The following is a 50,982-nucleotide window of genomic DNA, read 5'->3' as shown; positions in this document are numbered from 1 at the left end:
TGGCTTGTTGTTTCATTTTCGTTCTCCTTGATTGAGCAGGTGTCATTGACGGGGACAGGGCGTGATTGCCCGTCTTTGCCGTACGGTGCGCTGCGGTAGTGCGCAAACGCGTTCCGTGCAACTTGGTCGCCGCACTGACAGATTCCTGATACGGAAAACGAAAATTTTTTTTGGAGGGCGAAAAACCGCATTGCCCAAGAAAAAAGGCGACCCGAAATGGGCCGCCTTCAGGCAGAACAGGGTGGACGCCAATAGATTGCGCGCGACGCATTTGCAATGCGCCGCCAGTGGCTACCCCAGATGGGCACCGCTTTCTTTAGCTTACGCGGAAATGCTCGATGCTCTGTCCGGCATTCACTGCGCGCTGCAGCCAGTCGGGCATGTCGCCTGCGCCGTCCCAATGCTGACCGTCGGCGCTCATATAGATAGGGCCGGCGGGTGGGGGCGGTAAATCGAAGCAGCCTCGTGCCTGCAGGTCTTCGACCGACAGCGCATAGGTTTGCATTTGTTCCTGGATCCAGGCGATCGCGGCCTCGCGGCCCGGTTGTGGCGGGTGGCCTTCCTTCATCTTGTGCGTATGTTCTGGAGTTCTGCGTCCGTCCGGCGTCAAGAGAGAGAGACGGGCGCAGGGCGCGCCCGGGTGGCCGGCGGAAAACGCACAAGAATAACAGCAGTTGGGCAGCGGATTCGTGTTGTGGGGGCTTAAGCGTATTGCATTATTTGACAGCGGCCGAATCTGCACCCGGGCGCAGCCATCGACGCAACCACAGATAAGGCGACCAACCCAGGTTCATGCCCGCCGCCGCCAGCAGGATAGCCCCCGCCCCCAGAAACTGCGCCAACTGCAGCCGATGCCCGAAGGCAAGGATGTCAACGGCAATCGCAACGATCGGGTAGATGAACGACAGCGACCCCGTCAGATGCGTCGGCAACCGCTGAATGGCGCCGTAAAGCAGGATGTACATCAGCCCGGTGTGCACCACGCCCACTGTCACCAGCAACACCCACGTATGGGCATCGGCCGGCGGGTGCGTCAAGTTGGCCAGCGGCGCCAGCATCAGCACGCCCACGCACACCTGGATGAGCGCAATCAGGTGCGGTGGCGTGCCGGCCAGCTTCTTGGTGATGATGGCCGCCACCGCATAGGCAAACGCCGCACCCAGCGCCAGCGCGATGCCCATCAGGTAGTCCGTGCCGCTAGCCGCCGCCGGCCCCACTTGCACGATCAGCACGACCCCGACAAAGGCGATGGCCAGCCAGGTCAGCTTGGCTGCCGTCAGCCGCTCCGATAGAAACAGGGCACCCAGTCCCACCAGCATGAACGGCTGCGTGTTGTAGACCGCCGTGGCAATCGAGATGGACGCCCGCGGATACGCAGCAAACAGCAGCAGCCAGTTGATGACGATGGCCACCCCACCCAATGCGGCAATGCCGGCGCGCTTCCAGGTGATGGCGCCGCGCAGCAACCCCAGCCCCGCGCACACCGCCAGCAGCGTGAGCGCGCCGAACAGGCAGCGCCAGAACACCACGTCCATCACCGGTTGACCGGAGCGGACCACGAACCAGCCGATCGTCCCGGAAATCGTCATGGCGGTGGTCATCTCGACCGTGCCGCGTGTCTTGTCGTTCATGAAGCTGCCCCGTGTTTTTGTATGCAAGAAGGATCGCACGCGCATTGCCTGACTTCCATTGCTTTTCTGAGGCAAACTGATGGTTCTTGCTAATGAAATAAGGCCAAAGACACCAATGGCCGTTGGGAGGTGCAATGAGCACGATTGATGCGCTGGATCAGCGGATTCTGGATGTCCTGCTGACCGATTCCCGTAGCTCGCTCAAGCAACTGGCCGAGCAGGTGGGGCTGTCGTCCCCCAGTGTGTCGGAGCGTCTGCGCCGGTTGGAAGAGCGCGGCGTTATCCGCCATTACACGGTCGACATTGACCCGAAAGCGCTGGGCTACACGCTGCAGGCCATCGTGCGGGTGCGGCCCATGCCGGGCAAGCTGCATATCGTGCAGAAGCTGATCGAAGAGATTCCGGAGATCGGCGAATGCGACAAGGTCACGGGCGAGGATTGCTTTATCGCCCGGCTGTATGTGCGCTCGATCGACCAGCTCGACCACATCCTCGATCGTGTAGCCGATCACGCCGAGACCAACACAGCCATCGTCAAGGCCCAGCCGGTGCGGCGGCGGGCGCCGCCGTTTGTGTCGGCTGATTGATGCAATGGGCGCTACGCAGTGACAGCCTGCTGGGTGGTGAACGCGTGCGCCATGGCTTGCCGCAGATCGGCTATCAGGTCTTCTGGCGCCTCCAGTCCGACATTGAGCCGCACCAGGCGGCCGCGATAGTGCCGATTCGGACGTACCAGATCGGGATACGGCATCACCAGGCTGCTTGTGCCGCCCCAGCTCATGCCAATCCGGAACACACGTAGCGCATCAATAAATGCATTGACCTGTGCGGCGGACACGCTCTCCTGAAACACCACCGAGAACACGCTGGTCGCGCCGGTAAAGTCGCGCCTCCAGAATTCGTGCCCCGGGCATGACGGCAACGCTGGATGCAGCACGGTGGCAATGCAGTCCTGCAGATGCAGCCAGCGCGCCACCGCCAGCGTGGAGGCCTGCAGGCGCTCCAGCCGCAGCCCCAAGGTTTGCAGGCCGCGCAGTGCCAAGCTGCAGTCATCGGGCGATGCGCCCATGCCCAGGTCGGCAAACGCACTCCCCACGCGCTCGAACATGGCTTCCGAGTTGACCGAGACCGAGCCGAGCAACAGGTCGCTGTGGCCGCCCACGTACTTGGTCAGCGCCTGCATGCTGATGTCGACCCCGTGGGCGAAGGCGTCGAAATACACGCCAGCCGTATACGTGTTGTCGAGCGCAACCGGCACGCCGCGCGCGTGCGCCGCCGCCACGATGGCCGGCACGTCCTGCACTTCCATCGTGACCGAGCCAGGGCTTTCGGTCCAGACGAGCGTCGTGTTCGGGCGGATGAGTGCTGCAATGCCGGCGCCGATGAGCGGGTCGTACGTTTGCACCTCGATGCCCATGCGTTTGAGCAGGCCATCGGCCATGGCGCGGTTGGGCCCATAGGCGTTGAACGGCACCAGCGCGTGGCTGCCCGCGCCGCAGCAGGCCAGATAGACGAGGGCGATGGCCGCCTGCCCACCCGGCACGATAAAGCTATGGCGAGCACGTTCCAATTGCGCGATCCGCGCACCCAGTTCAATGGCTGTGGGCGTGCCGTAAAGACCGTAGGTGTAGCCGTGTTGGGCATTGCGCCAATCGTCCACCACCTCTGCCGCATTGTCGAACAACACGGTTGAGCCGCGGTAGACCGGTGTCGCCAGCGAACGAAAGCCGCCCGGGGCCAGCGTTTCCGGGTCGACGAGCTGTGAATGCCAGTGCATGGGAGGGGCCTCTGCAAACCAATGATCACGAAATCCTATGTCACGTCTGCAGAGCAAATTCCGCTATTCTGCGTGGCCAGACGCAAAAATTTCTCACCTTGAGCCTGTCATGGCCGCGCAGAAACCGCTCGAACTCGACACCTTCGACATCGCCATCCTCAACGCCGTGCAACGGTGCTACACCACGCCGCTACGTGTGATTGGGGAGCAGGTGAATCTGTCGACCGCCGCCGTGCAGCGGCGCATCAAGCGAATGGAAGAGGCGGGCGTCATCGTCGGCAACGTGGCGGTGGTGGACCCGGAGCGGGTGGCCAAGCCTATTACCGTGATCGTCGAGGTGCATGCGGAGCGCACCAATACCGCAGCCATGGTTGCACTCAAGAAAGCGTTGTCTGTCCCCGAGGTGCAGCAGTGCTATTACGTGACCGGCGAGGCTGACTTCGTGCTCATCCTCAACGTGGCCACGATGACGGAATACGAAGCCCTGGCGCGCCGCATGTTCGACGACAACGACAGCATCAAGTGGTACCGCACGGCCGTCGTGCTCAATCGCGTGAAGGTCGGGCTCGAGGTGCCGCTGGGCTAACGCCGTGCGGCCCACCGCCTGCGCAAGGCGTCAATACGGGGATGAGGCTATAGTGCCCGAGCGCGCTGCCTGATAACGTTTCGCGCGCCATAACACGACGCCGGCACGACTGGCGTCCATGAAGGTACCCAAGGAGCTCCTATGCAGAATCCAAGAACAGGCATGCGGTGGATCGCCGCCGCAATCGCATCGGTCAGCATCGCTGCCGTTGCCCCCTCATACGCCGCCTCCGTGGCGCCGGTTGCCGCAGAAAACGGAATGGTCGTCTCCGCGCAGCACCTCGCCACCATGGTGGGCGTGGACGTGCTCAAGCGCGGCGGTAACGCAGTCGACGCGGCCGTGGCAGTTGGCTATGCGCTGGCCGTGGTTTATCCCGCTGCCGGCAATTTGGGCGGCGGTGGTTTCATGACCATCCAGCTGGCCGATGGCCGCAAGACCTTCCTCGACTTCCGTGAAGTCGCGCCGAAGGCCGCCACCGCCAACATGTACCTGGACAAGGACGGCAACGTCATCAAGGGCGCCTCTACCAAGGGCCATCTGGCCGTGGGCGTGCCGGGCACGGTGTCGGGCATGGAGTACGCACGCCAAAAGTACGGCACCATGCAACGCGCTGCATTGATCGCACCGTCCATCGCACTGGCTGAAAAGGGTTTCACCCTCGACCAGGGCGACGTCGACATGCTGCACACCTCCACCAAGGACTTCCAGGAAGATGCCGCCTCGGGCGCGATCTTCCTGAACAAGGGCCAGCCCTTCCAGGTGGGTGAGAAGCTGGTGCAGCATGACCTAGCCAAGACACTGCGCGAGATCAGCAACAAGGGCACCGACGGCTTCTACAAGGGCTGGGTCGGGGAGGCCATTGCTGCATCGAGCAAGGCCGGTGGCGGTCTGATTACGATGGCAGACCTGACGAGCTACAAGACGCGTGAACTGGCGCCGGTCGAGTGCGATTACCGCGGCTACCACGTGGTCTCCGCACCGCCCCCGAGCTCGGGCGGCGTGATCATCTGCGAGATGCTCAACATTCTGGAAGGCTATCCGCTCAAGGAACTGGGCTGGCACTCCGCGCAGGCGACGCACTACCAGATCGAAGCCATGCGCCACGCCTATGTGGACCGCAACAGCTACCTGGGCGACCCGGATTTCGTGAAGAACCCGCTGGACCGCCTGCTGAGCAAGGATTACGCGGCCAAGATCCGTGCCGTGATCGACCCGAAGAAGGCGGGCGTGTCGAAGGACATCAAGCCGGGCGTAGAGCCGCATGAGGGCAGCAACACGACGCACTACTCGATTGCGGACAAGTACGGCAACGCCGTGTCGGTCACGTACACGCTCAATGACTGGTTTGGCGCCAAGGTCACGGCCGCCAAGACGGGCGTGATCCTGAACGACGAGATGGATGACTTCACCGCCAAGGTCGGCGTGCCGAACCTGTACGGTCTGGTGCAGGGTCAAGCCAACTCGATCGCCCCGGGCAAGCGTCCGCTGTCTTCTATGAGCCCGACCATCGTGACCAAGGACGGCAAGCCTGTCATGGTGGTGGGCACGCCGGGTGGCAGCCGCATCATCACGGCCGTCATGCTGACCATGATCAACGCCATCGACTACGACATGAACGTGCAGGAAGCCGTGGATATGCCGCGCTTCCACCAGCAATGGCTGCCGGATGTGACCAACGTCGAGCCGTACGCGCTGTCGCCGGACACGCGCAAGGTGCTGACCGACATGGGCCACAACCTGGGGGCGCCGCAGCCGGCCAACCACCTGGCGGCCATCATCGTTGGTGCGCCGTCGCTGGGCGGCAAGCCGGTGGGCAACAACAAGTTCTATGGCGCGAATGATCCGCGTCGCAATACGGGGTTGGCTGCCGGTTACTGATCGGCACCGCACCACAAAAAAGCCCGCCAGAGTTTCGGCGGGCTTTTTTCATGGCTGGGCGGAAGCGGGTCAGGCCGCCGCGGTCAGCACGGGCAGATTGCCCTCGCCGAAGCCATGGTGCCCACGCCGCTGCACGATCTCGAAGAAGATTTCGCCCGGGTGGCGTTTGACAAAGGTCTGTAGGAACAGCTTGGGCACGCCGTCGACGATCTCGCCATCGATGAGGATGCCGTACTGGCGCAGGGCACCGAGATCCAGGCCATGCCCGGGCAGGCGTGCATCGACCGTGTCGTAATAGTGCGCAGGCGGCTCGACAAAGGTGAGGCCGTTGGCCGCCAGCGCGGCTGCCGTGTGCAGGATGTCGTCGGTGGCCAGTGCAATGTGTTGCACGCCTTCGCCGGGGTGGTCGGGCAGGTAGGCGTGCATCAGGTGGGCGCGGTGCGTGCCTTCTTCGTAGAGCGGAATCCGGATCGTGCCGCACGACGACACCATCACGCGGGAATCCGGCGCGACATGCCAATTGGCGTGCAGCTCGTGGATTTCGCTAAAGCCCAGTTGGGTGCGATAGAAATCGATCCAATCCTGCAGCCGGCCGGCGCCGACGGTTTGCGTCAAGTGGTCGACCCGCGCAAGCCCAACACCAGCGTGGTGCCAGTCTTCATGCGCGGTGGCTGGGTCCAGCGGCCGGAAGTCGATGTCGTAGATGGAGATGTCGCCCAGGCCGCCCTTGGCGCCGTGCTTGCCGCGCCAGCGATCGACAAAATACAGGTGCGTATCGCCCACGCCCTGGATGGCAGGGATGACCAGTTCACTCGGGCCGATCGGCTCGGCCTCGGCCGGCCATGCGCCCAGTTCGACAGCACGGTCATAGGCGCGCTGCGCATCATCGACGCGGATGCCGATCGCGCAGATGCCCACGCCGTATTCCTCGGCCCAACGGTAGGCGAAGGAGTCGGCCTCTGCGTTGACGAGGAAGTTCATGTCGCCCTGCCGGTACAGCGTCACGTCTTTGCTCACGTGGCGCGCGATGGCCTTGAAGCCAAACGATTGGAACATCTGCCCCAGTGCGGTCGGCTCCTGGGTGGCGAACTCGACAAACTCCAGGCCGGCGGTCTTGAACGGCAAGTCGGCATTGCGGCCCATGTGTGAACTCCTGTAGCTGAGCAAAGAGTGAGAACTCCGCATTGTGTACCACGCCTGTGGCAATGCGCACGCACCTGCGGCTATGCGGCAACCCTTTGCAGATTCGATGGACGCGGTAGCCTTGGCAGCCACACGAAGGCGATCGACGCCAGCACCGTGCCGGCAAGCATCATCGGCACGACCATCGGCCACGCGCCCAGGCTGTGCGATGGGTTGTCAAAGGCGGCAGCCGTTTGCCCCAGGCAGAAGGCGGCCAGCATCATGATGAAGCCCGACCATGACACCGCGCGCCCCGCAAGATGCGGAAGTTCGCCCACCGCGCCTGCCTGGCCGCAAGGCTGATGGATGCCGTGCCCCATGCAATAGACGCCGTGCCCAAGCAGCAGCGGCCATGCCTCCCCGGGGAGTAGCCAGCAGCCCAGCGCCTGGATGCCGGCACCGCATAGGCTGAGCGTTGCGCCTTGTTGCACGGTCCGCACGAGGCTTTGGTGACGCAGCAGGCGCCGGCAAACGGTCGTACTCACGATATAGACGAGCGAGCCGCCGGCCGGTATCCAGCCATACAGCGCGGGCGACAGGCCGAGGTAGGCGATGTAGACCATCGGCGAGAGCAGCAGGAAGCAGAACATGCCGGCGTAGGTCGTGGCGGCCAGCAGCCCCCAGACGCGGAAGTCCGCGCTGGCAAAGATCTCGCGCACCCCGCCGGCCTGGGTGTGTGTGTCTTGCCGGGTCTCGGCAAAGCCGTACCAGCACATCGCCCACAGCACGAGCGCATAGCCGCTCATGCCCGCGAGCACCCAGCGCCAACCGGCATGCTGCGCGACAAAGGCGCCCAGAATCGGCGCCGCCAATGCCACGAAACCCAGCCCGGTGAGACCACGCGCCATCACATGTGGGCCGTCGCGCGCCGGATGCAGATCGCGTACGGCCGCACGTGCGCACACCAGGATGGCCGCCATGGCGAAACCCTGCATGGCACGCGCTGCCGTCAGCATTGGCGCGGTCATCGACAGGGCGCCGGCCAGCGCCGCAAGGGCGTAGCACGCCAGCCCGATCAGCAGGACCTGTCGGCGGCCAAACCGATCGGCAAGGCTGCCCATCGGCAGTTGCCCAATGCCAAAGGCCAGCGCGAAGACCGTGAGGCTCGTGCTGGCCGAGCCCAGCGCCTGGGCAATCGCGGGCAGGGCGGGGAGGTAGCTGTCGGTCGCCACCGGCTGCGCAGACAGCAACAGCGGCAGCAGCAGGGCAAAGCTCAGCGGGCGACGCGTCATCGAACTCAGTAGGCAATGGCTGCCGTACGCCGCAGTTCTTCTGCAGTTGCGGTGCCAAAGCCGAAGAATTCCAGGTAGGCGGGAATCATCTCGAACAGCATGTCGGTGCCCACCTGGACTTCGCAGCCCTTGTCGAGCGCCGCGCGCAGCAACGGGGTGAATTCCGATTTCATGACCACCTCGCCGACAAAGCAGCTGGGCGCGATGCGTGATACGTCGAAGGGCAGCGGGTCGTCGTCCTTCATGCCCACCGGGGTGGCGTTGACGACGACGTCGAAGCCGTCCGGGTCATTCGAGCCGGTGTGCACCACCAACGCCGGGTAGTGCTCACGCAGACGCCGGCCCAGCGATTCAGCCGAGGCTGCGCGCGTGTCGTACAGAGCCAGCTCGCCCACACCGGCGGCGGCCAGGGACGCGGCAATCGCCGAGCCCACACCCCCCGCACCGGAGAGCAGCACGCGCGCGCCTTCCAATTTGTGCCCCTTGCGCAGCACGCCGCGCACAAAGCCTGCGCCATCAAACTGGTCGCCCAGCAGCGTGCCGTCTTCGCGCTTGAGCACCGCGTTGCACGCGCCGGCAATGCGCACAGCGGGCGTCACCTCATCGACCAGATCGACCGTGGTCACCTTGTGCGGCATGGTGATCAGTGCGCCGCGCAGATTGGTGAAGCGGAAGATCGACTGGAGGCTCTGCGTGTAGTCCTCCGCCTTGACCCCCATGGGCACCACAACGGCGTCGATGCCCTTCTGTTCGAACCAGGGGTTGTAGATCATCGGCGACTTGAAGGTCTCGGTCGGGTCGCCGATGTGGGCGATGAGGGTGGTTTTTCCAGAAATCATGGTTCAGGAGGTGCGTGTTTCAGGCGGCCAGAGCGCCGGCCCGCTGGCGGGCGTATTCGGCTTTATCGACGGGTTGCGCGGCTGGCTGGCCCAGGTCTTCCATGTGGATGCGGTAGGTTTCGCGCGCGCTCATGGCGGCCACGGCGGCAATGATGGTCACGCCGAAGGCGATGGCGCCAACGGTCAGCCAGATGTTGTCCGACCCCGGGGGCGCCACGGCCGTGAAGAGGGCCGGCAGCATGGCGGTGATGGCGGTGCCGATGTTTTGCGAAATCGCCATCGCCGACACGCGGGTGCGCGTCGGGAACAGCTCGGGATAGAAACTCGGGAACACCGCGTTGTAGCCCTGGTAGACCACGCCCCACATCAGAATCGACATGCCAAACGCCAGCGGCACATTCTTGATGCTGATGGCATACAGATAGCCAAACGCGAGCAGGCCGGCAAGCAGCGAGCCGATCACGATGGGCGGCTTGCGGCCGACGCGGTCGGACAGGTCGCCCACATACGGAATGACCAGCACGGCGACGATGTTGCCCACCACCGGAATCCACAGGTAGATGTCCTTGGCAAAGCCGATGCCGTATGCCGGTTGCACCGCATAGGCTGCGCCGAAGATGGTTGCCACCACCGGAATCACGTTCATCAGCGCCATGCACACCACGCGCAGCATGTCGGGCGTGCTGTATTTGAACGCCTCGAGGATGGGCGAACGAGGGCGGCCCTGTTGCTGTTGCTCAGCGGTAAAGGCCGGCGTTTCGTGCACTTCGCGGCGGATGACGTAGCCCGCGACGATGACGATGAAACTCAGCAGGAACGGAATGCGCCAGCCCCAGGTGTTGAACTGTTCGGCAGGCATGTAGTGCGCCAGCGGCAAGAAGACGGCAGCCGCCAGGATCTGCCCGGCCTGCACGCCCTGCAGCGTAAAGCTCGCAAAGAACCCGCGCCGGCCAAACGGTGCATGCTCCAGGATCATCGAACTGGCGCCCGAAATTTCACCGGCCACGGCAAAACCCTGGATCAGCCGCATGATGACCAGCAATGTGGGGGCCAACAGCCCAACTTGGTCATACGTTGGCAGCAGACCCACGGCGATGGTCGAAAAACCCATCAGGAACATGCACACCAGCAGGACGTTCTTGCGCCCGTGCGTGTCGCCCAGATGGCCCAGCACAAACGCGCCGATCGGCCGTGCGATATACCCCACGCCGTACGTGGCCAGTGAGGCGACGATGGCCGTCTTCGGATCCCCCTTGGGGAAGAAGATCTGCGGGAAGATCAGCGCCGCCGCGGTGGCGTAGATGAAGAAGTCGTAGTACTCGAGCGCCGAGCCGATCCAGCCGCTGGCGGCGGCTTTCTTCGACTGGTGCTTGCCCAGCGGTTCGTGGGCAGGGGCTGCGGTCATGGTGGTCTCCGGTTTTGATCTGTGCGGCCTATCGTGAAGGTGGTGCAATGAAGGGCCGTCTGTACACGCACCGCAGCGTAGTCCGCCGCCATGGCGGGGCACAAGCCGCTGCCGGCTGAAAACGTTCGATAATCGCACAACATGGTGCGAATAACGTACGACTCAAGGGTTTCTCCGAGTCCGTACGCGTGACAAAGGGTTGAGGTATTGCGCCGGGAAAGTGCGTGATGGGCTGTCGGCCTACAACACCCGCATGATCGACAGCGCGGTGTCCTGCAGCACCTGCAGCACGCGCTGCAAGGCCTGCTCCGTGGTCTCTTCGCCGACTTGCATGTTCACGCTCAACGCGGCAATCACGTTGCCTTGGCGATCGCGCAGCGGCACCGCCACGCCGCGCACGCCGATCTGCAATTGCTGCTCGACCACGGCGTAATCCTGTCGACTGGCCCTGCGAATTTCATCGAGCAGCCGTTCGCGCTGCAGGATCGTATACGGCGTATAGGGCGTCAGCACGCAGGTCTCCAGCCATGCCTTGACGGCCTGCTCGGGCTGCGCGGCCAGCATCATCACCCCGGCGGATGCAAGCGGCGCTGGCACACGTGCCCCTAGCACGAAGCCCGTGCTCATCACGCGGCTCGTGCTGGTGCGCGAGATGAACACCAGCTCCCAGTCGTCGAGCACGCTCAGGTACGCCACCTCACCAACGGCTGCCGTCACCTGCTGCAGGAATGGCTGCACCGTGCGGGGCAAGCGGGCCGAGTCAAAGTAGGACCACCCCACCTTCAGCACGCGCGGCGTCAGGCTGAAGAGCGTGCCTTCGCTGGTGAGGTAACCGAGGTGCTCCAGGGTCAGCAGGTAACGGCGCGCGGCCGTGCGCGTCAGCCCGGTCAGCTCGGCCGCCTGCGTGGGGGTCAGGCGTGGATGCTCGTGGTCGAACGCCTCAAGGATGGCAAGCCCTTTCTCCAGCCCGGCGATCCAGTCGCGCCGATCGAGCGGTTCTTTCTTCATGGCGATAACCCTAGGAACGTGCGATATGTGCGCATGATTGTACGATTATCGAACGCTGTTGCGCGAATGCCGCTTGTGAGCGCACGGGGTGCCCACCTACGCTGCGGGCATCGTCTGACCACCGCATCGCCATGAATCCGCTTCGCCCGGGCCCCCGCCCCAAATGCATCGCCACCGTGTGCCTGTCTGGCACGTTGCCCGAGAAACTGGAAGCGGCTGCTGCTGCCGGGTTTGACGGCATCGAGATCTTTGAGAGCGACCTGCTGAATTTTGACGGCTCGCCGGCGCGCGTACGACAGATGGCGGCAGACCTGGGGCTGGCGATCATGCTGTACCAGCCGTTTCGCGATTTCGAGGCGATGCCGCAGGATCTGCTCGCCCGCAATCTGGCGCGCGCCCAGCGCAAGTTCGACGTGATGGCTGAACTGGGTGTCGAGACGGTGCTGGTGTGCAGCAACGTGCAGGACATCGCGATCGATGACCCCGCGCGTGCTGCGGACGATCTGCGCCAGATGGCCGAAGCCGCTGCGCAACGCGGGCTGCGCGTGGGTTACGAGGCGCTCGCCTGGGGCCGGCACACCCGGCGTTGGCGTCAGGCATGGCAGATCGTGCAGCAGGCCGACCACTCCGCGCTCGGGCTGATCCTGGACAGCTTCCATACGCTGTCGCTGGGTGACACGTTGGATGGCATCCAAGACGTGCCTGCGGACAAGCTCTTCTTCGTGCAGTTTGCGGATGCGCCCAAGCTGTCGATGGACGTGCTGTCCTGGAGCCGGCATCACCGCAATTTCCCCGGGCAGGGCGATCTGCCTGTCGCGGCGTTTGCGTGCGATCTGCTTGCCGCCGGTTATGCGGGGCCACTGTCGCTGGAGGTCTTCAATGACGAGTTTCGCTCCGCCCCTGCGCGTTTGACGGCCCTGGACGGGATGCGATCGCTGATCTGGCTGGAGTCGGAAGCCGGTGGCGTTGCGCTGCCTGAGCCCGCCCGTTTTGCCGGCGTGGATTTCCTGGAGTTTGCCGTGGATGCCACTGCCGGGCGGGAGCTGGAGGCGCGCCTGCGTGCGTTGGGGTTTGGTCTTGCGGGCCACCATCGCTCCAAGGCGGTGGATCTGTACCGGCAGGGCGGCGTGAATGTGATCCTGAACATGGAGCAGGACAGTGCAGCGTCGGAACACTTCCAATTGCATGGGCCATCCGTCTGCGCGATCGGCCTGAAGGTGGACGATGCCGAGCGCGCAATGACACGCGCCCGCGCGTTGTGCTGCCAGGAGTGGCGCGGGCCGGTGGGGCCGAGCGAGCGCAGCATTCCTGCGTTGCGCGCACCGGATGGCACGTTGCTCTATCTGATCGATGATCGCCTCGCCGAGCGCAGTATCTACGAGAGCGATTTCATTCTGCAGCCCGAAGCGCAGTCCGCTGCCACCGGATTGGCCTCGATCGACCACGTTGCGCAGGCGCTGCCCGCGCATCGGCTCGACAGCTTTGTGTTGTTCTATCGCGCCGTTTTCGGCATGCAGGCCGAAGCGGTGCAGGAAATTGCCGACCCCTACGGCTTGGTGAAAAGCCGGGCGATGGTGAGCCCGGACCGCAACCTGCGGATTCCGCTCAACGTGTCGGAAAGCGGGCACACGGCAACCGGCCGCTTCATTGCCGCGTATGCGGGCTCGGGCGTGCATCACATTGCCTTCCGTACGGACCGGCTGTTCGACACCGTTGAGGCCATCGACCGCAGCGTGGCCCGCATGCTGCACGTGCCCGAGAACTACTACGACGACGTGGCCGCCAGGCTCGGCCTGGACGACACGCTACTCACGCGCCTGCATGACGACGGGTTGCTCTACGACCGCGACCCCCACGGCGATTTCCTGCACGTCTACACCGAGCCCTTCCGCGAGCGCTTCTTCTTCGAGCTCGTCCAGCGCGACGGCTACCTGGGCTATGGCGCCGCAAACGCGGCTGTGCGCATGGCCGTGCAAGCGCAGATGAGCCGCACCGGCGCGACAGCGGCTGACCGCTAAACCACGACACCTTTGACTTGACGCCCACGGCGTGTGCTGCTGTGGGCGGGTTCCACGCAACACCATGGCTGCGCGGGCAGCCATCGCACATTCAACCCCATCACATCAAAGAGGAGACAGGGGAGCCATGAACAAGACAATGATCGCCGCACTGGTACTCGGAGCCACGAGCCTGCCGGCAGCGGCGCAATCCACCGGCGGTGTCACGCTCTATGGGCTGATCGACACCACCATCCGCTACAGCACGCATGAGAATGCGGCGGGCAACAGCAATCTGCAGATGATGGACGGCGTGCTGACCGGCAGCCGCTGGGGTTTGCGCGGCACGGAGGATCTGGGTGGCGGCACCAAGGCCATATTCATCCTCGAATCGGGGTTCTTTCCCGATACCGGTGGTAGTCAGCAGGGCGGCCGGCTGTTTGGGCGCACCGCGGTCGTCGGCCTGGAGGGCGACTACGGCAAGCTTTACCTCGGCCGACAGTACACGCTGGCGCATGAGGTGCTGTCTTCGTATGAAGCGATGGCGTTTGCCAACAACTCCATCGTCGGCTATCAGGGCGGCAACTACACCGGCTTGCGTTACGACAACACGGTCAAGTACATCAAGTCGTTCGGTGGCTTGCAGCTGGCCGGCGCGTGGACCTTTGGCGAGGCCACCGGCAGCTTCAGCAAGAGTTCGGCTGGTGCAGGTTCGATCGTCTACAGCATGGGGTCGGCGGAAGTAGGCGCGGTGTACCAGGTCACGCGCGATGTGTCTTCGGCGTTCTTCGGCGCGGTGCCGGCGGCGCTGGCCAGCAAGCAGACGGTCTGGGGTTTTGGCGGCAAGCTCGATACCTCGATCGCCACGTGGTACCTGGGCTACACAAACAGCCGCCTCGACGTGGCCGATTACAAGAACCAGGCCGCCTATGTTGGCGCGAAGGTGCCAATCTCCGGCGCGTTGAGCTTCATCGGCACCGTGCAGTACGACTGGATGAAGCATCTTGATGCCAGCGGCAAGCGCCTGACCTCCGCCGGCATGCTCGACTATGCCTTCAGCAAGCGTACCGACGTGTATGCGGAAGTGGACTACACGCGCCTGCAAGGTGCCTGGATTGCGCTGAATAGTGCAGCCGCGTTCAACAACTCGGGCAATACCTACGGCAACAACTCGCGGCTGGGTGTGATGCTGGGGGTGCGTCACAAGTTCTGAATGCTTGGATATTCGTTGTTGTGACTTTGGCCCGCCGCGATCTGTGGCGGGCGCATGCCCTCCTGGGTATCGACATCGCTGCGCCTGCATGTGCTCGGTACATCCTGCCCCAAAATGTGACGCAATCGCCGCCGCGATCAGGCGGAATACAGTTCGCGAGAAATTAAGAATTCGCGTAAAACTGTACTCTTCAGCACCGTACTGATGTGTGCTCATGCACAGCTGCACTGTGCCTTTACGCTTCCCCTATCGAATACACATGCGGCCGGCCGGACACGGGCAAGCCGCCAAGGGAGCACAGTCGTGGAACGGACAAAGCGGAGCACAAGTGCTGGCGGAAAGCCGCAGGCAGGGAGCCTCTGATGAAGCTCTATGAGAAGTTTGCGGACGACCTCGAGCGCCTGATCCGGCAGGGCGTCTACCACCACGGAGACCGCATCCCATCGGTGCGCCAGGCCAGCCAGCAGCACCGCATCAGCATCACGACGGTGCTGCATGCGTATCTGCTGCTGGAGAGCCGTGGGCTGCTGGAGAGCCGCCCGCAGTCGGGCTACTTCGTCAACCTGCAGCGCGGCAATGGTGAGCTGCACATGCGTGAACTGCAGCCGTCCAAGCCGATGGCGATCTCATCGTCGGTGGACGTGAGCCGGCTGGTGCTTTCGACCCTGCGCTCGATTGGTACCAACGATGCGATACCGCTTGGCTCGCCGTATCCGGACCCTGCGCTGTTCCCGTTCGAGAAGCTCAACCGCTACGCTTACACCGCCGGCCGCGAGAAGGGGCTGTGGGGCGTGACGGGCGCACTGCCGCCCGGCCATCCCCGGCTGGTGCGCCAGATTGCGCGCCGCTATCTGGAGAACGGCCTGTCGGTCGACCCCAACGAGATCATCGTCACCGTGGGCGCAACGGAGGCCATCAACCTCTGTCTGCAGGCCGTCGCCAAGCCCGGCGATGTGATTGCGGTGGAGTCGCCCACGTTCTACGCCATGCTCCACGCGATCGAGCGGATGGGCATGAAAGCCATCGAGGTGGCGACGCACCCCGAATACGGCATCGACATTGCCGCGCTGGCCGCGATTGTGAAGTCGCAGCCGATTGCGGCGTGCATGGTGATGCCCAATTTTCAGAACCCGCTGGGTTTCCAGATGCCAGACGAGCGCAAGCGCGAGCTGGTTGAGTTCCTCACGCGGGTGGATATTCCCGTGATCGAGAACGGCGTCTACAACGAGCTGTACTACGGCAACGCGCACCCGAGCAGCCTGAAGTCGTACGACAAAAAGGGGCTGGTGCTGCATTGCTCGTCGTTCTCGAAGAGCCTGACGGCCGCGTACCGGATCGGCTGGGCGCTGCCGGGCCGGTATCGCGACCAGGTGGAGAAGCTCAAGTTTCTGAACACGCTGACCACGCCGTCGATCCCGCAATTGGCCATCGCGGAGTTCCTGGAGCACGACGGCTACGAGCACCACCTGCGACGGGTCCGCAAGGCCTACGCGCAACAGGCCAACCTGATGCGGGCGATGGTCTCGCGGTTCTTTCCGGCGGGCACGCGCATGTCAAGCCCGGCAGGAGGCTACGTGCTGTGGGTAGAGCTGCCACCCAAGGTGGATGCGATGCGCTTGTATCAACTCGCGCTCGAACGTGGCATCACGATTGGGCCGGGTTACATGTTCTCGATTTCGGACACCTACCGGAATTACATCCGGCTCAACTACAGCAGTACGTGGTCGAGCGAGATCGAGCAGGCCGTCATTACCGTCGGCAAGCTGGTCGCGATGTGCGACCGCTGAGCGGGGGCGAATTGGTGGCCGCAGGTCAGCCACCGGTAACGGGCGGGAAGAACGCAACTTCGCAGTCCTCGCGCACGATGAACGCGCCGTCGACGGTCTCCTGATTGACGGCAGCCCGCACCGCCCGACCGGTGCGCAACGCTTCGGCGGTTTGCGCATGCCTCGCGGCCAGGGTGGAGCGCAGTGCGTCGATGCTCAGTTCGGGCACGTCGATGTCGATGGTTTCCTGCGTGATGCCCAACTGCTCGCGAATGCTGGCGAAATATCGGATGTTGAGTTTCATGGATGTGCTTATCCCCAGCGCTTCATGGCTTGCTCGTCGCTGATTTTGGTTTCGACCCATTCGGATGCGCCGCTGCGCTGGATCTCCTTCTTCCAGAACGGTGCGTGAGTCTTGAGAAAGTCCATCAGAAACTCGCAGGCGTCGAACGCCGATGCGCGATGCGGCGCAGCCACCGCAACCAGCACCACCGGATTGCCCAGCGCAATGCGGCCCACGCGATGGACGATCTTCACGGCTTCGACCTGCCAACGCGCCGTCGCTTCTTCAATGAGGGTCCAGAGCGTCTGCTCGGTCATGCCGGGATAGTGCTCCAGCTCCAGCGCGATCACATCGTCGAGGTCGCCGCTTTGTCTTACGACGCCTACGAAGTTCACGACCGCGCCGACCTTCGGGTTGCGCATGATCGGCTCAAGCTCGGCTTGAATTTCAATCGGGACGCGCTGCAGGCGCACCTCGAAGCCTGCGGCAATGTTCAGTTGCCGGCCTTCAGGCTGAAACGCTGTGTTCTCGATGTCTGGGGTGTCGGTGCTGGCCTGCACATCGGACTGTGCGGGTGGGTGATCGGCGGTGGGTGTCATCGCTATGCTCCATGAGGCATCGCCGCGCTAGCGGGAAGGACCGCAGGCCATTGCGGGCGCTAAGGTGGTAGCGGATTCGGTGATGGGTGCCGTGTATTCGACAAAGCCGTTCTCACGGCAGAAGCCAAGTAGCCGGATGCCCGCTTGTTGTGCAATGTTGATAGCGAGCGAAGTGGGGGCAGAGATTGTCGCGACCATCGGAATGCCCACACGGGCGGCCTTGCGCACCAGTTCATAGCTGGCACGGCTCGACAGGAACACGAAGCCGGCACGCGTATCGATCTTCAGGCGGGCGAGCTGGCCGATCAGCTTGTCGAGTGCGTTGTGGCGGCCAACGTCTTCAAAGACGCTGAGCACTTCACCGTTACGGGAGCACCATGCCGCGGCATGGATACCGCCGGTCTCATGCATCAGCACCTGGTGCGCGGGCAATTCGCGCGCGGCTCGCTCGATGGCTGCCGCGCCGATATCGTTTGCGGTACCCGCGTGGTCGAGGCACGCAGGGTGCAGATCGAGCAGTGCGATGCTTTCGATACCGCAAACGCCGCATCCGGAGCGGCCGGTCAGCGTGCGGCGCTTGTCTTTGAGCGCCATGAACGCCTGCTGCGCGATTGTCAGCTGTACCTCGGCACTGTCTGGCCGGAGTTCGGCTTCGATGTCGAAGACGTCAGTCGCGCGTTCGACAATGCCTTCGCTGAGCGCAAAGCCCAGCGCGAACGCTTCCAGGTCGATGGGCGTGGCCATCATCACCGCATGCGAGATCCCGTTGAAGACCAGCGCGACCGGCAACTCCTCGACCACCTGATCGGCGGTTGATGTTGGGGCGCCGTTCCGGTAGCGCGTGACCGTGCAGGACACGCTGCCGGCGTGGTCGGTGGGCGTGAAGCATGGCTGCATGGTGGTCCTCGTGGCGGCGCATGGGTCTCCAAGGTTAGGCGCGTGATAGCGGGCCGGACAGGCACACATTGACCGATTTGGGCAGAGCACAGTTTGAGCGCGGCGGCATGTGCAAGCCTGCACAGACAACGTCCGGAACCGAGCCGGCAGAGCACAGTTTTGAGCAGAGCCGCCAGTTGTGTGCGCATTTCATACACACCTCGCGGCAGTTGCTCGGAGCACAGTTCACGCGCAGCGAGATTTGATTGCGGGCGGCATTCGTGTCGCGCTACCGTCGGGCACGACTCGCACCAACCCACGTGCGCGTCGCCTTGAAACGCTGCTGCGCAATGCGGCAGTGTCCCGCTGTCACCCAGAGCCATAGACATCATGGAAATCTTCGATGCACTTCATCTCGCAAGATTGCAGTTTGCGTTCACGGTGTCCTTCCATATCGTCTTTCCAGCCATCAGCATCGGCATGGCCAGCTTTCTGGCGGTACTGGAATGGCGCTGGCTGCTGACGGGAGACCAGGCCTACAAGGACATGTTCCTGTTCTGGTCGAAGATCTTCGCCATCGGCTTTGGCATGGGGGTGGTGTCGGGCGTGGTGATGGCCTATGAGTTCGGTACCAACTGGAGCGGCTTCTCGCAGGTGGCGGGCAACATCACGGGGCCGCTGTTGCACTACGAGGTGCTGACCGCGTTCTTCCTGGAGGCGGGGTTTCTCGGCATCGTGCTGTTTGGCTGGGAGCGCGTCAGCCCGCGTGCGCACTTCTTTGCCACGCTGATGGTGGCACTGGGCACCTTGATCTCCACCTTCTGGATTCTGGCCTCGAACAGCTTCATGCAGACACCGCAGGGGTTCGCCATCGAGAACGGCCGCATCGTGCCGGTCGACTGGCTGAAGGTGGTGTTCAATCCGTCGTTCCCGTATCGCCTGGCGCATATGACGATTGCCGCGTTTATCGTGGCGGGCTTCATGGTGGCGGCATGCGGAGCATGGCACTTGCTGCGCGGGCGGCGTGACGTGCCGGTCAAGCGCAGCTTCTCCATGGCGCTCTGGCTGCTGTTGCTGCTTGCGCCCATCCAGATCTTTATCGGTGACGCGCACGGCCTGAACACGCGCGAGTATCAGCCCGCCAAGATCGCTGCCATCGAAGGCCTATGGGACACCGAAAAGGGCGGCACCGCGCTCAACCTGTTCGGCTTGCCTGACATGGATGCCGAGGTCACCCGCTATGCGGTGCAGGTGCCGCACCTGGGCAGCCTGATCCTGACGCATAGCTGGGATGGCGAGATTCGTGGCCTGAAGGAATTTCCGAAGGAAGAGCGACCGTATTCGCCCATTGTTTTTTGGTCGTTCCGGATCATGGCGGGGCTGGGCATGCTGATGCTGCTCACAGCGGTGCTGGGCCTGCTGTTGCGAAAGGGCGGGCGGCTGTACGAAGCCCGTTGGTTCCAGCGCTTCGTGCTCTGCATGGGGCCATCCGGCCTGGTGGCGTTGCTCGCAGGGTGGGTGACAACCGAAGTCGGTCGGCAGCCGTGGACGGTCTACGGCGTGCTGCGCACGGCGGACTCCGTCTCGCCTGTCAGCGCGCAGCTTGCCGGGGTGTCGCTGTTGATCTTTGTGATCGTCTACTTCGCGGTGTTTGGCATGGGCGTGTATTACATGCTCAAGCTCATGCGGCGCGGGCCGGTGGCGCAGGCCGACGCGCACAGCACAGCGCGCAAGCATCCGGAATTGCACAACCGCGCCTTGGATGCGCTGCAAGGGGAGTAAAGCCATGCAAATCGATCTGCCTGTCATCTGGGCCGGAATCATCGGGTTCGGCGTGTTCCTGTACGTCATGCTGGACGGCTTCGACCTGGGCATCGGCCTGCTGTTTCCGTTCTTTGAGTCCAAGGCGCACCGGCAAGTGATGATGAACACGGTCGCGCCTGTGTGGGACGGCAACGAGACGTTTCTCGTGCTGGGCGGCGCGGGGCTGTATGGGGCGTTTCCGGTGGTGTACTCAACGCTGCTGCCGGCCAACTACCTGCCGCTGATCCTGATGGTCGTGGGGCTGATCTTTCGCGGTGCGGCGTTCGAGTTGCGTGGCAAGGCACGCCGCACGCAGAACCTGTGGGATCTCGCATTCATCTGCGGTTCCGCCCTGGCGGCGTTCTGCCAGGGCATCGTGCTGGGCTCGCTGCTGCAGGGGATCAAGATTGCCGATGGACGGTTTGTTGGCGGTGCATTTGATTGGCTGTCGCCGTTCAGCCTGTTCTGCGGGTTCGGTGTGATGTTCACCTACGCCATGCTCGGCTGTGGCTGGCTCATCATGAAGACGGAAGGCAGGCTCCAGCACGAGATGCGCTTGCTGATGCGGCCGCTCACGGGTGTCTTGCTCGGCATCATGGCGGTCATCAGCCTGTGGACGGTGATCGGGCTGCCTGCGGTTGCGCATCGCTGGTTCGGCAGCGGCAATCTCGGCTGGTTCTTGCCGGTGCCCATTCTGGTGGTGGCCTGTGTCTGGGGCATTTTCAGCACCAGCCGGCGCGCACACCATCACGCAACGCCATTCCTGCTGGCGCTCGTGCTGGTCTTCCTGGGCTATACGGGGCTGGTCATCAGTATCTGGCCGAATATTGTGCCGCCGTCATTGACGATCTGGCAGGCGTCATCCAGCCACTCGAGCCAACTCTTTGCGCTGGTCGGTACCGTCATCGTGCTGCCCATCATCCTGGTCTACAACGCGATGCAGTACCGCGTGTTCCGGGGGAAGGTGCGCGAGGGGGATCCGGGCTACCACCACTGACCACACCGATGAACGATTTCAAGGGCGCGGGTGACGCATCATGATTGTGCGACCACGGGAGAACTGGTTTCGCATGCTGTTCGTCTGGAACGGCTCGGTGCTGCAATCCATCATTCCGCAGCTGATGTTCATGGCGGTGTTCAGCAGCTTGGCGGTGATTACGCAGGGCCGCATCCTGGGCGAGAAGATTCCGCTCAATACGACGCCCTTCACGCTGTTCGGCCTCGCCTTGGCAATCTTCCTGTCGTTCCGGAATAACGCCAGCTACGCACGCTTTGATGAGGCGCGGCACCTGTGGGGCAACCTGCTGATCGCGTCCCGCGCGCTGACTTCGCAGGTGCTGTGCTACCTGCCGGAGCACGTGAGTCAGGCTGACCGCATCAGGGTGGCCAACACCGTGATTGCGTTTGTCTATGCGCTCAAGCATCAGCTGCGCAAGACGGACCCGACGGCAGATCTAACGCGCCTGCTCGGTGCAGAACAGGCGCAAGCGCTGCAACACAAGTGCTACCGGCCAGCGGCGCTCCTCAATGACATCCGAAGCCGCCTGGTCCGTCTGCAAGGCGAGGCGCCGGCTTCGGACACGACACGCTGGATGCTGGATGCGCAGCTCAACGACATGGGCAAGACACTCGGCGGCTGCGAGCGGATTGCGTCCACGCCCATCCCTTTCGCCTACAGCGTGTTGTTGCACCGCACGGCCTATGCGTACTGCATGTTGCTGCCGTTCGGCCTGGTGGATTCCACGGAGTTCTTCACGCCGCTGTTGTGTGTGTTCATCTCATACACGCTGATTGCGCTGGAGGCGATTGCCAATGAAGTTGCCGAGCCGTTTGGCGTTGCACCGAATGCGTTGCCGCTCGATGCCATTACGCGCACGATCGAGCGGTCCGTCCTGGAGCTATGTGATCGCGAGATTCCGCCTGAAGTTGTGCCGCAGCGCCGGTATCTGCTGACCTAGCGATGGCTTGACCTTTGGGGGCGCCAAGTTCTGTGCTCTTCACCCGCAGCGGGGCGTTGCCTGCCGTGCGGCGCAGGATCACGTGTTTGCTGTGCCATGACGGGGCGATGACAAGCGCAGTGCGCTGTACACAGGCTGGCGGCGGTCAACTGTACCTTGGAGCGGGTACAGCGATCAGCTAACGTAAGCGGACAGGCTTGCACGGCCGCATCCGCATGAAGCGCATCGCGCTTGCGACGGCAGCGTGCGAGATGCGCACTCATAGAAGGAGGTTGTCGCATCGTGTCCACTCTCTGCGATATCTGCAATGTCCGGCCCGCCGTCGCGCGTGTCGCCGTGGTGCAAGACGGCGAGCGCAAGTCGATCTCGATCTGCGACTACCACTACCGGCAACTCATGCGGCATCAAAGCATGCTCAATCCGTTCGACTCTCTGTTGGGGGGCGGAGGTGGTGGGCTGTCACGCCTGTTCGATGAGTTTGGCGACGCTGAAGAACATGGTGCAGGTTTCTCTGCCGAGGTCCCCCGGGAATCGGTGGACGTGATCGACGCCTTCAGCGAGCAGACCCTTGAGCTGCTGCAGCGTGCTGCGGAGAAGGCCCACGAGCTGCATCGCCGTGAACTGGATACCGAGCATGTGTTGTACGTGCTTGCGGACACCGATATCTGTGCCGCGCTGCTCAAGGAGCTGAAGCTTTCTGCGCAGGATATCCGCAGCTATATCGACGAACACGCCAAGACGGGCACCGACGACGGTGACGCGTCAATGGACAAGACGACGGTGTCACCGCGTCTGAAGAAGGCGTTCCAGTATGCGTTCCAGGCATCGCGGGATCTGGGGCACTCCTATGTGGGCCCCGAGCACCTGCTGATCGGGCTGGCGGCGGTGCCGGAGAGCATTGCCGGCGCGTTGCTGAAGAAGTACGGAGTGACGCCGGAGGCCTTGCGCCAGAAGGTCGTCAAGGTGGTCGGAAAAGGCGCGGAAGACGGCCGGGTGGATGCGCCGAGTGGCACGCCTACGCTCGATAAGTTTGGCCGCGATCTCACCACGCTGGCGCGCCAGGGCAAGCTCGACCCGGTGCTTGGGCGCGCGCAGGAGATCGAAAGCGCAATTGAAGTGTTGGCCCGTCGCAAGAAGAACAACCCGGTGCTGATTGGCGAGCCGGGTGTCGGTAAGACGGCCATCGTCGAAGGCTTGGCGCAGCGCATCATCAACGGCGATGTGCCGGAAGTGCTGCGCGGTAAGCGCCTCGTGGAGGTCAACATCAACTCGATGGTGGCGGGCGCGAAGTATCGCGGCGAGTTTGAGGAGCGCGCCAAGCAGCTGATTGACGAAGTGACCGCCAAGCAATCGGAGCTGATCCTGTTTATCGACGAGCTGCACACCATCGTGGGCGCGGGGCAGGGCGGCGGCGAGGGCGGGCTCGACATTGCCAACGTGCTCAAGCCTGCGCTTGCTCGCGGCGAGTTGAGCCTGATCGGTGCCACCACGCTCAATGAGTATCAGAAGTACATCGAAAAGGATGCCGCGCTTGAGCGGCGCTTCCAACCCGTGCTTGTGCCGGAGCCCAGCGTCGAGCAGACCATCGTCATCCTGCGTGGCCTGCGCGACAGCCTGGAGGCGCACCACCAGGTGACCTTTGCCGATGATGCGTTTGTTGCCGCGGCCGAGTTTGCGGACCGCTACATCACATCGCGCTTCCTGCCCGACAAGGCCATCGACCTGATTGATCAGGCAGCGGCCCGCGTGCGGATTGGCGCGACATCGCGTCCGGCGGACATTCAGGAAGGTGAGGCGGAAGTCGCACAACTGAAGCGCGAGCAGGATTACGCCGCGTCGCGCAAGCGCTTTGATGAAGCCAAGCAGTTTGAAGAGCAGATCAACGCCAAGCAGACGACGCTCGACGAGAAGATGGAAGCCTGGCAGCGCAAGACCGGTTCGGAGACGCTGGAGGTGACGGTGGCATCGGTGGCCGAGGTGGTATCACGCCTGACCGGTGTTCCGGTGTCGGAGCTGACGAAGGAAGAGCGCCAGAAGCTGCTGAAAATGGAAGAGCGCTTGCGCGAGCGCGTGGTCGGTCAGGACGACGCCGTCGTCGCCGTGAGCGATGCAGTACGGCTTTCGCGCGCTGGCCTTGGGCAAACGCATCGCCCGATAGCCACCTTCCTGTTCCTCGGCCCCACTGGCGTGGGCAAGACCGAGCTGGCGAAGGCGCTGGCCGAAACGGTGTTTGGCGACGAGCAGTCGATCATCCGCATCGACATGTCGGAATACATGGAGCGCCACGCGGTTGCGCGACTGATTGGTGCACCTCCGGGATACGTTGGCTACGACGAGGGCGGCCAACTCACCGAACGCGTGCGACGGCGCCCGTACAGCGTGATCCTGCTCGACGAAATCGAGAAGGCTCACCCGGACGTGAACAACGTGCTGCTGCAGGTGTTTGACGATGGCCGGCTGACTGACGGCAAGGGCCGTGTGGTGGACTTCAGCAACACGATCCTGATCGCTACCAGCAACCTTGGCGCGTCGATCATCATGGACAACCTTGAGCGACCCGAAGACGAGCGCAAGACCGACAAGGCGCTGCGCGATGCACTGATGCCGGTGCTGAAAGGCCACTTCCGCCCCGAGTTCCTGAACCGGATCGACGAGATCATCGTGTTCAACGCGCTGTCCAGGCAGAACATTCGCGCGATCGTGCAGATCCAGCTTGACCGGGTGAGGCGTACCGCGGCGGCACAGGACATTACGCTCAAGATGGGTGAGGCGCTTGTCGAGCACTTGGTGGAGGAGGGCTATCAACCCGAGTTCGGTGCGCGTGAGCTGAAGCGTCAGGTACGGCAGATGATCGAAACACGGCTTGCCAAGGAGATTCTGGGCGACACGCTCAAATCGGGCGACACCGTGGAGGTGGATTTCGACAAGGACAGCGGTACGGTGACCTTCAACAAGCTCGCGCCGCCCGCAACGGAAGGGAAGTCCCCTCTCTCGCAAGAGAAGAGCACCACTGAAAAGAAGCGCAGCAAAGGCTCCAAAGGCACCGCCGAATCTGAGGCCTGACGTATCAGGTTCGTCGAACCCTTTCATTTCAACCCACGGCCGCGCCGCGGCTTTACCAACGCAAGCCCCCAACCCTGGCTGGGGGCGATGGAGATTCACATGGCAAATCGACGCGAAGTTCCCGGCATCCGGCCTTATGACGGCCCTGCCGGCGGCTGGGGCGCGCTGCGGGCAACGGCGCAGGCCGTTCATGACCAGATGGACAAGTTCCAGGCGCCGATCACGCTGATGCGGACCAATCAGCCCACGGGCTTCGATTGCCCGGGGTGTGCCTGGCCCGACAAGGAACACCGCTCCACCTTCCAGTTTTGCGAGAACGGTGCCAAGGCCGTGACCTGGGAGGCGTCGAACAAGCGCGTGCCGCCCGAGTTCTTTGCCACGACCACCGTATCGGAACTGCTCACATGGTCCGACTACGAACTGGAAGACAAGGGCCGGTTGACGCATCCCCTGGTCTACGACCGCGAGAAAGACACCTTCCGTGCCGTCGAGTGGGAAGACGCCTTCAACCGCATCGGCGAGATCCTGCGCGGGCTCCCGCCTGATGCGGTCGAGTTCTACACCTCCGGGCGGGCATCGAACGAGGCGGCCTACCTCTATCAGCTCTTCGCGCGGGAGTACGGCACGAACAACTTCCCGGACTGCTCGAACATGTGCCACGAGCCCACCAGCGTTGGCCTGCCGCAGTCGATCGGCATTGGCAAGGGCACGGTGTCGCTGGAGGATTTCGAACACTGCGAGCTGATCATCTCGATCGGCCACAACCCGGGCACCAACCATCCGCGCATGATGGGTACGCTACACGAAGCGTCGCGGCGCAACGTGCCCATCATCGTATTCAACCCGCTGCGCGAGCGCGCGCTGGAGCGCTTTGCCGACCCACAGAACTTCCTGGAGATGGCCACCTACGGTTCGACCCGTATTGCATCGACGTACTACCAGGTCGATGGCGGTGGCGATGCTGCAGCACTGATCGGCATCATGAAGGCCCTCCTGGCGATGGAGGCGGCGCAAGGCGATGTGCTGGACCGCGACTTCATCGCAGAGCACACCCAGGGCTTTGATGCATTCGCAGCCGAACTGGAAGCGGCAACGTGGCCCGACATCGAAAAGGCCAGCGGGCTGACGCGCGCCGAGCTGGAGCAGGTTGCTGAGGCCTATGCCAAGTCGAACGCCACCATCATCACGTATGGCATGGGCGTGACGCAGCACAACAAGGGGACGGCCAACGTGCGCCTGATCGCCAACCTGTTGCTGATGCGTGGCAATTTTGGCAAGCCCGGTGCCGGCATTTGTCCGCTGCGGGGCCACTCCAACGTACAGGGCAACCGGACGGTGGGCATTACGGAAAAGCCGTCCGCCGATTTTCTCCAGCGCATCGAAAGCGTGTTTGGTTTCAAGCCGCCTGCAGCGCACGGGCACGATGCCGTCAACGGCATGCAGGCCATGATCGACGGCAAGGCGAAAGCGCTGATCTGCCTGGGCGGCAATTTTGCGGTGGCGCTGCCCGATCCGGAGCAGAGCTTCCCAGCCATGGGCAAGCTGGACCTGAGCGTGCACATTGGCACCAAGCTCAACCGCTCGCACCTGCTGGTGGCCAAGGAAACCTACGTGTTCCCTTGCCTGGGCCGGACCGAGCTTGATGTCCAGGCGGGTGGCCCGCAGTCCATCACGGTTGAGGATTCGATGTCGATGGTCCACGCATCGGCGGGCAAGCTGACGCCGGCGTCGGAGCACCTGCGCTCCGAGCCGGCCATTGTTGCCGGCATGGCCAAGGCGACGTTACCGCACAGCAAGGTGCCGTGGATGGAACTGGTTGCCGACTACGACAAGGTTCGCGACCTGATCGAGAAGACCATTCCGGGTTTCGAGAACTTCAACGAGCGCATCCGCACGCCCGGTGGCTTCCGCCTGCCGTTGCCGCCTACCGAGCGCCAGTGGCCGACGCCCACCGGCAAGGCGATGTTCTCCGTGTACGGTGGCGTACGGGAAGACGCCGGTGTCCTCGGTGGCGAAGAGGTATTGCGCCTCATCACGTTGCGCAGCCATGACCAGTACAACACCACCATCTACGCGCTCGATGACCGCTACCGCGGCGTGTTCGGCCGGCGCGATGTGCTGTTCATGAACGAGGCTGATCTTGCCGCACGCGGGCTCGAACATGGCGACCTGGTCGACATCGAGACCATCGTGTCCGGCCGGAAGCTACGGCTGGAGAAGATCACGGCCATCGCCTACAGCATTGCGCGTGGCTCCGTGGGGGCGTACTACCCAGAGGCGAACGTGCTGGTGCCCCTGGACTACATCGACAAGGAAAGCGGCACGCCGTCTTACAAGTCCGTGCCGGTTCGAGTCCTGCGCTCTGAGGCGCCCGTATCCGCACCCGCGTAACACCCAAACGGATCGGGCCTGGATTGTCCTGGCCCGATCCGCTATGGGATTGGCGATCAATGCAACGGGCAATCGCGCGCGATCACGTCGCCGATCATCGCGGCCGTGGCGCCAGAGAGCGTCCAGCCAAGGTGCCCATGGCCCGTGTTGTAGAACACGCGCGCATGCCGCCCGCGACCAACGCGCGGCATCATGTCCGGCATCATCGGACGCAAGCCAGCCCACGGCACCACGCGTGAGGTACCGATCGCAAAGTTGCGGCGCGTCCAGGCCACCAGGGGTTCGATGCGGTCTGCGCGGATGTCGCGGTTGTAGCCGTTGAACTCTGCCGTGCCGGCCACGCGGAAGCGTCCCGCGCCCAGGCGGCTGGTGACGATCTTCGCGCTCTCATCCAGCAGGCTGACCCACGGCGCGCCTTGCATGCTCGCCTCATCGTCCAGATGCACGGTGATCGAGTAGCCCTTGACCGGGTACACGTTGATGCGGTCGCCCACCATCTGCGCGACATGCCGGCTGCCGACGCCCGCGCACACGACCAGCGCATCGGCGGCAATCTCCTGCACGACGTTGGCCTCACTGGTGGAGAGGCGGTCATCGAGTGTGGTCTGCAGCAGCAGTCGCACGCCGCGCTCGGTGGTTTCCACGTCGCGCACATCCACGCCTTGCATGAAGCGCACGCCGCGTTTCTCGCAGGCTTGCGCAAGACCGCGTGTGAACTTGTGGATGTCGCCCGTGGCGTCCGATTCGGTGAAGTAGCCGCCGTAGTAGTTGCCGCGCAGCGTGGGCTCGATGGCAGCAATGTCTTCGGGGCTCACGGCGTGGCGCTCTAGCCCGCCGGCAACGAGCAGCGCGTTGGCTTTGCCTGCCCCGGTAAAGCTGGCCTTGTCGTGGTAGACGTGCAGGATGCCGCGCCGTTGCAGGTCGAAATCGATCTGCTCGCGCTCGGCCATCGCAAACAAATGCTTGCGCGCCTCGATGGCCATGCGCGTGGTCTCGATGGTGTTGCGGCGGTAGTGGGCGATGCTCGCCACGAACTCGCCAATCCATGAGTACTTGTGCCACGACGGCTTGGGGTTGAGCAGCAGCGGCGCATCGTTGCGCAGCATCCATTTGATGCCTTTGAGCAGCGTGCCGGTGCTGTTCCAGACCTCGGCGTTGCTGGCGGAAAGCTGCCCGCCATTGGCGAACGAGGTTTCCATGGCCGGATACAGATGCCGGTCGAGCACCGTGACCTGATAGCCGAGTTGCGAGAGCGTGTAAGCGGTGGTGACGCCGGAAATGCCGGCGCCAACGATGACGATATGCGTCATGGCGGTCCCTATGGAGTGGTGGGTTGACCGGACGATCCGGTCGGCTCACCCCATCTGTCTTGGGACCTGAGAGCTTGGGCACCCGCAGCGTACAGCGTGAGTGCCTTCCCCTTCGGTGGGCATGCGCGTGCATGCCTCTCTCCAGATTCGCAGTCGACGCCACAGTCCTTTTGCCTGAGAGTTTCCGGGGTGGTTGCTCCATCGGCGCCGGGCATCGTTGCAACCCGGTCTCTCCTGCGGCGTGTTGCAGCGGTGCGTGTTGCGCCCGCCGCGCCTGCGTGCTGCCGGTGAAGGCAGCGGCTGGAGTGTGTCACGGGTTGTGACGTTCGGCAAGCCGGGCGATTGCGGAGGCCGTGCGCTGGCTGAATGCTATGCTGCGCACCCAAGCGATCTGGGCGTCCCATTTTCGTCCGAAGGTCGACGTGGAAACGCCCGCAAGAACACCAAGACAGCCGAGGGGATGATGGAATCGACACCAGCACAGCAGACCACCGATTCGACGCGCGCGCCGCTTGCCATTGCAACGCTGCTGCAGGCCGGCTTTGCCGCCACATACGCATCGGCCTATTGGGAGACGGTGGTCACGGGTTCGATGTCGTTGCTGACCGCACTGATCTCTCTGCTGGCGTGCCTGCTGCTTTACAGCGGCGTGGTCCGCCACCTGATGGGCAAACCTGCGCAATGGAGCCTGATGCTCGCAGCGGTGGGCTTGGCGTGGTCGTTCCTCGAGTGGGGCTCGGGAAATCTGTGCTCGTATCCGTTCCTGCTCGGGGCCGTGATCGGCACGGTGGCCTGGGCGTTGGCGCTCAAGGCTTCGCGGCGCGCCTGATCAGCCTTCCAGGCGCGGCAGGCGCACGATAAACCTGGAACCCTTGCCTTCAGCGCTGCTGACGGTAATCGTGCCCTGGTGCAGTTCCACCACGAGCTTGACCAGGTACAGTCCGACGCCAGCCCCCACTGTACCGGCCACGTTGCCTCCGCGAACATAGCGCTCGAACAGCCGCTCGATATCGCGCTCCGGAATGCCCAGGCCGCGGTCTTCCACCACCACCGATACGCTTTCGGCGTCGCCTTGCACATACACACCGACCGGCGTGCCAGGTGGTGAGTATTTGACGGCATTCCCGATCAGGTTACTGAACGCCTGAAAGAGCAGCTTGGCATCACCAAAGATGATGTCGGGTCCATCGGCTTCGATGTGTTCTTCGATGCGTGTGCCGGGTGTGCTGTCCCGATGCATCTCGCACACCTCGTGCAGCAATGCCGGCAGCGGAAATTTCGTACGCCGCATCGCCGCTGGCGTTGTGGTGTCGAGCCATTGCGAAGAATCGAGCAGATGATCCATCAGATGCGTCATGCGCTGTACTGCAGCGCGGATCTTGCCGCAGCGCTCGTCGATCACTTCTGGCGCGGGCGCTTCTCGCATGCGCATCAGCCGCTGTGCATGGCCATCAATCACGCCGAGCGGCGTGCGGAATTCGTGAGACGCCATGGAGACGAAGTTGCGCTGCAGTTCGGCCAGGCGGCGCTCCTTGTCCAGCAGGTCCTGCAGAACTGCTGCCTGTGCAACCAGTGCATCTTTGCTGCGGCCGAGTTCGATCGTGTTGTCGCGAAAACGTGCCACGGCCTGCGCGATGTCGCCGATTTCATCGCGACGTTCAAGGCCAGGAATGTCGACGTGCGTGTCGTTGTTGACGATGTGGTGCATTCGATCGACCAGAACGGCGATCGGGCGCGAGACGGCATAGGCGAGGTAAGCCACCGCAATCACGACCAGGCACGCCGCCACGATGATGGCGCCGATGATGAGTTGCCGCGCATCGTGATAGGCCTGTGCTTCGCGCTCGGTTTCAGCGGCGCCGCCGGCCACGCTGCGCTCGGTCATGACGCCCAGCGTGTCATTGGCCAGGTCGAAAGCCCGTTTGGACTCCGTGTGGTAAAGCTGCGTCGCGCCTTTTACTTCGCCGGTTTTGGCAGAAATCATCAGTCGCCTCGCCAGCTCCCGATACATGTTCCACTGCACAACAAACTGGCTATAGAGCTCGCGCTCGGCGGCGTCGTGCTCGATCTTGTCGTAGCGTGCCTGCGACGCAGCAATGAGGTCATCCAGTGTGGCGACCTGCTGATCCGCCGCGCGCAGATCAGCACGGGACGAGGCGATCAGGAAATCACCCTCGGCGGCACGATAGTCGGAGATGTAGTTGTTCAGATCCCCTAGAATGCGGCTGTTCTTCAGCCAGCGTTCGCTGATCTGTGCCGACACGCTGTGGAAGCTGGCCAACTGGTTGATACTGAAGGCACCCACGCCAATCACCAGCAGAAGAAAGGTCACGAACACCAGCGACAACCGCACCCGGATGGGGCGCAGGATTGACGGAGAGTCGAGGCCGAGCAGGCGTCGCCTGGGGGAGATACCAGAGGCGGGCGCACTGTGGGCCGGCTCCGGAGAGTGCATCGGAATTGTCATGCGCTGGGTCCTTGGGGCTGCAGCGAAGCATCGGTAACCATACCTTCACATGAGCGCATCATGAACGCAACGGCTCCGAAAATCCTCTGTATCGAGGACGACGTCGAGACCGCGGAGCTGATCAGCGAAGAGCTGGTCGAACACGGCTACGCTGTCACTGTCGCGCATGATGGGGAGTCTGGCCTGGCAGCGCTGCTGCGCGAGGAGCCCGATCTGGTGCTGTGCGATGTGAGCATGCCCGGCATGACCGGGTTCGAGCTGCTGGAGCAAGTCGGGACCCTTGCGCCGCGCTATGCCGAGATTCCGTTCGTGTTTCTGACCGCAATGGCGCAGCGCGAATCGGAGCTGCGTGGCCGTCGCCTGGGTGCGGATGACTACGTGACCAAGCCGGTCGATTTCGAGATCCTGATCAGCATTGTGCAGACACGCCTTGCCAAGCGTGTGCGCCCACGCGCAGCGCTGCCGCCGGTGCACCTGAGTGAGCGCGAAGTGGAAGTGCTGGCCTGGTCGGCGCGCGGCAAGACCTCTGGCGAGATCGCCACGATTCTCGGGTTGTCCAAACGTACGGTCGATTTTCATATCGACAACGCGCGTCAGAAGCTGGGTGTGGCCACGCGCATCGAAGCCGTAGTCAAGGCTTCGAGCGCGGGCATCATCAAGCTGTAGTGCATGCCGCGCCGGGGGCGCGGCAGTACGCTAGACCGGTGCCTCTTCAAGGGGCGGGGCATCTGGCGGCTCCTTGCCGAGAAACACCATCCGCAGCGCCGGCACGATCACCAGCAACATCAGGGGGCCGACAAGCATGCCGCCCACCACCACGGTTGCCAGCGGACGCTGCACCTGGCTGCCGATGCCCGTGGAGATGGCCGCCGGGAACAAGCCAATGCACGCCGACAGCGCCGTCATGAGCATTGGCCGCATCCGCTGCTGCGCGGCATGGAACATCGCTTCAGTCGGCTTGAGGCCCTTGTCACTGCGCAGGTCGTTGTAGTACGTGATCATCAGGATGCCGTCCATGACCGACACCCCGAACAACGAGACGAAGCCGATGGCCGCTGAGATGCTGAAGTCCAGCCCCGTCAGGAACAGCGCCGCCACACCACCGGTGATGGCAAACGGAATGCCGGCCAGCGCCATCAGGCTGTCGCGCAGCGAGTTGAACAGCCCATACAGCAGCACCAGGATCAACACGATGCTGATGGGCACCACCACTTCAAGCCGCTTCTTGGCTTGCTCCAGCTCTTCAAACTCGCCGGCCCAGTCGATGCGATAGCCCTGCGGCAGCTTGACGTTCTGGGCGATGCGCTGTTGCGCTTCTTCCACCGTGCCGCCTAGGTCGCGCCCGCGCACGCTGAACTTGACGGGGATATAGCGGGTGTTCTTCTCGTGATAGATGTACGAGGCACCCGTATCCAGCGTGATGTCTGCCAGCGCCGACAGCGGAATGTACGAGTTGCCACCATTCGCATTCGTGTAGGCCACGCGGATGTTGCGTACCGCATCGATATTGCTGCGGTACTCCGGTGCCATGCGTACTGTCAGTGCGAACTGCCGATCGCCCTCCAGGATGGTGCTGGCCTGCGAGCCGCTCAGCGCGGCTTGCACCACGGTGTTCACGTCGCCGGTGTTCAGCCCATAGCGTGCCGCAGCCTCACGGTTGATGCGCACGTTCAGGTTGGGCTGACCCAGCACGCGGAACACGCCCAGGTCGGTCACGCCCTTGACCTTGCTCATCTCGGTCTGCACCTGGGTGGCCAGGTTTTCCAGCACGTTGAGGTCCGGGCCGATGATCTTCACCGAGTTGGCCCCCTTCACGCCGGATAGGCCTTCTTCCACGTTGTCCTGGATGTACTGCGAGAAGTTCAGGCCAACCCCGGCAAACTCGCTCGTGAATTCCTTTTGGATCTGCGCGATCAGCTTCTCTTTGGTCATGCCGGACGACCATTGGTCCAACGGCTTGAGCGGCACGAAGAACTCGGCGTTATAGAAGCCTGCCGAATCGCTGCCGTCATCCGGCCGGCCATGCTGCGACACCACCGTGCGAACCTCGGGGTGCTTGAGCAGGATCTGCCGCATCCGCGCCACCGGCACGACGCCGGATTCGAGCGAGGCGGTTTGCGGCATGGTCAACCGGATCCACAGGTTGCCTTCTTCCAGCGCGGGCAGAAACTCGGTGCCCAGGAATGGCATCAGCGCGACGGTTGCCGCCAAGACGATGGCTCCAATCGCCACCGCGATGCGCCGGTTGGATAGCGACCACGTCAGCGCCGGCTGATACGCCCGATGCAGCACGCGCACCAGCCAGGTTTCCTTTTCTTCAATGTGCTTGGGCAGCAGGTACGAGCACAGCGCCGGCGTGACGGTAAAGGTGGCGATCAGCGCGCCGGCCAGTGCATAGCCATAGGTGCGTGCCATGGGGCCGAAGATCTGGCCTTCCACGCCCTGCATGGTAAACAGCGGCACGAACGCGGCAACCGTGATGAGCGCAGAGAAGAACACCGCGCGGTCCACCTGCAGCGCACTCACAAAGATCATGCGCAAGCGCTCCGGTACGCGCAGGCCGAGCACCTTGGCGTCTCGGCTCGTCAGCAGGCGTACCTGCTCGGCCGGCGGCATCTGGAAGTTGCGGAAGATGTTCTCAACCAGAATGACCGAGGAATCCACGATGATCCCGAAGTCCACCGCGCCCACCGAGAGCAGGTTGGCCGATTCCCCCGTCAGCAGCAGGATCAGGATGCTGAAGAAGAGGGCAAACGGAATGTTCACGCTGACGATGATCGCGCTGCGCAGGTCGCCCAGGAAGATCCACTGGATGAAGAACACCAGCAAGCAGCCAAACAGCAGCGAGTGCATCACCGTGTGCGTGGTCACGGAGACGAGTTCCGAGCGGTCGTAGTAGCGTTCGACCTTGACGCCGGCCGGCAGTGTGCCGTCGGTGTTGATCTTGTCCAGCTCGGCTTTGACGCGCGTCACCACGTCGTTGGTCTGCATGGTGCGGTTCATCACCACGACGGCAGTGACGACGTCGCTGTCATTGTCGCGCCCGGCAATACCCAGTCGCGGCTTGAAGCCGATCTTCGTTTTCGCCACGTCTTTGACCTGGACGGGCACGCCGTTGGTCTGCGTGAGGACGATCTTGTCGATGTCCTTGATGTCTTCGATCAGGCCGACACCACGAATATTGATCGACTGCTGCCCGAAGTTGATGGTGCGCCCGCCAACGTTGATGTTGGCGTTGCCCAGGGCGGTCATCATCTGCGGCAGCGTAACGCCATAGGCTTCTAGCTTTTTCGGGTCGACCTCGACGTCGTACTCTTTGGTGGTGCCACCCCAACTCACGACCTGCGCCACGCCCGGCACGGTCAGCAGACGGCGTTGCAGCACCCAATCCTGCAGGGTGCGCAGGTTGGTCAGGCCATAGTGCGGCGGCCCTTTGACCTGATAACGCACCACTTCGCCCACCAGGCTCGACGCCTGGATCTGCGGCTGCACGCTGTTGGGCAGGCTGACGTTCTGCTGCAGGGACAGCGCCGCCTGCGTGTAGGCAAAGTAGTAGTCGATGCCGTACTTGAACGTCACGCGCACGAACGACAGGCCGTAGAACGACGTGGAGCGGATGCTTTCCACACCGGGCGTGGTGGCCAGGCCGATTTCCATCGGCACGGTGTAGTACCGCTCCATTTCCTCGGCAGACAGGCCGGGCGTTTGCGCGGTGATTTCGAGAATGACGGGCGCAGGGTTCGGGTAGGCCTCGATATTCAGTTTGGAATAGGCAAACAGCCCCGCCACCACGAATACCAGCAGGAACAACAGGATCAGCGGCCGCCGCAGCAGCGACAGCTTGAGAATCGCCTTCAGCACGGTGGTCCCCTTCAGTCGGCGCTGCTGATGCTGCCGGCAGCTGCCGTGCTCAGGTACAGCGCACCTTCGTTGGCAGCCAGTTCACCGGCCGTCAGGCCTTCGACCACCTGCACGAAGCCGTCCTGCTCAATGCCAAGTTTGATGACGCGCCGGGCAAAGCGCTTGCGGTCGGTCGTGACCCAGGCGGTCATGGTGCCGTCGCCTTCCCGCACCACGCCGTCGGTCGCCAGCGCAGGGGAGCTCATGGGTGCGGCGGTGGTGATGTCGAATGACGTGAACATTCCGGGGCGCAGTTCGCGCTTGGGATCGTCAATTTCCGAGCGCACCAGAATGCGGTGCGTGTTGGCATCCACGGTGGCACCGACGGTGGTGATCTTGCCGTTGAACGCGCGCCCCGGGAATGCCATCACATGAATCTTGACCGGCTGGCCGACATGCAGCAGCGGCACATCCGCTTCCGGCACGAACGCTTGCATCCACATGGTCGATACGTCCGCAACCGTGAACGGCGCAGTGCCGCTGCCCGGCTGCAACAGCAGGCCCGGCTGCGCGCTGCGCGCCGTGACCTGACCGGAGATCGGGCTCACCACGGTCAGCACCGAGTCGGTCTTGCGGGTCTCGACAATCTGGTCCATCTGTGCCGGCGTCTTGCCAAACACCGCCAGTGCTTCCCGAGCAGCCTTGTAGGCAGCTTCAGCGCCTTGCTGGTCAGAGATGGCCTGGTCCAGGTCTTTCTGCGCCAACCCTTGGATGTCATACAACTGATGCGCGCGCGCCAGTGCCGCCGTGGTCAGCTTGCGCGTGCCAGCGGTCGAGATCAGCGTGGATTCCGCCTGTACAAGATCGGGGCTCTCAATATCGAACAGAGGCTTGCCCTTGGCGACCGTATCTCCCACCTTGGCGTAGATATTGCGGATCTTGCCCTGGTAGGACGTGAACACCTGCACTGCGCGGTCTTCATTGAAGTCGACGTTGCCGACCGCTTCACGGCGATTGGCGAAGTCGCGCAGTTCCACCGGTGCGACTTTGATGTACTGCAGTTGCGAAGCACTGAGCGTGACGGCCTGGCCATCGCGAGACGGGGCGGCCGGCAGCTTGGTGGGCGCGCCATAGGCCGACGTGGATGCGCTGGGCGTTGCGGCTTCCGAGTGCTTTGGACCGCCTGATCCCCCCATCGCCCACATGAGCCCGCCCACGGCAAGCGCGGCAATTGCGCCCCCGAGGGCTGCGGATTTGTAATCGACCTGCACAGCAGTACCCCTGATGATGGAAATTTGCCGGGATGATGCTGGCTGCCTGCAGATCGGTCTACTGTGACGAATCACAGTTCGCAACAAATGGCGTCTCCCCTAGAATCGCCGCCATTCGATCAGACTGGGTGCTTCCATGCCCGCCAACACCGCTTTCCGCACACCACATTCCGCCTCTGTTCTGCTGCGCCTGACTGCCTTGGCAGCGGCGTGCCTGCTGGCTTCCGCGTGCGCGGTGGGGCCCAATTTCAAGACGCCGGAAGCGCCCAAGGTGACCGGCTATACGCCGCAGCCGTTGCCGGAGCAGACGTCGTCCGCCGCCACACAAGGGGGTGAGGCGCAGCGGTTTGTCTCGGGCATGCAGGTGTCCGACCAATGGTGGAAGACATTCCAGTCGGACAAGCTGAACAAGGTGATTGCCGATGCGTTTGCCGCCAGCCCCACGCTGGCCGCCGCGCAAGCTGCGCTGCGGGTCGCACAGCAGCAAACACGGGCACAACAGGCCTCGTTCTTCCCGCTGCTGCAGGGTTCCTATCAGCCGAGCCGTCAGCAGAACGCTGTGGGTACCATCTCGCCCACGCTCACTTCGGGTGCCCCGATCTACACACTGCACACCGCGCAGCTCACCATCAGCTACGCACCGGATGTGTTTGGGTTGACTCGCCGCCAGGTTGAATCGCTCAAGGCGGCGGAGGATGCGCAGTACTTCCAGATGGAGGCGGCGTACCTCACGCTGGCCTCCAACATCGTGGCGGCGGCAGTGCAAGAGGCCTCGCTGCGCGCGCAGATCGCCGCGCAACAGCGCATCGTGGACATCAATAACCAGTTGGTCGACAACCTGCGCAAGCAATTCCAGTTTGGCGCCGTCACCGGGCTGGATGTAGCTGCTGCCGTGACTGCGCTGGCACAGGCCGAGCAGGCACTCCCCAATCTGCAGAAACAACTGGCAGTACAGCGCGACCTGCTGGCCGCCCTGGCGGGCAGGCTGCCGAGCGAGGGCATTCCCGAGACCTTTACGTTTGCCGATTTCAAGCTGCCGCAAGATCTGCCGGTGTCGCTGCCGTCTGACCTGGTGCGCCAGCGCCCCGACGTGCGCGCAGCCGAAGAGCAACTGCATGCCGCCACCGCGCAGGTGGGCGTGGCCATTGCGAACATGCTGCCGCAATTGACGATTACCGGCACCAAGGGTGGCACCGCCGAAATCTTCAGCCAGATGTTCCGCGACGGTAATGTCTTCTGGAGCCTCGTAGGTAACGTGGCGCAGACATTCTTTGACGGCGGAGCGTTGCTGGCGAAAAAGCGCGGTGCCGACGCCGGCGTCGACCAGGCTGAGGCACAGTATCGCGGTACCGTCATCACCGCGTTCCAGAACGTGGCCGATACCCTGCATGCGCTGGATGCCGATGCGGACGTACTGAAGGCGGCGCTCAAGTCCGAACAAGCCGCTCAGACCACACTCAATATCACCGACAAGCAACGTGCGCTTGGTCAGGTGAACATCCTCGCCGTGCTCAACGCCGAGCAGGCCTATCAGACTGCCACGCAAGCCACCATTGCCGCGCGCGCCAACCGCTTTACCGATACGGCGGCGTTGTTCCAGGCGCTCGGGGGCGGGTGGTGGAACCGGGATGGCGTGAGTACCGCCAAGAACTGAGCGTCGGGCGCCATCGCCTCCTTCCATCGAGAGATAGGTAAGACGCCAGCGGCACGCGCAAGTGCGCTACTTGCAACAGCGAGTGCATGCGCGCTACGATCCGCGCTCGCCGGAATCCGATCCTCGGCCCGCCGGCAGACCGCCCTGGGGTGCGTTTCATTCTCCCGCCTGTGTGGGCGCGTTTCTGGCCTTGACCGAACGTAGAGGAGCTGCCACTCCATGGGCTTGATGTCGCTGATGGCTCGTATCAAAACCGCGCTGGCCAATCGCCGCGAGCGCGCTGACGCGGTCGGCGCTGATGCGGGGCCAGCCGAGGCGCACCGTGCCGCCGAGATCGAAGCGCTCATCGCCACGCTTCGGCAGCAAGCCCCCGACACGCGTCGCGGTGCCAATGTCAGCCTGACCGATCTGGGCGTGGATGATGCGTTTGTTCCCCCACTAGTGGCCACCACGCGCGACGCCGATGCCTACTTCCGCGCGAGCGCTGTCCATGCGCTCGCGGACTACGACCTGGGCCAGCACCCACAAGCCGAGTATGCCGTGCTGTATGCGCTGATGCACGACACCGAGGCGGACGTTCGCGCCGCTGCCGTGCTCACCCTGGGCATGCAGTCGGAGGCAGTTGCGCAGGCGCACCTGCCCGCATGTCTCCAGGCGCTCAAGGATCCGAGTGCCGAGGTACGGCGAGAGGCGGTACAGGTTCTGGGGCGGTGGTCGTCCGAGCCCGTGATTGCCGCATTGCGCGCACGGCTGCATCTGGATACCGACGTCGACGTGCGCATCTGGGCAATCCATGCACTCGCCAGATGCGATACCACCAACGCGATGCCTGATCTGGTTACCGCCACGGCAGACCTTGACGGTAGCGTGCGCGCCGCCGCGTTGGATGCGTTGTGCGAATGCCTCGACACGGAGGACACCACACTGCGCGACCTGCTGTTGGCCGCGTTGTCCGACCCCGTAGCGGAAGTCCGCCGGCAGGCGGCCCAGGGGCTGCGCTTCGGTCCGCCGCAGGTGCTGCCTGCGTTGCTGGCCGTTGCCAACGACCCCGAGCCGCGCGTGCGTCTGGAAGTCGTCATCGCGCTGGGCTGGCAGCGCGATGCGCGGGTGGTCGACGCGATTGCGGCGCGCGTGTTTGACGAGGCGGATGAGGAGGTCCGCTACTACGCCGTCAGTTCGCTCGGTGAACAGCGCGACGCACGTGCCACGCAACACCTCATCACCGCGTTCCAGACACCCGCGCTGGGGCAGCGCGTCCGTGTTGGAGCGCTGTGGGCGCTTGGCGATAGCGGTGATGCAGCGGCGATGCAGACCCTTGTCACGGCGCTGCGTGACCCGGATGCAGAAATCCGTGCACAGGCTGCGGAGTCGCTCCGTAATCTGCATCGAGGCTCGCATGCGGATGCGGAGCACGCATTGCCGGCACTGACGCAAGCCCTGCGGGACGATGATGAAAACGTGCGGGACCATGCCGCACGGGCATTGGCGGCGATTTGCACGCTGCCGGTGCTGCATGCTTTGCTTTCCGGTCTGCCGGAGCAAGATGGGGCAGCCAGGCAGGCATTGCAGCGCGCGATCGCTGCACACGAGGAAGAAGAGGCCGCCGCAGTTGAGCCGGCCGGTCTCGGTACCCTGCACTACGAGTAGCTGCCATGAGGTGGATTCATCAGGCGTGGCATCCGCCAATGGCGAACATGTTCTGGTAGGCTGCAAAACCTTACCGCCTTCAATGCACGCCAACCCATGCCAACCCCAGAACCGCAAGCCGTTGCTGGTCCCGTGACCCGCAACGCTATCTTTATTGTCGCCACCCTGAACCCAGGCGCTGATCACGCGAATGTTGTCCGCGCATGGTGCGCCGACGTTGCGGCGCTTGTTCGCTCAGTCGGCAAGCGTGTTCCGGCGGGTCAGCTGTCATGCGTTTGCGGCTTTGGCTCGGATGCGTGGGATGCGTTGTTTGGCACACCGCGGCCAGCGTCGCTGCATCCGTTCCGCGTGTTCGGATCGGGGGAACGTACCGCTGTCGCAACGCCAGGCGATCTCCTGCTGCATATCCGTGCAGACCAGATGGATCTCTGCTTTGAACTCGCCACGCAGCTGATCGGCAGACTGGGCGCGGCGGTCAAGGTGGTCGACGAGGTGCACGGTTTCCGCTACTTCGACCAGCGCGCCATGGTCGGCTTTGTTGACGGAACGGAGAATCCAGAGGGCCGCGAAGCCGTTGATTTCACCGTGATCGGTGATGAGGATGCGGCCTTTGCCGGCGGAAGCTACGTGCTCGTCCAGAAGTATCTGCACGACATGGCGGGGTGGAACGCCCTTTCCGTCGAGGCGCAGGAGCACATCATCGGGCGGACCAAGCTGTCCGACATCGAACTGGACGACGATGTCAAACCGTCGTGGTCGCACAGTTCGCTGACAACGCTTGAGGAAGACGGGCGGGAGGTGAAAATCCTGCGCGACAACATGCCGTTCGGCCGGCCGGGTTCCGGCGAGTTCGGCACGTATTTCATCGGCTACGCACGTTCGCCGGCGCCAATCGAGCAGATGCTCGAAAACATGTTCGTTGGCCGCCCGCCTGGCAACTATGACCGCCTGCTGGACTACAGCCGCGCGGTCACGGGCAGCCTGTTCTTCGTTCCTTCTGCAGATCTACTGGAGGCGTTGGCTGAGCGCGGATCGGGGGAGGGCGGCGCCTGAGATGCGGGAGCTTCAAGGTAACCGCCGATGGATCACCCGCCGATGTCCTTGGGCGAGCGACCGACCAGGACGTTGCTGATGGTGGTGCCGTCCATCGAGTCGAGTGTGACGAACCAGTGGATCGGCGTCGCGGACGTGGCAAGCCGCTGAGCGGGCGGCACCTCGGCGACTGGCTCGAGCGTGCAGAGTGTGCTTGAGCGTAGTCCGGCCGCAGGCTGCATCGCCCGGCAGGTGAAGCCGCGCGACTGAAGCGTCTTGATGGCCGCTTCCAGCCCCATGGCGGCCGGTATCCAGCCAGCGAGCTGCTGCCGCGCTTCCCGCGCCGACTGCTGGGTGTGGAAGGTGTCGTCGGATTTGTCCGCGCCCGTGGCAACACCACCTTGCGCCAACAAGAGAAGCAACAGCAGCAATAGCGCGTGGAAGCGGGAGAGCTGCGGCATTAAGGTGACTCCTGATCTTGCGGGCTGAGCCGCGGGCATCGAGATTCGAATGCGAAGTTGCGGTGCATGGTAGCTCAGAGGTGTGGGCTGCGTGCACACGAACAGAGTCCTCTCTGAAGAAGCGGGCGTGTCATGTCTATCCTCGTAATGAATTGCCGGGATCGGCGGATAGGCAAAGTGTGTGGCGAAGCGCCGCGCCGAAAAACGGTATTCGAGCTGCGGGCCGTGCAGGTCCAGAGCCAAATTGAAGAGATGCGGTGCTTTTATCCGTCTAATTCATCGATTGAATGTCAGACTGCACAAAGAATCGAAAGGTATCGCTTTAAATCAAGATTCAATAAGGTGTTCGCAAGGGAAATACAACACGCTGTCTAAAGACGAAATCGCCTCGGTCGTTGAGCGGGTGGTGATACCGAGAGATCGATTTCCGAATCTTTGACACTGGCTGACGACATTGCACCGTCTGCCAATACAACAGCGGTACAACTTTCCAAGCGAGAACATCATGGGATTCCAACAAGGGCTGAGCGGCCTCGATGCCGCATCCAAGTCGCTGGACACGATCGGCAGCAATATCGCCAATGCCAACACCGTGGGCTACAAGAAGGCGACCACCGTGTTTGGCGATGTGTATGCGCGCTCGCTGGTTGGCGCATCGGACAGCCAGATCGGACAAGGCGTGAACGTGACGCGCGTGTCGCAGTCCTTTACGCAGGGCAATGTCACGCGTACGGGCAATCCGCTGGATATCGCCATCAATGGCACGGGTTTCTACCGCATGGTGGACCCGGGCAGCGGGCAGGTTTCGTACACCCGCAACGGTCAGTTCCACACGGATAAGAACGGCTACATCATCTCCGCCACCGGCCAGAACCTGACGGGCTACGGTGTGGATAACACCGGCAAGGTCAACACGGCCGTGCTGACCAACCTGCAGATTCCGGTGAACGATCTGGCGCCGCTGGCAACCACCAACACGGCATTTGGCGTCAACCTGGATTCGGGTGCCAAGCTGCCGACCACCACGCCGTTCTCGTCTACCAACTCGCAAACGTTCAGCCATTCGGTGTCGCAGCAGGTGTATGACGGCACGGGCAAGGCCCATATGCTCACCAACTACTACGTGCGCACGGCCACCGGCTGGGATGTGCACGCCATGGTGGATGGTGCGGCCCCCACCGGCGGCAACCCGATCACCTCGCTCACCTTTAACGGCAATGGCCAGTTGACGTCCACCCCCACCAAGATTCCGGTGGCATTTGCCGGCATGAGCATCGGCAACATCGACCTGACAGGCACCACGCAATACGGCGGCGGCTACAACGATACGGCCCCCGGCGTTTCGCAAGACGGTTATGCCACCGGCCGCCTGGCCAGCTATGCCGTAGGCAACGACGGTACGGTGATGGCGCGCTACTCGAATGGTCGCAGCTCCGTACTGGGGCAGATTGCCATGGCCAACTTCAAGGCGCCGGACGGCCTGCAGAACATTGGCGGCAACCTGTGGGTGGAGACCTCCAACTCGGGCGCTGCAAACCTCGGCACGCCGGGCATGGGTTCGTTCGGTCTGCTGCAATCCCAGTCGGCAGAGCAGTCGAACGTGGACCTCTCGGCCGAGCTCGTCCACATGATCGTTGCCCAGCGTTCGTACCAGGCCAACGCGCAAACGATCAAGACACAGGACTCGATCCTGCAGACGCTCGTCAGCCTGCGTTGATCGCGCACGGCAATTGACAACCCGCCTGGGGCGGTTCCGGCATGCCGGGGCCCCCGGGCGGCTTCCTCCCCATTCTGACGAGAGGCCTCCAATTGATTCGCTCTCTGTGGATCTCCAAGACCGGGATGGACGCCCAGCAAACACAGCTGGACGTCGTCTCCAACAACCTGGCGAACGTCAACACGACGGGCTTCAAGCGCTCGCGCGCCGTGTTCGAAGACTTGCTGTACCAGAATGCCCGCGAGCCAGGCGCGCAGTCGTCGCAGCAGACCACGCTGCCTTCGGGCATGCAGATCGGCACCGGCACACGCGTTGTCGCCACCACGCGGCTGCACACGCAAGGCAACCTGACCAAAACCGGTAACTCGACCGACGTGGCCATCAACGGCAACGGCTTCTTCCAGGTGCAGATGCCGGACGGCACGCTGGCCTACACGCGTGACGGCAACTTCCAGATCAACCAGCAGGGGCAGCTCGTCACGTCGAGCGGCTACGCGGTGCAGCCTGCGATTACCGTACCGCAAAACGCCAAGAGCCTGACGGTTGGCAAGGACGGGGTGGTGACGATCACGACGGCGGGCACCACGAACAACTCGCAGGTGGGCACCTTCCAGCTGGCCAGCTTCATCAACCCGGCCGGCCTGCGCAGCATGGGAGAGAACCTGTACGCAGAGACGGAAGCCTCCGGCACCGCCAACCTGGCTGCACCCGGTTCGAACGGCGTGGGCGTGCTCAACCAGAACTACGTGGAAACGTCCAACGTGAACGTGGTGGAAGAAATGATCCAGATGATCCAGACGCAGCGTGCGTACGAGATCAACAGTAAAGCCGTGCAGACGTCCGACCGCATGCTGGAAAAAGTGGCGCAGCTCAAGTAACGCACTGCGTTCCTGATCACGCAGATTCTTCTCCTCGCAACTATGAGTTCCTCTCTTCTGAACATTGGCGCATCGGGGTTGCGTGCCGCGGGCATCCACCTGCAGGTGACGGGCAACAACATCGTCAATGCCAACACGCCCGGCTATTCGCGCCAGGAAGCGGTGCAGACGCAGAACGTGCCGTTGTACGCCGGTGTCGGCTACCTGGGGCAGGGCGCCGATGTCGCCACCGTCAAGCGCATCTACGACCAGTTCCTGACCACGCAAGTGCAGAGCGGCCACGCGGCCACCAGCGCTGCCAACCAGCTCAGCAGCCTGCTGACCGGCCTGGACAAGTACCTGGGGGATCCCAACAGCGGGCTCAGCTCGGCCCTCACCAGCTTCTTCAATGCCGCGGACGGGCTGGCATCCAAGCCTTCGGACACCACTGCGCGGCAGGTCTTCCTGAATGCCGCCGCTGGCCTGCAAAACCGCTTCAATGCGATTGCGGGGCAGATGAATGCGCTGTCTGGCCAGGTCAATACACAGGTGCAGACGCAAGTCAGCACCGTCAACGGCACCGCCAAACAGATCGCCGCACTCAATGAGCAGATCGCCAAGGCGGAGGCTTCCACCGGCCAGCCCGCCAACGACCTGCGTGACCAGCGCGACCAGCTGGTGTTGACGCTCAACAAGTCCATCAAGGCCAGCGCCGTGCAGACGAGCGACGGCCAGTACAACGTCTACATTGGCAACGGGCAGGCCCTGGTGCAGGGCAATCAGAGCTTTGAGCTGACGACGATGTCATCGCCGTATGATCCGACGCAGCTTTCTGTGGGCTACAAGAGCCCAGCGGGTACCGTCAGCATTGACGATAGCCAGCTTGGCGGTGGTGCCCTGGGTGGGCTGATGGATTTCCGCCGCAATACGCTCACACCGGCGCAAAACAACCTGGGCCGTCTGGCGACCGCGATGTCGTCCGCCGTGAACGCGCAGAACAGGCTGGGCATGGATGCCAACGGCAAGCTGGGCACCGATCTGTTCTCTGTGGCCGGCCCCACCGTCGCACCCAGCAGCGGCAACACTGGTAGCGGCACGCTCACGGCCAGCGTCACCAATGCCAACGCAGGGCAAGGGTACGACTATCAGGTGAAGTATCAAGGCGGCGCCTATACCGTGTCGCGCCATCCGGATGGCTCCGGCGCGGTCACTGTCACCAGTTGGCCGACCACGGTGGATGGCGTCACGCTCAACCTGAGCGGTGCCATGAACAACGGGGATTCATTCCTGGTGCGCCCGACCGCCAACGCTGCGTCCAGCATGAAGACGCTGACGAACGACTACCACGCAGTCGCCGCAGCCTCGCCCGTGGTGGCGGACCTGGGCAGCAACAACAAGGGTAGCGGGGCAGTCACGTCCGTCGGCGTGAATGCGGGCTACGCGGGCGCGCCGCTTGCCTCGCCGGTCTCGCTCACCTACAACGCTGCGGGCGGCGGTTCGCTTTCAGGCTTCCCGGGCACGGTGACTGTCACCGTCAACGGTACGTCGACCACGTATACCGGCACGGCACCCTACACCCAGGGCGCGACGTATGCGTTCAACGGCGTCCAGATGACGATGACGGGCACGCCAGCAAACGGCGATACCTTCAAGCTCTCGCCCAATGCCGCCAACAGCACCGACAACGGCAACGCCAGCGCGTTGGCCAAGCTGCGCAATGCCGCACTGCTTGATGGTGGCACCACGTCCTTCGGTTCGGCCTGGAACAACCTGACCACGCAGGTGGGCGTGCAGACCAACCAGGCCAACGGCAACCTGACCGCGCAGACGGGGTTGCTGGCGAGTTCTATGCGGCAGCAGCAGTCGGTGTCTGGCGTGAGCCTGGACGAAGAGGCGATGAACCTGATGCAGTATCAGAAGGCCTATCAGGCGTCAGCCAAGGTCATGCAGACGGCAAACAGCCTGTTTGACTCGCTGCTGTCCATCGCAGGCCGTTGAGATCGGGCGATGTCTGCCTGAACCGGGCCAGCGTCAAGCTGGCGCCAGGCTTGTCGTGGCGATCAGGTCTGAGGGCAGTTGCAGCGGCTTGCCGTAGCCAAAGCAGTGTTGTGCCAGCGGGAAGGCGCCTTGCCGAACCTCGTCGGCATATTGCGCGACGGCCTCACGCATGACGGCATTGATGTCCGCATAGCGCTTGACGAAGCGCGGCGTGTAGGCGTCGAAGCCGCCCACCATGTCTTCGGTCACCAGCACTTGGCCGTCGCACGCAGCAGAGGCACCGATGCCGATCGTCGGGATCGCCAGCGTTTCCGTGATGTGCCGCGCCAGTGCCTCGGCGGTGCCCTCGATGACCACCGAGAACGCGCCAGCCTGCTCCACTGCGCGTGCTGCCTCGAAGATGCGTGCGGCCGATCTCGCATCGAGCCCCTGCGCCTTGAAGCCACCGGTGGCGTTGGCCTGCTGTGGCATCAGGCCAATATGCGCCATGACCGGTACGCCGCGCTCGGTCAGGAAGCTGATGGTGTCGGCCATCTCGACGCCCCCTTCCAGCTTGACCGCCTGCGCGCCGGTTTCACTCAGCAGACGCGCCGCACTGCGGAACGCCTGGGCGGGAGATTCCTGGTATGTCCCGAACGGCAGGTCGACCACCACGCAGGCCCGCGTCGACCCGCGTACCACCGCTGCGCCGTGCGCGATCATCATCTCGAGCGTGACGCCCAGCGTGCTGGGCATGCCGTACAGGACCATACCCAGCGAATCACCGACGATGATCACATCGGCATGCGCGTCGACCAGGCGAGCCATGGGGGTGGAATAGGCCGTCAGCGAGACCAGGCTGCCGGCGCCTTTGCGTGCGCGCAGCGCGGTGACAGTGTGGCGGGAGAGGGCGGTATGTGTGCTCATGGAATGGTTGCCGAACAGTGGATGCACCACGGTATCATCCGCGGCGCGCGCCCGATCCCGCGCGGAGGACACCCTATGCTGCTCGCAGGACAAGCTCGCAACGCCTACGTGGTTCCGCCCATGGCAATGCTGCCGCGGCCGCTGTTCGTGCGGGCGTTCGAGATTCCCGGCAACGGTTGGGTGGAATCCCACAGCCATCCCTGGGCGCAGTTCACTTACGCCACCGCCGGCGTGATCGAGATCGATACCCCACTGGGCCGTCATCTGCTGCCGCCGCACTACGCGATGTGGATTCCGCCGGACATGCCGCACGCCGTGTCGACGCGCGAATGCGTGGCCTTCCACAGCCTCTATCTCGATGCGGCCGCGTTTGGTGCCCATCCACCACGTGCAGGCGCGATGCTGTGCGTGACGCCGTTGCTGCGCGAACTGGTGGCAGCAACCGCCGAGTTGCCGGTGAATTACGACATGAACGGCCCCGACGGTGCCCTGGTGTGCCTGATCATGGATCGCATCCGGCGTCTGCGGGCTGCGCCGTTATCTGTGCCCATGCCGAGCGACACGCGCCTGCTCAAGATTGCGCGCGCATTGCACGTCGATCCGGGCGACCCTCGTACGCTGGATGATTGGGCTGGTCAGGTCGGAGCCACCCGCCGCACGCTATCGCGCCTGTTTCGGCAGGACACCGCGTTGTCGTTCGTCGAGTGGCGGCAAGCGCTGCGGCTGCTTGCCGCGTTGCCCTTGCTGGAGGCGGGTACCGCCGTGAGTGTGGTTGCCGAGCAATTGGGCTACGCGTCGGTATCCGCATTCATCGCGGTCTTCCAGTCCCGCTTCCAGGTCACGCCAGGGGTGTTCGCCCGCACTCGGCAACTTGAGGGCAAGGCGGATTTGCCGGCGGCGCTACCTGTCTAGGGCGCGTCCCTCAAACGCTTCCTTCACCGGCCTCGGCGTCCGGTGCTCCGTAATAGAGCACGCCAAGCTGGATTGGCGCGCGACCCGCAGCCTTGCGCTGTAGGTTCGTGTCGCGCAGCGAGTAAGCGCAGCCGCAGTATTCCTGCTGATAGAAGTTCTCGCGCTTGCTGATCTCGATCATGCGGGCCGAGCCCCCACCCTTGCGCCAGTTGAATTCCCAGTACATCAGATCGGGATAGCGTGAGGCCGCGCGTACGCCGCTCTCGTTGATCTGCTGCATGTTCTTCCAGCGCGAAATACCCAGCGAACTCGTGATGACCGGAAAACCGTGCTCGTGCGCATACAGCGCCGTGCGCTCGAACCGCATGTCGAAGCACATCGTGCAGCGCACGCCGCGCTCGGGTTCGTGCTCCATGCCCTTGGCGCGGGCGAACCAGTTGTCGCGGTCGTAATCCGCATCGATGAAGGGGATGCCGAACTTCTCCGCAAAGCGGATGTTTTCATCCTTGCGCAGGTCGTACTCCTTGCGCGGGTGAATGTTCGGGTTATAGAAGAAGATCGTGTAGTCGATGCCGGAAGCCAGCATGGCTTCCATGACCTCACCGGAACATGGCGCGCAGCATGAGTGCAGCAGCACTTTGTTGTGACCGCCTGGCAGCGGCAACGCCTTGCGTTCAATCGGAGTCGTAGGGGCTGTCATGGGGGGTCCTTGCGCCCCGGGCTCGCGCTCGAGGCCTGCTCAACTGCTATGTATGAATATGATTCATTTAATTTGAAAAACACATCATTTTACTTCATGGGATGGGGTTTCTAGAATCGGCGGATCGATTTGATTCCATCGGAAACTCCAGACAATGACCACCGTCCACAACCTTGGTTTTCCCCGCATCGGCGCCAAACGCGAGCTCAAGTTCGCCCTCGAGTCCTATTGGAAGGGCGAGTCGTCGCGCGACGAATTGAAAGGCCTTGGCGCCCAACTGCGCCAGCGCCACTGGCACAACCAGCAAGGCCTGGACTTCGTGCCGGTGGGCGACTTCGCGTTCTATGACCAAGTGCTGGACATGAGTTTCACGCTCGGCAACCTGCCCGAGCGCGTGCGCGACTTCCACGGCGATGCGCTGGACAACTACTTCCGCGTGGCGCGCGGCCGCTCGGCGCAGTCTGCCGAACACGCCGCCTGCTGCGGAGGTGTGGCAGCCGGCGAGATGACCAAGTGGTTCGACACCAACTACCACTACATCGTCCCCGAGTTCGCCGCCGATACGGCATTCAAGCTGGATGCCTCACGCCTGGTCGAGCAACTGGCCGAAGCCCGCGCGCAAGGCGTGCGTGCCAAACCGGTGATCATCGGCCCCGTCACGTACCTGGCGCTGGGTAAAGCCAAGGATGAGTCCGACAAGCTCGCACTGTTGTCGCACCTGCTGCCGGTCTACGTCGAATTGCTGGCCGCCCTGGCCGCGCAGGGCGTGGAGTGGGTGCAGATTGACGAACCCGCGCTGGTGACCGAACTGGCGCCGGAATGGCAGGGCGCCTTCCGCACCGCTTATGCCGCGCTGGCCAAGAGCCCGGTCAAGCTGCTGCTGGCCACGTACTTTGGCCAACTGCAAGAGAACCTGCCGCTGGTGGCCGAGCTGCCCGTGCAAGGTGTGCATCTGGATGCCATCAACGCACGCCAGGAAGTTGCCGCGCTGATTGCCAAGCTGCCGGCCGACCGCGTGGTCTCGCTGGGCGTGATCAACGGCCGCAATATCTGGAAGACCGATCTCAACGGCGTGCTGGACTGGCTGGAGCCGGTAGCCAAGCAATTGGGTGATCGCCTGTGGATTGCGCCGTCGTGCTCCCTGCTGCACGTGCCGGTGGATCTGAACAGCGAACAAAAGCTCGATGCCGATGTGAAATCCTGGCTGGCCTTCGCGCTGCAGAAGCTGGAGGAACTCAAGGTGCTGGCCGTTGCGCTGCGCCAAGGGCGTGAGGCGGCAAAGGATGCGCTGTCGGTCAACCGTGCCGCCGTCGATGCGCGCCGTAGCTCGCCGCGCGTGCACAACCCGGCCGTCAAGGCGGCGGTCGACAAGATCACCCGCGCGCTGGGTGAGCGCCAAAACGCCTACGGTGCGCGCGCCCCGAAGCAATCGGCGTTGCTGAACCTGCCAGCGTTCCCGACCACGACGATTGGCTCGTTCCCGCAGACGGCGGAGATCCGTCACGCACGTAGCCAGTTCAAGGCGGGTGCCCTGGATGCTACCGGCTACAAGCAGGCCATGCGTGCTGAGATCGAGCGCAGCGTGCGCGAGCAGGAAGCCCTGGGCCTGGATGTGCTCGTGCACGGCGAAGCCGAGCGTAACGACATGGTCGAATACTTTGGCGAGCAACTGCAGGGCTACGCCTTCAGCCAATTCGGCTGGGTGCAGTCGTACGGCTCGCGTTGCGTGAAGCCGCCCATCCTGTTCGGTGACATCAGCCGCCCGAACGCCATGACGGTCGAATGGATCCAGTACGCCCAGTCGCTTACCAGCAAGCCGATGAAGGGCATGCTCACGGGCCCGGTCACGATCCTGAATTGGTCGTTCGTGCGTGACGACCAGCCGCGCTCGGTGTCGTGCTACCAGCTTGCCTTGGCGATCCGCGAAGAGGTGTTGGACCTGGAGCGTGCCGGCATCAGCGTGATCCAGATCGACGAGGCCGCCCTGCGTGAAGGCCTGCCGCTGCGCCGCGCGCAATGGCAGGAGTACCTGGACTGGGCGGTGGAGTCGTTCCGCATCACGGCCAACGGCGTGCGTGATGAAACGCAGATCCACACCCATATGTGCTACTCGGAGTTCAACGACATCATCAAGTCGATCGCTGACATGGATGCCGACGTGATCACGATCGAGACCTCGCGCTCGGACATGGAACTGCTCGACGCGTTCGACAACTTCAAGTACCCGAACGAGATCGGCCCGGGCGTGTACGACATCCACTCGCCGAACATTCCGACGCAGGATCACATCGTGCAACTGATGCGCAAGGCCGCCGAGCGCATTCCGCAGGAACGCCTGTGGGTCAACCCGGACTGCGGCTTGAAGACACGCCAATGGGCAGAGGTGATTCCGGCGCTGACCAACATGGTCGCTGCTGCGAAGACGCTGCGCGGCCAGTAAGCGCATTGCCGGCTGCGCCTTGAGCGTAGCTGGGCGTCAGTCTCTCTTATATAAGAAGATCCTTCGCCCTGGGCATGCCCAGGGGCGGTGCCGTTCCAAGGCTCCTTTCATAGGTAAATGCAGCCGCCAACGCGTCAATCGGATTGCCCCGCGGGACGCGGCGGTTATTTTTGAAATATTTTTTTGCCCGCAATCCCTGTCCCAGCCTGGGCTGGCGGTGATTCTTCACGCGCTGGTCATCAGTTGGTCACGAGAAAGGTGTTGCCAAGTGCGGGAAACGTCC

The 50,982-nt window shown here is 63.3% G+C and carries 39 protein-coding genes, 1 pseudogene and 1 riboswitch; of the genes and pseudogenes, 21 read left to right on the top strand and 19 right to left on the bottom strand.

What is annotated here, in order from left to right; all coding sequences use genetic code 11:
* The 3 genes from C404_RS60530 to C404_RS30905 form a co-directional block, all read right to left on the bottom strand.
* On the bottom strand, window positions 1-271 hold a 271-nt coding region (locus C404_RS60530), incomplete at its 3' end, for a hypothetical protein (protein WP_235180598.1).
* Window positions 272-316: 45 nt separating this feature from the next.
* Complete coding sequence (locus tag C404_RS30910; protein WP_021192534.1) at window positions 317-568, bottom strand: H-NS family nucleoid-associated regulatory protein; 252 nt, start codon at window positions 566-568, stop codon at window positions 317-319.
* A 148-nt stretch (window positions 569-716) separates the two neighbouring features.
* Entirely contained in the window at window positions 717-1,631 is a 915-nt protein-coding gene (locus C404_RS30905; protein ID WP_031328621.1) for a DMT family transporter, read from the bottom strand.
* 134 nt (window positions 1,632-1,765) lie between these two features.
* On the opposite strand from C404_RS30905, the gene C404_RS30900 reads away from it, so the two are divergent.
* Window positions 1,766-2,218: an Lrp/AsnC family transcriptional regulator gene (locus C404_RS30900; protein ID WP_021192532.1), complete on the top strand. Its 453-nt coding sequence runs from the start codon at window positions 1,766-1,768 to the stop codon at window positions 2,216-2,218.
* Between the two features lie 11 nt (window positions 2,219-2,229).
* Here C404_RS30900 and C404_RS30895 read toward each other — a convergent pair whose 3' ends face one another.
* Window positions 2,230-3,408 carry a cystathionine beta-lyase gene (locus C404_RS30895; RefSeq protein WP_021192531.1) on the bottom strand — a complete coding sequence of 393 codons (1,179 nt, stop codon included), beginning with the start codon at window positions 3,406-3,408 and terminating at the stop codon, window positions 2,230-2,232.
* A gap of 109 nt (window positions 3,409-3,517) precedes the next feature.
* Here C404_RS30895 and C404_RS30890 point away from each other — a divergent pair, with 109 nt between their 5' ends.
* Both C404_RS30890 and ggt read left to right on the top strand, forming a co-directional pair.
* Window positions 3,518-3,994: an Lrp/AsnC family transcriptional regulator gene (locus C404_RS30890; protein ID WP_021192530.1), complete on the top strand. Its 477-nt coding sequence runs from the start codon at window positions 3,518-3,520 to the stop codon at window positions 3,992-3,994.
* A 141-nt stretch (window positions 3,995-4,135) separates the two neighbouring features.
* Window positions 4,136-5,872 (top strand): gamma-glutamyltransferase, encoded by a 1,737-nt coding sequence (gene ggt / locus C404_RS30885; RefSeq protein ID WP_031328620.1) that lies wholly within the window; start codon window positions 4,136-4,138, stop codon window positions 5,870-5,872.
* 69 nt (window positions 5,873-5,941) lie between these two features.
* Here ggt and C404_RS30880 read toward each other — a convergent pair whose 3' ends face one another.
* The 5 genes from C404_RS30880 to C404_RS30860 form a co-directional block, all read right to left on the bottom strand.
* Entirely contained in the window at window positions 5,942-7,015 is a 1,074-nt protein-coding gene (locus tag C404_RS30880) for a 4-hydroxyphenylpyruvate dioxygenase family protein (protein WP_021192528.1), read from the bottom strand.
* A gap of 80 nt (window positions 7,016-7,095) precedes the next feature.
* Window positions 7,096-8,286: an MFS transporter gene (locus C404_RS30875; protein ID WP_021192527.1), complete on the bottom strand. Its 1,191-nt coding sequence runs from the start codon at window positions 8,284-8,286 to the stop codon at window positions 7,096-7,098.
* 5 nt (window positions 8,287-8,291) lie between these two features.
* Window positions 8,292-9,125, bottom strand: coding sequence for a shikimate dehydrogenase family protein (locus C404_RS30870; protein WP_021192526.1), 834 nt, complete (start codon window positions 9,123-9,125; stop codon window positions 8,292-8,294).
* Between the two features lie 19 nt (window positions 9,126-9,144).
* On the bottom strand, window positions 9,145-10,530 hold the full coding sequence (locus C404_RS30865; protein WP_021192525.1) for an MFS transporter: 1,386 nt from the start codon (window positions 10,528-10,530) through the stop codon (window positions 9,145-9,147).
* Window positions 10,531-10,770: 240 nt separating this feature from the next.
* Window positions 10,771-11,538, bottom strand: a complete 768-nt coding sequence (locus C404_RS30860; RefSeq protein ID WP_021192524.1) for an IclR family transcriptional regulator domain-containing protein — start codon at window positions 11,536-11,538, stop codon at window positions 10,771-10,773.
* A gap of 131 nt (window positions 11,539-11,669) precedes the next feature.
* Between C404_RS30860 and C404_RS30855 the strand changes: the two genes are divergently transcribed.
* The 3 genes from C404_RS30855 to C404_RS30845 all read left to right on the top strand — a co-directional run bounded on the left by C404_RS30855 (window position 11,670) and on the right by C404_RS30845 (window position 16,535).
* Window positions 11,670-13,556 (top strand): bifunctional sugar phosphate isomerase/epimerase/4-hydroxyphenylpyruvate dioxygenase family protein, encoded by a 1,887-nt coding sequence (locus C404_RS30855; protein WP_021192523.1) that lies wholly within the window; start codon window positions 11,670-11,672, stop codon window positions 13,554-13,556.
* A 127-nt stretch (window positions 13,557-13,683) separates the two neighbouring features.
* Window positions 13,684-14,748: a porin gene (locus C404_RS30850; protein ID WP_021192522.1), complete on the top strand. Its 1,065-nt coding sequence runs from the start codon at window positions 13,684-13,686 to the stop codon at window positions 14,746-14,748.
* Window positions 14,749-15,110: 362 nt separating this feature from the next.
* Window positions 15,111-16,535, top strand: coding sequence for an aminotransferase-like domain-containing protein (locus C404_RS30845; RefSeq protein WP_021192521.1), 1,425 nt, complete (start codon window positions 15,111-15,113; stop codon window positions 16,533-16,535).
* 25 nt (window positions 16,536-16,560) lie between these two features.
* Here the strand turns inward: C404_RS30845 and moaD are convergent, their stop codons facing one another.
* From moaD to fdhD, 3 genes are read right to left on the bottom strand one after another with little or no spacing between them, the layout of a single operon-like run.
* The gene (gene moaD, locus C404_RS30840) at window positions 16,561-16,818 is read right to left on the bottom strand and encodes a molybdopterin converting factor subunit 1 (protein ID WP_021192520.1); all 258 of its coding nucleotides are present in this window, start codon (window positions 16,816-16,818) and stop codon (window positions 16,561-16,563) included.
* Window positions 16,819-16,826: 8 nt separating this feature from the next.
* Entirely contained in the window at window positions 16,827-17,396 is a 570-nt protein-coding gene (locus tag C404_RS30835) for a molybdenum cofactor biosynthesis protein MoaE (protein ID WP_021192519.1), read from the bottom strand.
* A 27-nt stretch (window positions 17,397-17,423) separates the two neighbouring features.
* Window positions 17,424-18,293, bottom strand: a complete 870-nt coding sequence (fdhD, locus tag C404_RS30830) for a formate dehydrogenase accessory sulfurtransferase FdhD (RefSeq protein WP_021192518.1) — start codon at window positions 18,291-18,293, stop codon at window positions 17,424-17,426.
* A 369-nt stretch (window positions 18,294-18,662) separates the two neighbouring features.
* Between fdhD and C404_RS30825 the strand changes: the two genes are divergently transcribed.
* From C404_RS30825 to C404_RS30805, 5 genes are all read left to right on the top strand, one after another.
* Window positions 18,663-20,054 carry a cytochrome ubiquinol oxidase subunit I gene (locus C404_RS30825; RefSeq protein WP_021192517.1) on the top strand — a complete coding sequence of 464 codons (1,392 nt, stop codon included), beginning with the start codon at window positions 18,663-18,665 and terminating at the stop codon, window positions 20,052-20,054.
* A 4-nt stretch (window positions 20,055-20,058) separates the two neighbouring features.
* Window positions 20,059-21,072 (top strand): cytochrome d ubiquinol oxidase subunit II, encoded by a 1,014-nt coding sequence (gene cydB, locus C404_RS30820; protein WP_021192516.1) that lies wholly within the window; start codon window positions 20,059-20,061, stop codon window positions 21,070-21,072.
* A 40-nt stretch (window positions 21,073-21,112) separates the two neighbouring features.
* Entirely contained in the window at window positions 21,113-22,033 is a 921-nt protein-coding gene (locus C404_RS30815; protein ID WP_021192515.1) for a bestrophin family protein, read from the top strand.
* Between the two features lie 282 nt (window positions 22,034-22,315).
* Window positions 22,316-25,096: an ATP-dependent Clp protease ATP-binding subunit gene (locus C404_RS30810; protein ID WP_021192514.1), complete on the top strand. Its 2,781-nt coding sequence runs from the start codon at window positions 22,316-22,318 to the stop codon at window positions 25,094-25,096.
* Between the two features lie 99 nt (window positions 25,097-25,195).
* Window positions 25,196-27,487, top strand: coding sequence for an FdhF/YdeP family oxidoreductase (locus tag C404_RS30805; RefSeq protein WP_021192513.1), 2,292 nt, complete (start codon window positions 25,196-25,198; stop codon window positions 27,485-27,487).
* Window positions 27,488-27,543: 56 nt separating this feature from the next.
* Here C404_RS30805 and C404_RS30800 read toward each other — a convergent pair whose 3' ends face one another.
* On the bottom strand, window positions 27,544-28,797 hold the full coding sequence (locus tag C404_RS30800) for a D-amino acid dehydrogenase (protein ID WP_021192512.1): 1,254 nt from the start codon (window positions 28,795-28,797) through the stop codon (window positions 27,544-27,546).
* 152 nt (window positions 28,798-28,949) lie between these two features.
* Window positions 28,950-29,044, bottom strand: a riboswitch (glycine riboswitch).
* A gap of 9 nt (window positions 29,045-29,053) precedes the next feature.
* Between C404_RS30800 and C404_RS59810 the strand changes: the two genes are divergently transcribed.
* Window positions 29,054-29,626: a hypothetical protein gene (locus tag C404_RS59810; protein WP_021192511.1), complete on the top strand. Its 573-nt coding sequence runs from the start codon at window positions 29,054-29,056 to the stop codon at window positions 29,624-29,626.
* Here the strand turns inward: C404_RS59810 and C404_RS30790 are convergent, their stop codons facing one another.
* The gene (locus C404_RS30790) at window positions 29,627-31,252 is read right to left on the bottom strand and encodes a sensor histidine kinase (protein ID WP_031328617.1); all 1,626 of its coding nucleotides are present in this window, start codon (window positions 31,250-31,252) and stop codon (window positions 29,627-29,629) included.
* Between the two features lie 72 nt (window positions 31,253-31,324).
* Here C404_RS30790 and C404_RS30785 point away from each other — a divergent pair, with 72 nt between their 5' ends.
* On the top strand, window positions 31,325-31,930 hold the full coding sequence (locus C404_RS30785; protein WP_021192509.1) for a response regulator transcription factor: 606 nt from the start codon (window positions 31,325-31,327) through the stop codon (window positions 31,928-31,930).
* Window positions 31,931-31,960: 30 nt separating this feature from the next.
* Here C404_RS30785 and C404_RS30780 read toward each other — a convergent pair whose 3' ends face one another.
* Window positions 31,961-35,125 carry an efflux RND transporter permease subunit gene (locus C404_RS30780; RefSeq protein WP_021192508.1) on the bottom strand — a complete coding sequence of 1,055 codons (3,165 nt, stop codon included), beginning with the start codon at window positions 35,123-35,125 and terminating at the stop codon, window positions 31,961-31,963.
* An 11-nt stretch (window positions 35,126-35,136) separates the two neighbouring features.
* Window positions 35,137-36,375 carry an efflux RND transporter periplasmic adaptor subunit gene (locus C404_RS30775; RefSeq protein WP_021192507.1) on the bottom strand — a complete coding sequence of 413 codons (1,239 nt, stop codon included), beginning with the start codon at window positions 36,373-36,375 and terminating at the stop codon, window positions 35,137-35,139.
* Between the two features lie 136 nt (window positions 36,376-36,511).
* Between C404_RS30775 and C404_RS30770 the strand changes: the two genes are divergently transcribed.
* From C404_RS30770 to C404_RS30760, 3 genes and pseudogenes are all read left to right on the top strand, one after another.
* The gene (locus C404_RS30770) at window positions 36,512-38,029 is read left to right on the top strand and encodes an efflux transporter outer membrane subunit (protein ID WP_021192506.1); all 1,518 of its coding nucleotides are present in this window, start codon (window positions 36,512-36,514) and stop codon (window positions 38,027-38,029) included.
* Between the two features lie 237 nt (window positions 38,030-38,266).
* Window positions 38,267-39,676 (top strand): HEAT repeat domain-containing protein, encoded by a 1,410-nt coding sequence (locus tag C404_RS30765; RefSeq protein WP_160170162.1) that lies wholly within the window; start codon window positions 38,267-38,269, stop codon window positions 39,674-39,676.
* 96 nt (window positions 39,677-39,772) lie between these two features.
* Window positions 39,773-40,711, top strand: a pseudogene (locus C404_RS30760) (Dyp-type peroxidase); the annotation flags it as partial.
* A 50-nt stretch (window positions 40,712-40,761) separates the two neighbouring features.
* On the opposite strand, the gene C404_RS0129430 reads toward C404_RS30760, so the two are convergent.
* The gene (locus C404_RS0129430; protein WP_021192503.1) at window positions 40,762-41,169 is read right to left on the bottom strand and encodes a hypothetical protein; all 408 of its coding nucleotides are present in this window, start codon (window positions 41,167-41,169) and stop codon (window positions 40,762-40,764) included.
* Between the two features lie 505 nt (window positions 41,170-41,674).
* On the opposite strand from C404_RS0129430, the gene flgE reads away from it, so the two are divergent.
* The 3 genes from flgE (at window position 41,675) to flgK (ending at window position 45,741) form a co-directional block, all read left to right on the top strand.
* Window positions 41,675-42,886, top strand: coding sequence for a flagellar hook protein FlgE (gene flgE, locus C404_RS30755; protein ID WP_021192502.1), 1,212 nt, complete (start codon window positions 41,675-41,677; stop codon window positions 42,884-42,886).
* A gap of 92 nt (window positions 42,887-42,978) precedes the next feature.
* Complete coding sequence (flgG, locus tag C404_RS30750) at window positions 42,979-43,764, top strand: flagellar basal-body rod protein FlgG (RefSeq protein WP_031328615.1); 786 nt, start codon at window positions 42,979-42,981, stop codon at window positions 43,762-43,764.
* 42 nt (window positions 43,765-43,806) lie between these two features.
* Window positions 43,807-45,741 carry a flagellar hook-associated protein FlgK gene (gene flgK, locus C404_RS30745; protein WP_031328613.1) on the top strand — a complete coding sequence of 645 codons (1,935 nt, stop codon included), beginning with the start codon at window positions 43,807-43,809 and terminating at the stop codon, window positions 45,739-45,741.
* A 33-nt stretch (window positions 45,742-45,774) separates the two neighbouring features.
* Here flgK and panB read toward each other — a convergent pair whose 3' ends face one another.
* A complete protein-coding gene (gene panB, locus C404_RS30740) occupies window positions 45,775-46,647 on the bottom strand; it encodes a 3-methyl-2-oxobutanoate hydroxymethyltransferase (protein ID WP_031328612.1) in 873 nt (290 codons plus the stop codon).
* Between the two features lie 75 nt (window positions 46,648-46,722).
* Between panB and C404_RS30735 the strand changes: the two genes are divergently transcribed.
* A complete protein-coding gene (locus C404_RS30735; protein ID WP_021192498.1) occupies window positions 46,723-47,559 on the top strand; it encodes an AraC family transcriptional regulator in 837 nt (278 codons plus the stop codon).
* 10 nt (window positions 47,560-47,569) lie between these two features.
* Here the strand turns inward: C404_RS30735 and C404_RS30730 are convergent, their stop codons facing one another.
* Window positions 47,570-48,259, bottom strand: coding sequence for an epoxyqueuosine reductase QueH (locus C404_RS30730; RefSeq protein ID WP_031328611.1), 690 nt, complete (start codon window positions 48,257-48,259; stop codon window positions 47,570-47,572).
* Between the two features lie 154 nt (window positions 48,260-48,413).
* Here C404_RS30730 and metE point away from each other — a divergent pair, with 154 nt between their 5' ends.
* Complete coding sequence (gene metE / locus C404_RS30725) at window positions 48,414-50,699, top strand: 5-methyltetrahydropteroyltriglutamate--homocysteine S-methyltransferase (RefSeq protein WP_021192496.1); 2,286 nt, start codon at window positions 48,414-48,416, stop codon at window positions 50,697-50,699.
* Window positions 50,700-50,982: the final 283 nt, after the last annotated feature.

Origin of the sequence: Ralstonia sp. AU12-08 (genome assembly GCF_000442475.1) — a bacterium.
Taxonomy (GTDB): domain Bacteria; phylum Pseudomonadota; class Gammaproteobacteria; order Burkholderiales; family Burkholderiaceae; genus Ralstonia; species Ralstonia insidiosa.
Note: the sequence above shows the minus strand (reverse complement) of the source record. Positions and strands in the feature narration are given on the sequence as shown.

What these genes read in the sequence shown, in the direction of transcription:
- C404_RS30835 (WP_021192519.1), bottom strand. Translation starts at nt 17,396, where the DNA reads ATGACACCCACCGCCGATCACCCACCCGCACAGTCCGATGTGCAGGCC.
- fdhD (WP_021192518.1), bottom strand. Translation starts at nt 18,293, where the DNA reads ATGCAGCCATGCTTCACGCCCACCGACCACGCCGGCAGCGTGTCCTGC.
- C404_RS30900 (WP_021192532.1), top strand. Translation starts at nt 1,766, where the DNA reads ATGAGCACGATTGATGCGCTGGATCAGCGGATTCTGGATGTCCTGCTG.
- C404_RS30825 (WP_021192517.1), top strand. Translation starts at nt 18,663, where the DNA reads ATGGAAATCTTCGATGCACTTCATCTCGCAAGATTGCAGTTTGCGTTC.
- C404_RS30880 (WP_021192528.1), bottom strand. Translation starts at nt 7,015, where the DNA reads ATGGGCCGCAATGCCGACTTGCCGTTCAAGACCGCCGGCCTGGAGTTT.
- C404_RS30770 (WP_021192506.1), top strand. Translation starts at nt 36,512, where the DNA reads ATGCCCGCCAACACCGCTTTCCGCACACCACATTCCGCCTCTGTTCTG.
- C404_RS0129430 (WP_021192503.1), bottom strand. Translation starts at nt 41,169, where the DNA reads ATGCCGCAGCTCTCCCGCTTCCACGCGCTATTGCTGCTGTTGCTTCTC.
- flgE (WP_021192502.1), top strand. Translation starts at nt 41,675, where the DNA reads ATGGGATTCCAACAAGGGCTGAGCGGCCTCGATGCCGCATCCAAGTCG.
- C404_RS30765 (WP_160170162.1), top strand. Translation starts at nt 38,267, where the DNA reads ATGGCTCGTATCAAAACCGCGCTGGCCAATCGCCGCGAGCGCGCTGAC.
- panB (WP_031328612.1), bottom strand. Translation starts at nt 46,647, where the DNA reads ATGAGCACACATACCGCCCTCTCCCGCCACACTGTCACCGCGCTGCGC.
- C404_RS30815 (WP_021192515.1), top strand. Translation starts at nt 21,113, where the DNA reads ATGATTGTGCGACCACGGGAGAACTGGTTTCGCATGCTGTTCGTCTGG.
- C404_RS30865 (WP_021192525.1), bottom strand. Translation starts at nt 10,530, where the DNA reads ATGACCGCAGCCCCTGCCCACGAACCGCTGGGCAAGCACCAGTCGAAG.
- C404_RS30855 (WP_021192523.1), top strand. Translation starts at nt 11,670, where the DNA reads ATGAATCCGCTTCGCCCGGGCCCCCGCCCCAAATGCATCGCCACCGTG.
- C404_RS30890 (WP_021192530.1), top strand. Translation starts at nt 3,518, where the DNA reads ATGGCCGCGCAGAAACCGCTCGAACTCGACACCTTCGACATCGCCATC.
- C404_RS30845 (WP_021192521.1), top strand. Translation starts at nt 15,111, where the DNA reads ATGAAGCTCTATGAGAAGTTTGCGGACGACCTCGAGCGCCTGATCCGG.
- C404_RS30790 (WP_031328617.1), bottom strand. Translation starts at nt 31,252, where the DNA reads ATGCACTCTCCGGAGCCGGCCCACAGTGCGCCCGCCTCTGGTATCTCC.
- C404_RS30910 (WP_021192534.1), bottom strand. Translation starts at nt 568, where the DNA reads ATGAAGGAAGGCCACCCGCCACAACCGGGCCGCGAGGCCGCGATCGCC.
- C404_RS30850 (WP_021192522.1), top strand. Translation starts at nt 13,684, where the DNA reads ATGAACAAGACAATGATCGCCGCACTGGTACTCGGAGCCACGAGCCTG.
- C404_RS30860 (WP_021192524.1), bottom strand. Translation starts at nt 11,538, where the DNA reads ATGAAGAAAGAACCGCTCGATCGGCGCGACTGGATCGCCGGGCTGGAG.
- C404_RS30870 (WP_021192526.1), bottom strand. Translation starts at nt 9,125, where the DNA reads ATGATTTCTGGAAAAACCACCCTCATCGCCCACATCGGCGACCCGACC.
- C404_RS30905 (WP_031328621.1), bottom strand. Translation starts at nt 1,631, where the DNA reads ATGAACGACAAGACACGCGGCACGGTCGAGATGACCACCGCCATGACG.
- C404_RS30735 (WP_021192498.1), top strand. Translation starts at nt 46,723, where the DNA reads ATGCTGCTCGCAGGACAAGCTCGCAACGCCTACGTGGTTCCGCCCATG.
- C404_RS30800 (WP_021192512.1), bottom strand. Translation starts at nt 28,797, where the DNA reads ATGACGCATATCGTCATCGTTGGCGCCGGCATTTCCGGCGTCACCACC.
- C404_RS30785 (WP_021192509.1), top strand. Translation starts at nt 31,325, where the DNA reads ATGAACGCAACGGCTCCGAAAATCCTCTGTATCGAGGACGACGTCGAG.
- moaD (WP_021192520.1), bottom strand. Translation starts at nt 16,818, where the DNA reads ATGAAACTCAACATCCGATATTTCGCCAGCATTCGCGAGCAGTTGGGC.
- C404_RS30895 (WP_021192531.1), bottom strand. Translation starts at nt 3,408, where the DNA reads ATGCACTGGCATTCACAGCTCGTCGACCCGGAAACGCTGGCCCCGGGC.
- C404_RS30875 (WP_021192527.1), bottom strand. Translation starts at nt 8,286, where the DNA reads ATGACGCGTCGCCCGCTGAGCTTTGCCCTGCTGCTGCCGCTGTTGCTG.
- ggt (WP_031328620.1), top strand. Translation starts at nt 4,136, where the DNA reads ATGCAGAATCCAAGAACAGGCATGCGGTGGATCGCCGCCGCAATCGCA.
- cydB (WP_021192516.1), top strand. Translation starts at nt 20,059, where the DNA reads ATGCAAATCGATCTGCCTGTCATCTGGGCCGGAATCATCGGGTTCGGC.
- C404_RS30805 (WP_021192513.1), top strand. Translation starts at nt 25,196, where the DNA reads ATGGCAAATCGACGCGAAGTTCCCGGCATCCGGCCTTATGACGGCCCT.
- metE (WP_021192496.1), top strand. Translation starts at nt 48,414, where the DNA reads ATGACCACCGTCCACAACCTTGGTTTTCCCCGCATCGGCGCCAAACGC.
- C404_RS30730 (WP_031328611.1), bottom strand. Translation starts at nt 48,259, where the DNA reads ATGACAGCCCCTACGACTCCGATTGAACGCAAGGCGTTGCCGCTGCCA.
- flgK (WP_031328613.1), top strand. Translation starts at nt 43,807, where the DNA reads ATGAGTTCCTCTCTTCTGAACATTGGCGCATCGGGGTTGCGTGCCGCG.